We start from the raw sequence: 57374 nt of genomic DNA, 5'->3' as shown, positions 1-57374 counted from the left end.
GCGCGATGCAGAAGAATGGTATTGGCGCTCGGCACGTCGATGCCGGTCTCGATGATCGTCGTGCAAAGCAAAACGTTCGCGCGCTGGCCGACAAAATCGCGCATCACGCGCTCCAGCTCGCGCTCGTGCATCTGTCCGTGTGCGACCGCGATGCGCGCCTCGGGCACGAGCGCTTCGAGCATCGCGCGGCGATTCTCGATCGTCTCCACCTCGTTGTGCAGGAAATACACTTGGCCGCCGCGCTTCAATTCGCGGAGCATCGCCTCGCGGATCACGCCATCTTCCTCGCGCCGCACGAAGGTCTTGATCGCGAGGCGCTTTTGCGGCGCGGTCGCGATCACGGAGAAGTCGCGCAGGCCTTCGAGCGCCATGCCGAGCGTGCGCGGAATCGGCGTCGCGGTGAGCGTGAGCACATCGACTTCCGCGCGCAACGCCTTCAGCGCTTCCTTCTGCCGCACGCCGAAGCGATGTTCCTCGTCGATGATCACGAGTCCGAGCCGCTTGAACTGCACGTCGGACGACAGCAGCTTGTGCGTCCCGATGACGATGTCGATGGTGCCTTCGTTGATCGCCGCGATCGACGCCGAGACTTCCTTCGTGCTCTTGAAGCGCGACAGTTCCGCGATGCGCACGGGCCAGTCGGAGAAGCGGTCGGAGAAGGTCTGCGTGTGCTGTTCGGCGAGCAGCGTGGTCGGCGAAAGAATCGCGACCTGCTTGCCCGCCATCACCGCGATGAACGCCGCGCGCAACGCGACTTCCGTCTTGCCGAAGCCGACGTCGCCGCACACGAGGCGGTCCATCGGCTTGCCGCTCGTCATGTCGCCGATGACCGCGGTGATCGCGGCGGCCTGGTCGGGCGTTTCCTCGAAGCCGAAGCTTTCCGCGAACTTGGTGTAGTCGCGCGGTTCGAGCTTGAACGCGTAGCCCGAGCGCGCCGCGCGCCGTGCGTACAGATTGAGCAGTTCGGCGGCGGTATCGCGGATCTGCTGCGCGGCTTTGCGCTTCGCCTTGTCCCACTGGCCGGAGCCGAGCGCGTGCAGGGGCGCGCTGTCGGGGTCCGCGCCGCTGTAGCGCGAGATCACGTGCAGTTGCGCGACCGGCACGTAGAGCTTGCTTTCGTTCTGGTATTCGAGATGCAGGAACTCGGTCTCGCCTTCGCCGAGGTCCATCGACACGAGTCCCATGTAGCGTCCGATGCCATGCTGCATGTGCACGACCGGATCGCCGAGCTTCAGCTCCGAGAGGTCGCGCACCATCGAATCGACATTGCTCGCCTGTTCCTGCCGGCGGCGCCCCGCGCGGCGCGCGAGCGGGCCGTACAGTTCCGTCTCGGTGACGATCGCCAGTTCCTCGCCCGGCAACACGAAGCCGTTCGCGAGCGGCGCGACGCCGAGCGAGAACTTCGCGTCGCCGGCGAGCCATTGCTGGAAGGTGTCGTCGGAGGCGCCGCGCACGCCGTTGTCGGCGAGCAGTTGCTGGATCGTCTCCCGACGTCCCGCCGATTCCGCGACGAGCATCACGCGGTTCGGCGTCTGATCGAGATAGTGGCGCAGCGCGGCGAGCGGCTCGTCGGCATGACGGTCGATCGCGAGGCCCGGCAGCGGCGTCGCCCAGCCGCCTTCGGGCACGGCCGGGAACTTGAGCTGCGCGAAGGGCTTCGCGAACGCGAAGAAATCGTCGTCGGTGAGAAAGAGGCGGTGCGGTTCCAGCAGCGGCCGCTCGCGGTCGTGCGAGAGAAAGTTGTAGCGCTGCTTCGTGTCGTTGGTGAAGCGCTTGATCGACGCGTCCATGTCGCCGACGAACACCAGTTGCGCGCCTTCGGGCAGGTAGTGGAAGAGCGTCGCGGTTTCGTCGAAAAAGAGCGGCAGGTAGTATTCGATGCCCGCCGACGGCACGCCGTTACCGATGTCCTTGTAGATCGACGAGCGGCTCGGATCGCCCTCGAATATCTCGCGCCAGCGGCTGCGAAACGCGGTGCGCGCGGCTTCGTCGAAGGGAAATTCGCGGCCCGGCAACAGGCGCACGTCGCGCACCGGATAAAGACTGCGCTGCGTGTCGGGATCGAACGCGCGGATCGAGTCGACCTGGTCGTCGAACAAGTCGATCCGGTACGGCAGCGGCGAGCCCATCGGAAAGAGGTCCAGCAGCGAGCCGCGCACGCAGTATTCGCCCGGACGCACGACCTGGCTCACGTGCTCGTAACCCGCGAGCGTCAGTTGCGCCTTCAGCTTCGCCTCGTTCAGCCGCTCGCCCTGCGTGAACGAAAACGTGTAGGCCGCGAGAAACGACGCGGGCGGCATCCGGTAGAGCGCGGTGGTCGCGGGCACGAGGAGGATGTCGCAGCGGCCTTCGCCCAGATCGTGCAGCGTCGCGAGCCGTTCGGAGACGAGATCCTGGTGTGGCGAAAACGTGTCGTAAGGCAGCGTTTCCCAGTCGGGCAGGAGGCGCACGCGCGCGTCGGGCGCGAAATAGGGAATTTCGGCCGCGAGGCGTTGTGCATCGACGGCGCTTGCGCAGAGCACGGTCAGAAGCGGCACCTGTTCGCGGTAGGCCACGTGATAGCGCGCGATGGCGAGCGCGTCGGACGACCCGACGGCGCCATTGAACACGAAGCGCTGGCCGGCCTTGACGAGGGCGACGGGAGAAGTGGACTGCGAAGTGACGGCTTTTGAAGACATAAGGTGTGCGGGGAACCGTTCGTGCGCGAAAGTGCGCACGGGACCGGCGTGGTCGCGAAGGACCTATTATAAAATCCGAGCTTCACTTTGACTCGGCAACATTTCCCACTCGTGACTGCACGCCTTTATGCCCTGATTCCGTGCGCCGGCACCGGCAGCCGCTCGGGCGCGCCGATGCCGAAGCAATACCAGACCGTCGGCAGCCGCCCGATGCTGGGTCATACGCTGGCTGCCTTCGATGCGTGCTCCGAATTTTCGCAGACGCTCGTCGTGCTCGCTCCCGACGATAGCCATTTCGATGCCCGCCGCTTTGCCGGCCTGCGTTTCGCGGTGCAGCGCTGCGGCGGGGCATCGCGGCAGGCGTCGGTATTCAACGGGCTTCAGGCGCTCGCGGGCTTCGGCGCGAAGGACGACGACTGGGTGCTCGTCCACGACGCGGCGCGCCCCGGCATCACGCCGGACATGATCCGCAGGTTGGTCGGCGAGCTGAAGGACGACGCGGTCGGCGGCATTCTGGCGCTGCCCGTCGCGGATACCTTAAAGCGCATCGAGGCCGAAGGCGCGGCACACGAAGAAGGGCGCATCGCCCGCACGGAGTCGCGCAACGGCCTGTGGCAGGCCCAGACGCCGCAGATGTTCCGGCTCGGCATGCTGCGCGACGCGATTAAGCGCGCGCAGCAGGACGGCCACGATCTCACCGACGAAGCGAGCGCGATCGAATGGCTCGGCCATGCGCCGCGGCTCGTCCTGGGCAGCCTGCGCAACTTCAAGGTCACGTATCCGGAAGACTTCGCGCTCGCCGCGGCGATGCTCGGCGCCGCGTCCTAATCTCTTTTACAGCAGGGTTTTATCGATGGATTTCAGAATCGGACAGGGCTACGACGTTCACCAGCTGGTGGAAGGGCGCGCGCTCATCATCGGCGGCGTGACGATTCCCTACGAGCGCGGCCTGCTCGGCCATTCCGACGCCGACGTGCTCCTGCACGCGATCACCGACGCGCTGTTCGGCGCGGCGTCGATGGGCGACATCGGCCGGCATTTTCCGGACACCGCGAAGGAATTCGCCGGCGCCGACAGCCGCTCGCTGTTGCGCGAGGCGTTCCGGCGCGTGTCGGAGGCGGGTTTCGCGATCGCCAACGTCGATTCCACCGTGATCGCGCAGGCGCCGAAACTTGCGCCCCACATCGACGGCATGCGCGCGAACATCGCGGCGGACCTCGATCTGCCGCTCGATCGCGTGAACGTGAAGGCGAAGACCAACGAAAAGCTCGGCTATCTCGGACGCGGCGAGGGCATCGAGGCGCAGGCGGCCGTTTTGTTGCGCAGGACGTCGATCGACCGCTGAGAAACGCAAACGCCACGTTCTTCAACGTGGCGTTTTTGCATTTCCGGCGCGCGAACGGCTTACTTCGCTTCGGCTTCGATGGCGAGCGCCGCGGCGTTGATCACCGCCGCAATGCGGCCGACGTCGCGCAACTGCGTCGTGCTCATGCCTTCCGCGACCAGATTCTCGTAGTGCGACTTCACGCAGAAGTGGCACTTGCCGATGATCGACGCGGCGAGCGCGTACATCTCGAAACGCCGCTTGTCGACGCCGCCATGCGACGCGTACGCGTTCATGCGCAGGCCGGCGGGCTGGGTTTTCAGCTCGGCGTTGCCGGCCATTTCGAGGTACGGATACCAGACGTTGTTCATGCCCATCAACGCGGCGGCGGTCAGCGCGGCGTTCGTCTCTTCCGGCGACAGCACGCCCGCCGAGCGGATCGTGGTCACGATCTTCGTCGCTTTCGCGGCATAGGCGGCCGCCAGCGCGACGCCGACCGCGTCGTTGCCTTCCAGCGACGAGCGCGCGATCGTGCCGTCGACGTTCAGGCGAATGTCCTTCGCATAATCGGGAATCAGTTCTTTAATCGAAGACAAGAATTCCATTGATTTCTCCTATTCGAATGCCGATAAAAAAGCCCGCTGGCTCATCGACTGGACAAGCATAGCGGGCCGGGCGTCACGCCGTCGAACGCGCGTGACGCGTGCGGACGCTTAGAGCGTCGTACCGCCGACAGCGCGGTTGCACGGGCAGAGTTCGTCCGTTTGCAGGCCGTCGAGGATACGCAGCACTTCTTCCGGATTGCGGCCGACGTTCAGGTTGTTCACCGAAACGTGCTGAATGACGTTGTCCGGGTCGACGATGAACGTCGCGCGCAGGGCGACGCCTGCTTCCTTGTCGCGCACGCCGAGCTGGTCGATCAGCTCGCCCTTCACGTCGCCGAACGCGTAGTGGTTCAGCTTGTTCAGGTCCTTGTGCTCACGGCGCCACGCGAGCTTCACGAATTCGTTATCGACGCTGCCGCCGAGCAGGACGGCGTCGCGGTCGGCGAAGTCATTGGCGAGCTTGCCGAATTCGACGATTTCGGTCGGGCAGACAAACGTGAAGTCCTTCGGGTAGAAATAGATGATCTTCCACTTGCCCGGGAACGACTGCTCGGTGATCTCTTCGAACGCCGACTGGCCGTTTTCTTCGTGATGGTTGAAACCCGGCTTTGCAGCGGTGACGGTAAACGCTTCGACTTTATCGCCCACGGTCTTCATATGACTACTCCTGTGTTCGTTGGAAGGACAAACCAAATTACCAGATCGCCGTAACGTCAGCATGACATCACGCCCGAAGCGCTTGCCGCTGCCGTCACACGAACTCCACTATACCTCTATTAACTAACTAATTCAATAGATTTTAACTAACGCATCGGATAGCTTTTGGCGAACGGCGCGATAGTTCTCGGCCCTGATTGCGCTCTTCCGGCTAGTCCCGTTGCGCATCGAATTTGCCGCCCCTGATGACGGGGAAGTCGATGGTGACTTCGAACCCGGGACCTGGCAAACGGTTCCGTAACCGCAGCGTGCCGCGTTGGCGCGTGACGAGCCGCTGCACGATCGCCATGCCGAGGCCGGTGCCGCTTGCCTGCGTGCGCGCGGTATCGACGCGATAGAACGGGCGCGTGATGAGCGCGATCTGATCGTCGGGGATGCCGCGGCCTTCGTCCATCACGGTAAGCTCGACGCGTCCATGTGTCACATGCGTCTCCAGCCTGATGCGCGCGATGTCATCGTGTTCGCTGCGGCCGTACTTGCGCGCGTTCTCCAGCAAATTGCCGATCACGCGGCGCGCGTCCGTCGGATCGCCTTCGATCATCGCGCCTTGCGCGAAGTCCGTCTTCAGCACGACGCCTTCGTCCGCGTGAAAACGCGCGGCGAGTTCGCCTGCGATCATCGACAGGTCGACGGCTTCCGGCATGCGCTGCATCGGCCGCGCGTAGTCGAGGAAGCGCCCGATGATCATGTCCATCTGTTCGATGTCGTCGATCATCGCGAGCTTGGTGGTTTCGTCGGACGGACTCATTTCGGTTTCGAGCCGCAGGCGCGCGAGCGGCGTGCGCAGGTCGTGCGAGATGCCCGCGAGCATCAGCGCGCGGTCGGCTTCGAGCTGTTCGAGGTCCTGCACCATCTGGTTGAAGCTGCGATTGGTTTCGGCGGCGACGCCCATGCCGCGCTCGGGCAGCGGTTCGGGCGATTGCCCCGAGCCGACCTTGCGCGCGGCGAGCGCGAGCCGCGCGAACGGCCGGTTCACGAGACTCGTGATGAACGCCGCGCCGAACAGCGACAGCGCGAGCGCGAAGATGCCCCAGCCAGCCCATTGCAGGCCGGTGACGGAATCGAGCTGATCGCGGTCGAGCGCGACCCAGTAGTCGTCGTCGTCGATCTTGAAGCTGATCCAGACGCCCGGGATGTCGTTGACCGACTGCGCGATGATCGTCTCGTTGCCGAGCCGCCCGCGCACGTTGCGCTCGATCAGCCGGTTGAGCGATTCGTCCGGCTGGAGCTTGTATCGGTCGGTGGTTTCGCGCGGGTACACGCGCACGCCTTCATTGCTTTCCAGATCCTGCAGCAGGGCGCGGCGCAGATCGGGATCGGAATAAAGGAGGGCGGTGCGGGTAAGTTTGACGACCGCGACGAGCTGCAGGGCCACGCGCTGCGCGCGCGGCTCCCGCTCGATGACGCGAAAGCTCTGAAACCAGGCGGCGAGGCTGACCGCGATCAACAGTGCGATCAGCGCAAAGGTCCGCCAGAACAGGCCGCCGAACGCGAGCGTCAGTAGCCGCCTGTCGATGCGCATGAGTCTTTCTGGTCCTGCCCGGAGAGGGTCACGAAACTTGATTCGGGACGCCTTACGCGGCGCCGTCTGGGATGAAGACGTAGCCGAGGCCCCACACGGTCTGGATGAAGCGCGGGCTGCTCGGATCGGGTTCGATCAGCTTTCTCAGGCGCGAGATCTGCACGTCGAGACTGCGGTCGAACACTTCGTATTCACGGCCTCGCGCGAGTTCCATCAGCTTTTCACGCGAGAGCGGCTGGCGCGGATGCCGTGCGAATACCTTAAGCACCGAGAACTCGCCCGTGGTGAGCGGAATTTCCTGACCGTTCTTCGTGAGCGTGCGCGTCGCGAGATTCAGCGCGAATTCGCCGAATTCGAACACCTCGGTGGTTTCCGAAGGCGCGCCCGGCAGTTCCGACGGCGACTGGCGACGCAGCACCGCATGAATGCGCGCAACGAGTTCGCGCGGATTGAAGGGCTTCGGCAGGTAGTCGTCGGCGCCCATCTCCAGGCCAACGATGCGATCGACGTCTTCGCCCTTTGCGGTGAGCATGATGATCGGCGTGCGGTCGTTGCTGCCGCGCAGACGCCGGCAGATCGAGAGGCCGTCTTCCCCGGGAAGCATCAGGTCGAGCACGAGCAGGTCAAAACGCTCGCGCACCCAGAGCTTGTTCATCGAAGGCGCGTTCTCCGCCACATAGACGTTGAAGCCCTGCTCGCCGAGATAGCGCCGAAGCAGGTCGCGCAGGCGCGGATCGTCGTCGACTACGAGTATTTTTGAAGGATTTTTGGTTTCCATGGCGGCATCTTAGCGCGATTAGAAAGGGGCCGAGTTTGTAACAATTCCAGTGTAACAGTTGGTTACAAAATTTACGGGGACTGTGGCACGCCATTTTGGTTCTGTGCGTACACTCCTTTACCTAAGCCCGCCATTCGGTAGATACTTCATTAGACCAACGCCCTGCGTCGGCGCTGCACAGAAGGCCGTGCCGCTCGCGCAAAAGAGCCTGAGAACTGTCCGCTTGTCGAGCAATGAAGGGAAGAACATGAAGGGAGCGCGTCAGCGCGTACCTGTGCGCCCCGAGCGCATCACCAAGAAGACGCTACTCGCTAGCGCGCTTTACGGCGCACTGACCATGCCCCCCGTCGCGGCGCCCGTCTACGCGCAGACCTCGTGGAATTCGACCCGCGACGCCGCCGTGTCAGACCGCACCGTGACCGCGCCGCCCAATCGTTACGACGGCCGCATCATTCGCGCGCGCCAGAACATGGGCAAGAATCAGGCCGGCGGTCGCAGCAGCGATCCGCCGAAGCCCGCGTCGATGCAAACCGTCCAGCAGACCGACCCGCCCGCGCGGCCCCCCCGTCATGCCGTCATGACCGCCGACGAAAGACGTCTGTTGCGGCAGCATATCGAGGAAGCGGTCCGCGATCTCTACAAGCGGTGAGCCCGCCCGGCGGTCCGCGGTGAACCGGCGCCAGTTCCTTTCGATAAGCGGCGTTGCCGTATGCGCATCCGGCGCATGGGTCGACGCGGCACAGGCGTCGACAGGAAAAAAACCGGGCAAGACGCTCGTCATCGTCGAACTGAAGGGCGGCAACGATGGCCTCAATACGGTCGTCCCGTTCGCGGATCCGCTCTATCGCACGCTGCGCCCGACGCTCGGTCTCTCGCGCGACCGCCTGCTGCAACTCGACGAGCGCACCGCGCTTCATCCCGCCACCGAATCGCTGATGCCGCTCTGGCGCGACGGACGGCTGGCGGTCGTGCAGGGCGTCGGTTACGCGCAGCCGAATCTATCGCACTTCCGCTCGACGGAAATCTGGGACACCGCATCGCACGCCGATCAATATCTGCGCGACGGCTGGCTCGCGCGCGCGCTCGGCGGTTCGCCGCGCGCCGAGACGATCGCCATCGGCAGCGTCGAGGCCGGACCGTTCGCGAAGAACTCGACAAAAGGCGGCCCGATGCGGCATGTGGCCGCGCCGTCGTTCGCCGCATCGGTCGATACGGCGATGCGCATGCTCGCCACGGTCGAATCGAGTCGCGAGATCACCGTGCTGCGCCTGACGCTCAACGGCTTCGACGCGCATCAGAACCAGGCGCTTCGGCATGCCGCGTTGCTGGGAGAACTGTCGGACGGGCTCGTTGCGATGCGTCGGGCGCTCGTCTCGCTCGGGCGCTGGGACGAGTCGCTCATCATGACGTGTTCGGAGTTCGGACGCGGCGCCCGCGAGAATCAAACCGGCGGAACGGACCACGGCAGCGCGGCGCCGCATTTTCTCGCGGGCGGCCGCGTGCGCGGAGGGCTGTACGGCGCGATGCCGGCACTCGCGCGCATCGACGGCAACGGCAACCTGCCGGTCGCGGTCGACTTTCGCCGGCTCTATGCGACCGTGCTCGGCGCGTGGCTCGGTCTCGATGCCAGCGCGATCCTGCAACAGCGCTTCGAACCGTTGCCGTTGATCGTCGCGTGAATGGTCAGCGCGTGCGCCAGCTGATCCACAGCTTGCGGATCGGCGTGAGCGCGATGCGCTGATGCAGCACCTGGAAGTTTTCGCGTTCGACTTCGTCGAGCGCCGCGAGCGCGAGCGCCGCCTGCGCGCGCAGGAGCCGCTGGCCTGCGCGCTCGCCCGGCGGAATCGCAGCGAGCGCGTCGTTCAGCGACTTGCGCGCCCGGTCGACCTGAAAGCGCATCAGCGCGGTGAAGTCGTCGCTGTATTTGCGGTTGATGAGGTCGGCGGCCGTCACGCCAAAGCGCTGCAACTCGTCGATCGGAATGTAGATGCGGCCGTGGCGCGCATCGTCGCCGAGTTCCAGTACGCGCTCGGCCAGCATCAGCGCCGAGCCGAGCGGCGCGGCCCAGACGGCGGCCCGTGCCGCGTCGCGGGCGTTCACGCGCGCCACCACGACGGCGAACGCGCCGCCCGTCTGGCCGAGATAGCGGGCGAGGCCGGGCCAGTCGAGATAGCGCGCCTGATCGAGGTCCATGCCGAAGCCGTCGACGAGCGCCTGCAACGACGCGCGGCCTGCTTCGTCCAGCGCCGGATTCGAACGGCCGCCGTGCGCGGCGAGCGCCTTGGTGACCGGATGCGACGGCTCGCCGCCGAACAGGCTCGCGAGTTCCTTTTGCCACCACGCGTGCTTCGTGCGGCCGATGGTGGGATCGCTGGTTTCCTTGACGGTTTCCTCCAGTTCGCGACGCAGCGCGTAGAGCGCGGTCAGGAACGGCTGGCTCGCGGCCGGCGCGCGGCGCAGCGCGTAGTACGTGCTGGAGCCATCGGGAGCGGCCTTTTGCTGGCAGTAGTCGTCGAAGTTCACTGGAGTCGGCGTAGTGGGGTGGCCTGTTCTCTTTGCATGCGTCACTGGGGATGCATGTCCGGAACGGTCGGCCCGAGTAAAAAAAGCCATTGAACATCAATGGCTTTTTTCATGGCGCCCGATGCTGGAGCACGGCGCCGGGCGTCACGGGTTTTTACTTTGCGATGTCATCACTGCGCTGCAACCACAGTGATGGTGCGAGGAAGGGGACTCGAACCCCTACACCATTGCTGGCGTCAGGACCTAAACCTGGTGCGTCTACCAATTTCGCCATCCTCGCCGCCTGATCCGCGCGCCGCAATGAACGCGCGTTTCCGCTCTGTCGGGGCTTGCACGGACGCCTGAAAGAAGCGCGCGCCCGCCGCGCCAAGCGCAAGATTCTAACCGATTCGATCTGCGATGTCTGCATCATGGGAACCGTCCCGACCGACGCACCGTCGCGCCCGGACGGTCTTCCGGTGCGGCCCGTCGCGCCCAATACACGGCATTTACCGCCGCCGATTGCGCCTGACTTGCGACCTGCCTACAATTCTCGTCTCGATATTGCTCAGGCAATCCATGACCCGCACCTCGCGCAATCGCATCGTTGCATGGCTCGGCATTGCCGCCATGTGGCTTGCTATTGTCGCGCCGGTCGTGAGCCAGACGATCGTCGCGCGCTCCGGCGCCGCCGACGCACAAGCGGCAATATGCTCGGCCGAATTCGCGTCGACGCTCGCCTCCACCGCGCTCGCCGCGCAGGATGACGAGGGCGAACACCATCACGGTGCGCATCACGCCGCCCAGGCCGCCGCGCCGGACAGCCACCATGCATCGGCGGCCGATCATTTCGATGCCTGCTCGTATTGCGGGCTGCTCGCCCACAACCTGCCGCTCTTGCCGGGCGCCTTGCCGCCCGCCGAGCGCGTCGAGCGCGTCACGCGCGTCGCCGTCGCGGCCGATGCGCCAGCCGTCCACACCAAGTCCTTCAACGCCGCGCGTGCGCGCGCGCCTCCCGTCGTTTCCTGAAGTCCGTCACTCGTCCGGATCGCCATGCCGGCGCGTCTTCGCGCCCGGCCGATCCCGCGTTCACCTCTTCAGGATTTTGCGATGCTCGACTTATTCAGGCGAGCGCGGCAGCCATCCGGCTGCCGCGCCGCCGTGCGTTCGCGCACGTCCGCCCGCGTGCGCCTGCCGCACGCCTGGCTTCCTCTCTCGCTGATGGCGCAGGCGGCGTATGCCGCATCCGCGGCCGATGCGCCGCCAACTCCCGCCGATGGCGAAGCCGCCATGCTCGCTCCGGTCGTCGTGACGGCCGCCGCGTCGCGGCCGCCGCTCGATCCGAATCTCCCGGCGAGCGTCACGACCGTCACGGCCGACCAATTCCAGTACTGGAACGTCGTCACGCCCGAGGACGTCCTCAAGTACGCGCCGAACATGGCGGTGCGCAAGCGCTTCATCGGCGATGTCAATTCGACGATCGCCGTGCGCGGCACGAGCAACGCGCAGACAGCGCGCGGTCTCGTCTACGCCGACGGCCTCCTGCTCAGCAACTTTCTCGGCAACACGTTCACCTTTGCGCCGCGGTGGTCGATGGTCTTCGCCGACGACATCGACCGCACCGATGTGTTCTACGGCCCGTATTCGGCGCTGTATCCGGGCAACTCGATCGGCGCGACGGTCGCGATCACGACGCGCATGCCGACGCAGTTCCAGGCCGACGCGAAAGTGCAGGGCTACACGCAGCACTTCGACCTGTTCGGCGTGAACCGCAGCTTCAACGGCACGAACAGTTCGGCGACCATCGGCGACAAGATCGGGCGGTTCTCGTATCTGATCGGCGTCGATCATCTGGAGAACACGAGCCAGCCGCTGCAGTTCGCGACGCTCCCGCAATCGACGACCGCCGTGAAGCCGGTCGACCGGCCCGTGACCGGCGCGTATTTCTACAACGACCAGAACAATGCGCGCACGGCGGTGCTCGGCGTGTCGGCGGAAGGGATCGAGCGCACGTTCCAGGACCAGTTGAGGATGAGGCTTGCCTACGATCTCACGCCGACGCTGCAGGCGGGGTTCACGCTTGGCTACTGGCACCAGAAGTACAACAGCGACACGCAGACCTTCCTGCGCGACGCGAACGGCAATCCGGTGTACAGCGGGCTCGTGAATATCGGCGGGTTCGAGTACAACGTGCCGGCCGCGGCGTTCGCGCCGAGCGCGGGGTCGAGCGAGAACGTTCTCTATGGACTGTCGCTTCGGACGCGCAATGAAACCGGCTGGAACGGCGAGGCCGTCGCATCCTATTTCGACGTGACGCAGAGCATCGCGCGCACGGCGAGTTCGGGCGTGCCGGGCGACGGCCCGGGCACGATCGCGTACGGCGACGGCGCCGGCTGGAAGTCGCTCGACCTGCGCGCAACGTGGACGCCGCCTTCGCCCGACGCGGGACTCGCCGCGCACTGGGTCTCGTTCGGCTACCACTACGACAACTACTTCCTCGACAACACGACTTACAACACCGCCGCCTGGCGCGACGGCGGCAACGGGTCGTTTGCGAATGCCTTTGGCGGCCGCACGCAGACCCAGGCCACGTATGTGCAGGATTCGTGGCGCTTTTTGCCGCGCTGGCGGCTCACTTACGGCGCGCGCTACGAGAACTGGAACGCGTATGACGGCAAGCGCTCGCTCGGCGCGACGTCGCTCGCTTACGGCGATGCCAGCGAGAGCCACTGGTCGCCGAAGGCATCGCTGTCGTTCGATGTCACGTCGAACCTTCTGCTGCGTGCGTCGATCGGCCGCGCCTATCGCTTTCCGACGGTCGGCGAGCTGTTTCAGGGGCAGGTCAACGGCATCTCGATCGTCAACAACAACCCGAACCTGCAGCCCGAGAACGATCTCTCGAAGGAGCTGACCGCGGAGTGGCAGCACGGCAATGGCCTGTATCGCTTTACGCTGTTCCAGGACGACGTGAAGAACACCATTTTCAGCCAGACCAATACGACCGTCATTCCGAACGTCACGAACTTCCAGAACATCGACAAGGTGCGCTCGCGCGGCATCGAGACGAGCTACGAAGGGCAGGACGTGCTGCTGCGTGGGCTCGACCTCGCGGCGAGCGTCGCCTACACGCAGTCGAAGATCATCGCGAACAGCGGCAATCCGGCGTCGGTCGGGAAGTATTTCTATCGCATACCGCTCTGGCGCGCGAACGTCGTCGCGACGTATCGCGCCACCGAGAAGGCCGCGGTGACGCTCGCCGCGCGCTACTCCGGCCGCCAGTACAACACGCTGACCAACACGGACGTCAATCCCAATACATACGGCGGGACGAGCACCTACGCGGTCGTCGACACGAAGTTCACCTACCGGCCGACCAGGAAGACGGAGATCGGAATCGGTGTCGACAATCTCTTCGACCATCGTTACTACGTGTTCCATCCGTATGCCGGACGGACCTTCTATCTCGAAGGGCGCATCGGCATCTGAGCCCGAGGCCGTCAGTCACTCATTCCTGGGGATACGCCCATGCAACCAAGCAACACTGTGAACGTCGCGGCCGATCAGCATCGGACCTTGTGGCGCTGGCATTTCTACGCGGGACTCTTCGTGATGCCGCTTCTGATCGTGCTCGCGATCACCGGCACGCTCTACTGCTTTCAGCCGCAGATCGAACCGCTGCTGTATCGCGACCGGATGATCGTCGAGGCGCAAGCCGTGCCTCGCCTGCCGCGAGACGTTCTGCTCGCGAAAGCCGCCGCGAGCGAGCCGCGCAACGCCGTGCCGAGCACCGCACAGATCGACTCCGATCCGCGCCGCAGCGCGGAGTTCGTCTTTCGCCTGCCCTCGGGCGAGAGCGAAAGCGTCTACGTGAATCCATACACGGGCGCGGTACTCGGCACGCTCTCCGTCGAGCATCGCGCGATGAAGCAGATTCGCGACCTGCATCGCGGACTGATGCTCGGCAAGATCGGCGAACTCGTGATGGAGCTCGCGGGCTGCTGGACGCTCGTGATGATCGGGACCGGCATCGCGCTGTGGTGGCCGAACGCGCGCCAAAAGGGCGGCCAAAGCGGCGGCCAGAAGGGCGGCGTCTGGACGCCGCGCCTCACGCTTCGCGGGCGCGCGTGGTGGCGCGACATCCACGCGGTCGGCGGAATCTGGCTTGCGGCGGGCGCGTTGTTCTTCGTGCTGAGCGGGCTGCCGTGGTCCGGTTCGTGGGGCAAGCAGTTCAAGGCGCTCGCGACATCGGCGCAACTCGGCTATCCGAAGGGCGCCTGGGGCGAGGCTCACGTGCATTCGGAGAAGCCGTCGGCGAGCGCCGAAGCCCCCGACGATGCCCACGCGCACGCGGGCATGTCCGGCATGAAGATGGACGACCTGCCGCTCGCGCAGACGCCGTGGGCCGTCGGCCTCACGCCGGTGCCGGACACCGCCGCGCCCGAGCCGGGCGCTGGGCGCATGTCGCTCGACGCGGTGGTCGCGATCGCGTCGGCGAAAGGCGTGAGCGACGGCTACAGCATTGCGCTGCCGACGTCGGCGAATGGCGTCTATACGGTGTCGTCCTTTCCCGCCGATCCGCGCGACGAGCGCACGCTGCACGTCGATCAGTACAGCGGCAAGGTGCTGGCCGACATCGCCTACGACGACTACGGCCGCGTCGCCCAATGGATCTCGTTCGGGACGTCGCTGCACATGGGGCGCTATTTCGGGCTCGCGAACCAGTTCGTCTGCGCGGCGATTTCGTTCGGGCTCGCCGCGATGGCGCTGACCGGTTTCGTGATGTGGTGGAAGCGCCGTCCGCAACGCGCGCTCGGCGCGCCGGCGCGCCCCGCGCGACGCCTGCCGATGCGTGCGTGGAAGAGCGGTCTGACGATGCTCGGGCTGGTCTTCCCGCTCATGGGCTTGACGATGCTGATCGTGTGGGTGTCGGACCGGCTCGTGTTCGGGCGGGTGCAACGCGCGCCATCGTGAGCGGGTCACGATGGCGCGCACGCGGCGAATTCCGGTGAGCGAACGTCCGCGCCCGCTTTACCGCACCCCGAACTTCAGACGCGTGAGCTGCTCGGCTTCGTTCGTGAGCAGCGTCGCGGCATCGCGGATCGCGACTTCGAGCGTGATCGGGCCCGGCGCCGGCGAGAAGCATCCGCTGAAGAACTCGGACAGACGCGGTAGCGCCGCCGGATCGATGCCGCCCGACATCAGCGTCGTCTCGATGTTCGCGACCCGCGCATGCTTGCACGCGATGAAGGGCGCCTTGCCGTGCAGCGTCTGCACGTCCGAGCGTCCTTCGCCGGTGATGAGCCAGCTCGCGCCCTCGAGCGCCGCATCGAGCCCGATCTTGCGCGCGACGACTTCCGCGCCCGGCTCGAACTGCGCGCCCAGCATGTGCAGCGCAAAGCCGAGGCCGCCCGCCGCGCCCGCGCCCGGATTGTCGCGCGCGGTGCGTGCGAGCGCCGGTTCGAGCAGATCGGCGAAATGGGCGAGGGCGGCATCGACGTCCTTCACCTGCGCCGCTTCGACGCCTTTCTGCGGCCCGAAGATCGCGGTCGCGCCGTGTTCGCCGGTGAGCGGATTGTCGACGTCCGACATGCCGATGAATTCCGCGTCCGCAAGGCGCGCATCGAGCCCGGAGGCGTCGATGCGGGCGATCTTCGGCAGCGACGACGGCGTGGGAGCGAGTTCATTGCCATTCGCGTCGAAGAGCTTGAGGCCCAGGCCGACCAGGAGACCGGCGCCGCCGTCGTTGGTGCTGCTGCCGCCAAGCGCCACATAGAAGCGTCGCGCGCCCAGGTCGAGCAGCGCGCGGATCGCCTCGCCCATGCCGCGCGTGTCGCGCTCGGTGACGGGCACGGCCATGCCGTCCGGGTCCGTGATGCCGACGACTTCCGCCGTCTCCAGAATCGCGCTGCCGTCGCCGAGCAGGCCCGTCGCCGCCTGACGCCGGTCGCCCGCGGCGCCGCGCACGTCCAGCATGCGGCGCTCGCCGCCTGCCGCGAGCATGGCGTCGAGCGTGCCTTCGCCGCCATCGGCCATCGGACAGATGCGCACGACGGCGTCCGCGCGGGCGCGGCGCACGCCCGTCGCGATGGCGTTCGCCACCTGTTCGGCGCTGAGCGAGCCTTTGAAGGAATCGGGAGCGATGACGACGACAGGTGCGGACATGGCGTTTGGCATGGTGTCTCGGGTATTGGAATGGATTGAAAAACGCGCGGCGAGGACGCATGTACTTCGCTTGCTGCATGCGCTCCCCGCGTGGCCCGGCGGCCGAAAGCGGATGCGCGTCGCGCGGGCCAAGCTTATCAGCGCGTCGCGCCGTGCAAAATAGCGTCGCTGCGATAGCCGGCATTGTGCGCGCGGTTTCGAGCTTCAGAAACGCGGAATAACGCCGAAATCGGGCCGGAAACGCTCCAATTTATGCATCCAGCGGGCAAACGCGGCGGGCCTGTCGAATTGTTTGCTAAAATGTTGGGCTCTGTTGACTCGTAACGCGTCGGCGGCAGCCCGGACACCGGAACACGCAGCGCGCGAGCGCTCCCGGTGCGCGGCGCCGGGCACGGGGCGGTACGAACCAGCCACAGACCAGACACACCCGTCAAACGAACCCGAATACCCGAATTACTCTAGGACGAAAGAAGCCATGGCTAACGTTGAAAACCTCGGCAAGCTCGAACGCCGCGTGACCATCTCCCTGCCGAAGGACACCGTGCAGAAGGAAGTGGATTCGCGTATCCGCCAGTTGGCGAAGAACGTGCGCATGCCGGGTTTCCGCCCGGGCAAGGTGCCGCTCAAGATGGTGACGCAGCAGTACCAGGGCCAGGTTGAAGCCGAAGTGCTGAGCGACAAGGTCGGCAAGGAGTTTTTCGACGTGACGCGCGCTGAAAACCTGCGCGTCGCGGGCCAGCCGAGCTTCGCGCCGAAGGGCGACGAAGCGCCGGCCGACGCCTACGCGTTCGACGCGACCTTCGAGGTCTATCCGGAAGTGAAGCTGGGCGACGTCGCGACGGCCGAAATCGAGCGCACGGTCACGACCATCTCGGAAGCCGAAATCGACCGCACGCTGGACATCCTGCGCATGCAGCGCGTGCACTACCACGTGCGCGGCGAAGCGGGCGAGCACGGCGACGGCGGCGGTGAAGCCGCGGCCAAGGACGGCGACCGCGTGACGATGGACTTCGTCGGCAAGATCGACGGCGAAGTGTTCCAGGGCGGCAGCGCCGAAGATTTCTCGTTCGTGCTCGGCGAAGGCCGCATGCTGCCGGAATTCGAAAAGGCGGCGCTCGGCCTCGCGGTCGGCGAATCGCGCGAATTCGACCTGACGTTCCCCGAGGACTATCACGGCAAGGACGTGGCGGGCAAGACGGCGCAATTTACGATCACGATGAAGAAGATCGAGTGGCCGCACCTGCCGGAAATCGACGGCGAATTCGCGAAGTCGCTCGGCATCGAAGACGGCGATCTGTCGAAGATGCGCGCCGAAATCAAGGACAACCTCGAGCGCGAAGCGAAGCGCCGCACGCAGCAGATCGTGAAGAACCAGGTGATGGACGCGCTCCTCAAGATCTCCGAACTCGACGTGCCGAAGGCGCTGATCGAGCAAGATCAGGAACGTCTCGTCGAGATGGCGCGCCAGGACCTGCAGCAGCGCGGCGTGCCGAACGCAGCGGACGCGCCGATCCCGGCCGAAATGTTCGCCGAGCAGGCCGAGCGCCGCGTGAAGCTGGGCCTCGTTCTTGCAGAGCTGGTGAAGTCGAATGAACTGCACGCGAAGCCGGAACAGATCCGCGCGGAAGTAGACGAGTTCGCCAAAAGCTACGAAGACCCGAAGGAAGTCGTCCGCTGGTATTATTCGAACCAGCAGCGCCTGTCCGAGATGGAAGCGTACGTGGTCGAAAGCAATGTCGTCGATTTCGTGCTCGGCCGGGCCAAGGTGACCGACAAGGAAGTCAGCTTCGAGGAACTGGCGAGCGCAACGGCGCAAGCCTAAAGCGGCATCCAGGGGCGTGCGGGTCGTCGGCGTGACGGCCCGCACGCCTTTTTTGCATTAAAGTTTGTGCGAGCGGATGCCGTTGTTCCGCTGAATGTTCTCGTGTGGTCCAGTATCCCTATACGAACCAAGGAAATTGCATGACCTTTCGCGCTCAATTGCTCGACACACTTGCCTCGAATGCGCCGCGGGATTTCGAAGCCCAGGCGCTCGGCCTCGTTCCGATGGTCGTGGAAACGAGTGGCCGCGGCGAACGTGCCTATGACATCTACTCGCGTCTGCTTAAAGAGCGCGTGGTGTTCCTCGTCGGTGAAGTGAACGACCAGACGGCGAATCTCGTCGTCGCGCAGTTGCTGTTCCTCGAAAGCGAGAATCCGGACAAGGACATCAGCCTCTACATCAACAGCCCGGGCGGTTCGGTGTCGGCCGGCATGGCGATCTACGACACGATGCAGTTCGTGAAGCCCGACGTCGCGACGCTGTGCATGGGTCTTGCTGCAAGCATGGGCGCGTTCCTGCTGGCGGCCGGCGCGAAGGGCAAGCGCGTCGCGCTGCCAAACGCGCGCGTGATGATTCACCAGCCGCTCGGCGGCGCACGCGGTCAGGCATCGGACATCGAAATTCAGGCGCGCGAAATTTTGTACCTGAAGGAACGCCTGAACCAGTTGTTGTCGCATCACACGGGTCAGCCGGTCGAACGCATCGCGCGCGACACCGACCGCGACAACTTCATGTCCGGCGACGACGCGCAAGCCTATGGTCTCGTCGACCAGGTCCTGCACAAGCGTCCCTGAGCATTTTCAAGCAACACCGCGCTGGCTTCCGAACGAAGCCAGCCCGCCCGAAGCGCCTGCGGCAGAACGCCAGTGACCTTTCCTTGTCGCGCCGGCCGTATCTGCGTGACGAGATCGAAGGGCGTATTATGTAATCGAGTGTCCGGAGGCTTACACATCTATGGCGGACAAAAAAGGTTCAAACAGCGAAAAGCTGTTGTATTGCTCGTTTTGCGGCAAGAGCCAGCATGAGGTGAAGAAGCTCATTGCTGGCCCGTCGGTGTTCATCTGCGACGAATGTATCGATTTGTGCAACGAGATCATTCGCGACGAAGCAGCCGGCGCGGCGGAAGAAGCTGGACTCTCGAAGTCCGATCTGCCGAGCCCGCAGGAAATCAGCGATATTCTCAATCAGTACGTGATCGGCCAGGAACGCGCGAAGAAGATTCTCGCGGTGGCCGTGTACAACCATTACAAGCGTCTCAAGCATCTCGACAAGAAAGACGAGATCGAGCTGTCGAAGAGCAACATCCTGCTGATCGGGCCGACCGGCTCGGGCAAGACCTTGCTTGCGCAGACGCTTGCGCGCATGTTGAACGTCCCGTTCGTCATCGCCGATGCGACGACGCTGACGGAAGCCGGCTACGTCGGCGAAGACGTCGAGAACATCATTCAGAAGCTGCTGCAAAACTGCAATTATGAAGTCGACAAGGCGCAGCGCGGCATCGTCTATATCGACGAAATCGACAAGATCAGCCGCAAGTCGGATAACCCGTCCATCACGCGCGACGTGTCGGGCGAGGGCGTCCAGCAGGCGCTGCTCAAGCTGATCGAAGGCACGATGGCGTCGGTGCCGCCGCAAGGCGGGCGCAAGCACCCGAACCAGGATTTCATCCAGGTCGACACGACCAACATCCTGTTCGTCTGCGGCGGCGCGTTCGACGGGCTCGAAAAAGTCATTACCGACCGCACGGAAAAGACCGGCATCGGTTTCGGCGCGAGCGTGAAGAGCAAGCAGGAGCGCGACGCGGGCGAAGTGCTGCGCGACGTTGAACCGGAAGATCTGATCAAGTTCGGCCTGATTCCGGAACTGATCGGCCGTCTGCCGGTGGTCGCCACGCTCGGCAAGCTCGACGAAACCGCGCTCGTGAAAATTCTGATCGAGCCGAAGAACGCGCTCGTGAAGCAGTATCACAAGCTCTTCAACATGGAACGCGTCGAACTCGAAATCCGTCCGGCGGCGTTGCAGGCCATCGCGCAGAAGGCGATCCGCCGCAAGACCGGCGCGCGCGGACTGCGTTCGATTCTGGAACAGGCGTTGCTGGACGTGATGTACGAGTTGCCGACGATGAAGGGCGTGAGCAAGGTCATTGTCGACGACAACACGATCGACGGCGACGGCAAGCCCCTGCTCATCTATGAAGATGCACCGAAGGTAGCGGGCTCGAACTGAGATTGGGCTGTGTGTCGGCGAAAGGCCGTTCATGGCAACGTGAACGGCTTTTTGTTTATTTTTCGGATATCTTGTGGACGTTACTGACGCGAATTTTTCGAACTGAACTTTTCCCTCATGCGAAGGCTTGTATTTGTTGTCCGCAGGCCTTACTTACGAACGAACTGATTCCACTACTGGGGAAATGAAATGTCAGGAACCCAACTCCTCCCGCAGGAACGCATTACGCTCCCGCTGCTTCCGCTGCGCGACGTAGTCGTTTTCCCGCATATGGTGATTCCGCTCTTCGTCGGGCGGCCCAAGTCGATCAAGGCGCTCGAAGCCGCGATGGAAGGCGGCAAGCACATCATGCTCGTCGCCCAGAAAACGGCGGCGAAAGACGAGCCGACCGAAAAGGACATGTACGAAGTTGGCTGTATCGCCAACATCCTGCAGATGCTGAAGCTGCCCGACGGCACCGTGAAAGTGCTGGTCGAAGGCCTTCAGCGCGCGAAAACGCTCTCCATCGAAGAGCAGGAAACCCAATTCTCGTGCGACGTGATGCCGCTCGAACCCGACCACGCCGACAGCGCTGAAACCGAAGCGCTGCGCCGCGCGATCGTGTCGCAGTTCGACCAGTACGTGAAGCTCAACAAGAAGATTCCGCCGGAGATCCTGACGTCGCTGTCGGGTATCGACGAAGCGGGTCGTCTGGCTGACACCATCGCCGCGCATTTGCCGCTCAAGCTCGACCAGAAGCAGCACATCCTCGAGATGTTCCCGGTCATCGAGCGCCTCGAGCATCTGCTCGCGCAACTCGAAGCCGAAATCGACATCCTTCAGGTCGAAAAGCGCATTCGCGGACGCGTGAAGCGCCAGATGGAAAAGAGCCAGCGCGAGTACTACCTGAACGAGCAGGTCAAGGCCATCCAGAAGGAACTGGGCGAAGGCGAAGAGGGCGCGGATCTCGAGGAACTCGAGAAGCGCATCACCGCCGCGCGCATGCCGAAGGAAGCCAAGAAGAAGGCCGACGCCGAACTGAAGAAGCTCAAGCTGATGTCGCCGATGTCGGCGGAAGCCACCGTCGTGCGCAACTACATCGACACGCTGATCGGCCTGCCGTGGCGCAAGAAGAGCAAGGTCAACAACGACCTCACGAATGCGGAACGCGTGCTCGACGAAGATCACTTCGGACTCGAAAAGGTGAAGGAACGGATTCTCGAATATCTCGCTGTGCAACAGCGTGTCGAGAAGGTGAAGGCGCCGATCCTGTGCCTCGTCGGGCCTCCGGGCGTCGGCAAGACCTCGCTTGGGCAGTCCATCGCGCGCGCCACGAACCGAAAGTTCGTGCGCATGGCGTTGGGCGGCGTGCACGACGAGTCCGAGATTCGCGGTCACCGCCGCACGTATATCGGTTCGATGCCGGGCAAGATCCTGCAAAGCCTCGCGAAAGTCGGCGTGCGCAATCCGCTCTTCCTGCTCGACGAAGTCGACAAGATGGGCATGGATTTCCGCGGCGATCCGGCTTCGGCCTTACTCGAAGTGCTCGATCCCGAACAGAACCACACGTTCGCCGACCACTACATCGAAGTCGACTTCGACCTGTCGGATGTGATGTTCGTCGCGACGTCGAACTCGCTGAACATTCCGCCGCCGCTGCTCGACCGGATGGAGGTCATCCGTCTCTCGGGTTACACCGAAGACGAGAAGGTCAGCATCGCGCAGCGTTACCTGCTGCCGAAGCAAAAGCGCAACAACGGTCTGAAGGACGGCGAAGTCGATGTGACCGAACAGGCCATCCGCGACATCATTCGTTACTACACGCGTGAAGCGGGCGTGCGTTCGCTTGAGCGTGAAATTTCGAAGATCTCGCGCAAGGTCGTGAAGATGCTGCTCTTGAAGAAGGCAGAAGGCGCGGTCAAGGTCGACGGCAGCAATCTCGACACCTTCCTCGGCGTGCGCAAGTACGACTTCGGTCTGGCGGCCAAGGAAAACCAGGTCGGCCAGGTGACGGGCCTTGCATGGACGGAAGTCGGCGGCGATCTGCTGACGATCGAAGCGGCGTCGATGCCCGGCAAGGGCGCGGTGATCCGCACGGGCTCGCTCGGCGACGTGATGAAGGAATCGGTCGAAGCGGCGCGCTCGGTGGTTCGCTCGCGTTCGCGGCGTCTGGGCGTGTCGGATGAAGCCTTCGAGAAGAAGGACATCCACATCCACGTGCCTGAAGGCGCAACGCCGAAGGACGGTCCGTCCGCCGGTATCGCGATGACGACGGCGCTCGTGTCCGTGCTCACCGGCATCCCGGTGCGGGCCGACGTGGCGATGACCGGCGAAATCACGTTGCGCGGCGAAGTGCTGCCGATCGGCGGGTTGAAGGAGAAGTTGCTGGCGGCGCATCGCGGCGGCATCAAGCTCGCGCTGATTCCGGAAGAAAACACGAAGGATCTCGCGGACATTCCGGACAACGTGAAGAACGCCATCGAGATCATTCCGGTCCGCTGGATCGACCGTGTGCTCGAACTGGCGCTCGAACGCGTGCCGGAGGCGTTGCCTGAAGAGGAACCGAAGCCGGCACCGGTCGCAGCCGCGGCCGAAGCGCAGAAGGATTCGCCCACTGCGGGCGACTTCGTGAAGCATTGAGGCGTCGACACCGGCCAAGCAACACGTGTTGCTTGGCCGAAGACTAAAAACCCGCGGACTTGAATCCCCGCGGGTTTTTTTTATTTTCGACGACAACTTCTAAAGCGCCGTACAAGGGGCTTGAATCAGGCCCAACCCTCGTTGACACGGCTCTTTCGGCTGCTTCTAATGAGCGCCGCGCCCGGCCTGGCCGGACGTCCGTCGAAGCGATCGGCTTCGATGCAGGACACCATCGACAACAACGTGCAACTAAAGACTCGGGGATCACAATGAACAAAACGGAACTGATCGACCATATCGCGCAGCAAGCCGATATCTCCAAAGCAGCCGCTGGCCGCGCACTCGACGCCGTGATCGGCGGCGTGCGCAGCACGCTCAAGAAGGGCGGTACGGTGACCCTCGTGGGCTTCGGGACGTTCGCGGTCGGCAAGCGCGTCGCGCGCACCGGACGCAATCCGCGCACAGGCGATGCGATCAAGATCAAGGCCGCCAAGGTGCCCAAATTCCGCCCTGGCAAAGCACTGAAAGATGCGCTAAACTAGCGGACTCGCTGGATGCAGCAATGCAACACAAAGCATCGTTGCCGTCTGGTGAACGAATCGCGGAGCGGGTGCTTAGCTCAGTTGGTAGAGCGGCGCCCTTACAAGGCGTAGGTCGGGAGTTCGAGCCTCTCAGCACCCACCAGTTCCAGATTCAGCAAGTGACATAAGCAGCAACAAAAGGAGTGGTAGTTCAGTCGGTTAGAATACCGGCCTGTCACGCCGGGGGTCGCGGGTTCGAGTCCCGTCCACTCCGCCAGCATCTACGAGAAAGGCGAACTCCGGTTCGCCTTTTTTATTGCCCGCTGTTGTAATATCGGGCGTTTTGTCTTAAGGCAGCGTTACGCATGCTCGATTTTTTCCGTAATCACCAACGCCTGATGATGGCGCTCCTGATCCTCATCGTTGTGCCGGGGCTGGGGATCGTCGGTATTCAGGGGTTCAGCAGTTTCTTCGACGAGAACGCGAACGTCGCGAGCGTGAACGGTCACAAGGTCACGCGCATCGAATACGACAACGCGTTGCGCCAGCAAGTCGATCGGGCGCGGCAGATGCTCGGCGCGCAGTTCGATCCGAAGATGTTCGAGACGCCCGCGATGCGCACCGCGCTCGTCGACAGCCTCGTGCAGCAACGCGCGCTCGCCGACGAAACGCAACGTTTGCATCTGACCGCGTCTGACGAGGCCGTGCGCCGCGCGCTGCTCGCCGATCCGGTGATCTCGTCGCTGCGCAAGCCCGACGGCACGATCGACGTCGAGCGCTACAAGCAGCTGCTCGCGATGCAGGGCATGACGCCCGAGCAATACGACGAGCGCACCCGCTATGGTCTCGCCATCGACCAGATTCCGGGCAGCATTCAGGCGAGCGCGTTCACGTCGAAGGCGCTCGCGCAGAGTCTCACTGAGCTTGCCGAGCAACGCCGCGACGTGCAGGGCCTCGCGTTCCGCACGGTGGACTACGCGTCGAAGGTCCAGCCGAGCGACGCGCAGATCAAGTCCTACTACGACGCGCATCGCAATGAATTCGCGACGCCCGAATCGGCTTCGATCCAATATCTGGTGCTGTCGCCGTCGACGCTCTCTGCTGCGATCAAGCCGACCGACGCCGACTTGAAGAAGTACTACGACGACAATGTCCAGCGCTATCGCACGGAAAGCGAAGTGCGCGCGAGCCACATCCTGATCAACGCTCCGAAAGACGCGAGCGCGGCCGACAAGGCGAAGGCGAAAGCCAAGGCCGACGAACTGCTCACGCAGGTGAAGGCGCATCCGGATCAGTTCGCGCAGATCGCGGAGAAGAATTCGGAAGACCCGGGCTCGGCATCGAAGGGCGGCGATCTCGGCTACTTCGGCCGCGGCATGATCGCGGGCGGCAAGGCATTCGACGATGCCGCGTTCGGTCTCAAGAAAGGCGAAGTGAGCGATGTCGTGCAGTCCGACTTCGGTTATCACATCATTCAGGCCACCGACGTGAAGCCGGCGAGCACGAAGCCGTTCGACGAAGTGAAGGACGCGCTCGCGAAGGACTACGTGGCGCAGCAGGCATCGAAGAGCCTCGCCGACGACGCGCAGGGGTTCACCGACGCCGTGTACGAAAAGTCGAAGACGCTTCAACCCGCCGCCGACAAGTACAAGCTCCAGATCCAGACGGCGACCGTCGCACCGACGCCGAATCCGCAACTGCCGCAGGACAACCCGCTGAACAACGGGAAGTTTCTCGCCGCCGTCTTCGCTCCGGACTCCGTGAAGGACCACAACAACACGCAGGCCATCGACGTCGGCGGCAACACGCTCATCGCCGCCCGCGTGACCGACTACAAGCCGGCCGCGGTGCCCGCGCTCGACGCAGTGAAAGACGCGGTGCGCGCGAAGGTCGTCGCTGAAGAAGCGGCTGCGAAGGCCCGGAAGGACGGCGCGGCGAAGCTGGCCGACGTGCAGAAGTCGAATGCAACGGCGGGCTTCTCGTCGGTAACGACGGTATCGCGCAACGACCCGCAAGGCTTGCCGCCGGCCGCGCTCGGCGCGATCTTCAAGGCGGACGCGTCGAAGCTGCCGGCTTATGTCGGCGTCGACCTCGGCAACGACGGTTATGCGATCTATCGCGTGAACGGCATCCAGAAGGCCACGCCCGTCGCTGCCGACCGTCTGACCGGCGCACAGCAGCAGGTCGCGCAGGTCTACGCGCAAGCGGAGATGGAAGCGTATCTCGAGTCGCTGAAGGCGCGCTCGAAGGTGAAGATCACGCAGGCGCCCCCAACGGCCGCCCAGCAGTAAGCGATCAAGGCCACACTAAAAAGCCCCGATGGTGGAAACCATCGGGGCTTTTTTATCGCTTGAGCGTCGAGCGCTGAGCGTCAGCGGTCGCGTGGACGCGACTCGTCGGTTACAGGCAAGTCTGGATATCGCCGGTCGCCTCGCTGCCGGCCGCGCCCGAGGCACGGAAGCCGACCCACGAGCCCGGGCCGGTCCAGTTGGGACGCACGACGGCGGCGGCGCCCGCGGGCGGCTGCTGGCCCGGCACGTAGACATCGAGGGCCTGGTCGTTGGCGAGCGTATCCTGCGATACGACCTGCTGCTGCGACTTGTCGGCCCATTTCTGCGAGATGCACTGCGCGACGACCTTCGGCGCTTTCTGGCTCGTGCCCACCTGTTGCACGCCTGCAGGCGGCTGGGCGGCACACGCCGAGATCGCAACGGTCATGGCGAGAAGGGACAAATATTTCACGTTACCTCCTTGTTGGGGCGCTCACTGCGGAGCCGGGTTTTAAGAGTGAAGCGAAAGTTCAGATAACAGAACCCTGGCCTTGTTCCGCGTTTTGTCTTGAAATGCGCCCGGCGCCGTGGTCTCCCGACTCGGTCTGCGAATCATCTGGAGGCCGTCGCGCCCAGCAGCGGTTTCAGGTTTGGCCAGACGTTTTCCAATAGCAAGGGCTGGGCCTGAACCGTGGGATGAATCTGGTCGGCCTGAAAGAGGGCGGGCTTGTCGACGATACCGGCCAGCAGGAACGGCACGAGCGGCACTTTCTTCTCTTTCGACAACTGCTCGTAGACGCCATGGAACTTTTGCGAGTAGTCGGGGCCGTAATTGGGCGGAACGTACATCCCGACGAGTAAAACCTTCGCGTGCACGGCCTGCGATCGCTCGACGATCGATCGAAGATTCGCCTCGGTCGTCGCGAGCGGCACGCCACGCAGCGCATCGTTGGCGCCCAGCTCGACCACGACGACCGCCGGCTTCAGCCGGTTCAAGATGGCGGGCAACCGGGCAAGCCCGCCGCTCGTGGTGTCGCCGCTGATGCTCGAATTGGCGACGCTATAATCGAGACGCTCTTTGGCGAGCCGTTCGCGCAGCAGGTTGACCCAGCCCGTATCGCGCGGCAGGCCGTATTCGGCGGAGAGACTGTCGCCGAGCACGACGATCGTCGGCAACGACCGAGCCGCCTGTGCGTCCGCGGCATGGGCGCTTGGCAATCCCGCAGTCAACGAAAGCGCGACGAGCGTCACCCGCGTCACGAGCGCCGCAGCGCGTGCGTCCCAGTTCACCTTGAAGTTTTCCATGCAAAACAATATCGAACCAGTCATCGAAGTACGGGGATTGAGCAAGCGGGTCAAGGACGCAACAGGTGAACTGACGATCCTCGATCAGATCGACCTGGCGATTCCGAAAGGCAGCAGCGTGGCAATCGTCGGCGCATCGGGGTCGGGCAAGTCGACGCTGCTCGGCTTGCTCGCTGGTTTGGACAGCGCGAGCGAGGGCTCGGTTCGTCTGCTCGGCAAGGAACTCGGTGACCTCGACGAAGACGGGCGCGCTGCGCTGCGTAGCGGCTCGGTCGGATTCGTGTTCCAGTCGTTCCAGTTGATGCCGCATCTCACGGCGCTCGAAAACGTGATGCTGCCGCTAGAACTGCGCGCCGAGATGCCGCATCGCGAGATCGCAGCGCGTGCGCGGTCGCTGCTCGACCAGGTCGGGCTCGCGCAGCGCACCGGGCACTATCCGAAGCTGTTGTCGGGCGGCGAACAGCAGCGTGTCGCGCTCGCGCGCGCGTTCGTCACGCATCCGGCCATCCTCTTCGCCGACGAACCGACCGGCAGCCTCGACGCCGCGACCGGCTACGCGATCATCGACCTGATGTTCGAAATGAACCGCCGCAATGGCGCGACGCTCGTGCTCGTCACGCACGACACCGAACTCGCTGGCCGCTGCGATGCGACGGTGACGATCGAAGCGGGGCGGCTCGTGAACGGCCTCGGCGTGTAAAGACGCGCGTCGTCCCATGCTCTTGGACGACACGCGCTCACATCAGCGCTTCAATGCCTTGCGTGCGCGCGCAATCAGCGTCGAGGTCGACGAGTCGTGCTTCGCCGGATCGGCGCTTGCCGCGGTGATGTCGGCTTCGACGACCTTGCCGAGAATCTTGCCGAGTTCCACGCCCCACTGGTCGAACGGATTGATGTCCCACACCGACGCCTGCACGAGGACCTTGTGCTCGTAGAGCGCGATCAGCGCGCCGAGCGTTTGCGGCGTGAGCGCATCGAGCAGGATGGTCGTGGTCGGGCGATTGCCGGGGAAGCTCAGATGCGTCGCGAGCGCTTCCTTGCCGGGGCCCGCCACCTTCTTCGCTTCTTCCAGCGTGCGGCCGAGCATCAGCGCCTCGCTCTGCGCGAAGCAGTTCGCGAGCAGCTTCGCGTGATGATCGACGAGCGGATGTTCGGGCGTCAGCACCGCGATGAAGTCGATCGGAATGATGGTCGGCCCCTGGTGCAGCATCTGGAAGAACGCGTGCTGCCCGTTCGTGCCCGGCTCGCCCCAGATCACGGCGGCGGTGGGGTAATCGACCATCGTGCCGTCGAGCCGCGCCGATTTGCCGTTGCTTTCCATCTCCAGTTGCTGGAGATACGCGGAAAGATAATGCAGCGCTTCCGAATACGGCGCGACCAAGTCGCTTTGCGAGCCAAAGAAGTTTCGATACCAGATGCCGATCATGCCCATCAGCACCGGCAGGTTCTTCTCCAGCGGTGCGGTGCGGAAATGCTCGTCCATCCTGTGCGCGCCTTCGAGCAAACCCTCGAAGTTCTTCGGACCCACCGCGATCATGATCGACAAGCCGACCGCCGACCACAGCGAATAGCGCCCGCCGACCCAGTCCCACATCTCGAACACGTTCTCTTTCGCGATGCCGAACTTGACCACTTCCTCCGGATTTGCCGACACGCCGACGAAGTGCTTCGACAACGCGTCTTCCGGGCAGCCTTGGCGGGTGAACCAGTCGCGCATCGAGCGCGCGTTGGTCATCGTTTCGAGCGTCGTGAAGGTCTTCGACACGATGATCGCGAGCGTCTCTTCGGCGTCGATGGTTTGCAGCACGTTGTAGAGATCGGCGCCGTCGACGTTCGACACGAAGTGCGTCTGCAATTCCGGCGACGCCAGATGATGCAGCGCGTGCACGACCATCTTCGGCCCGAGGTCCGATCCGCCGATGCCGATGTTCACCACGTGCCGGATGCGCTTGCCGGTATAGCCCGTCCACGCGCCGTCGCGGACCTTGTCCGCGAACGCCGCCATCTTCGCCTTCTCGGCGCGGACCTGCTGCTGGAACGGGGCGTCGTCGGCGGTGGCGCGCAACGCCGTGTGCAGCGCCGCGCGGTGCTCGGTCATGTTGACGATGTCGCCCGCGAACATCGCGTCGCGGCGTTCGGTGACCTTCGCCTGCCGCGCCAGCTCGACGAGCAGCTTGAGCGTCGCATCGGTGATGCGGTTCTTCGAGAAGTCGATGGCAAGACCGCCGCCGTCGAACGTGAAGCGCTCGGCGCGCGTCGGCGCGGTGTCGTTTTGCGGCGCGAACCAGTCGCGCAGGCGTTCGCCGGAGATTTCGTCGTAATGGGACTGGAGCGCCGACCAGGCAGGGAGCGAATTGAGCGTCATAGCGGTCCGATGGGCTTGAGTTGGCTTGGATTGCTTCGAGGTGTCTTCATGGCCGTCACTGGCTGAAGGGAACGTTCCGTGCGAATGCCCGCGAGACGCGGAAGCAGGTGCGCGGTCCACTGCGAGTATAGCGACGATGCATGAACGATGGCTTGCATCGCCGCTCGCTGATTTCCGCTGCTTCAGCCCGAATAGAAGCGGCGATTGAGCAAGCTGCGTACCTTTGGCGCGAGTTCGCCGGCCGTGAGACCCGCCGGGCCTTCGCCCTCGTCGGTCAGCACTTGCGCCGCGAGCCCGTGCAGATAGACGCCCGCGAGCGCGGCTTCGTACGCGGGCAACCGCTGCGCGAGCAATGCTCCGATCAATCCGCCGAGCACGTCGCCCGTGCCGCCCGTCGCGAGCGCGGCGTTGCCCGTGGGATTGATCGCGACGCGTCCGTCGGGCGACGCGATCACGGTGCCCGAGCCTTTCAGCACGGCGACGGCGCCAAACCGCGCCGCGAGCTGCCGCGCGGCGGCGATGCGTTCGCGCTGCACGTCCTTCACGTCGCGGCCCAGAAGGCGCGCGGCTTCCAGCGGATGCGGCGTCAGGATGCACGGATCGCCCTTCGCGCCACACGCGGCGACGCGGGCGGCCAATGCGTCGTCGCGGGAAATCAGGTTGAGCGCGTCGGCGTCGAGGAGTTTCGGCACGTCGAGCGCGAGCACGTCGGCGAGCACGCGCTTCGCGCGATCGCTCGATCCCATCCCGCAGCCGATCGAGAGCGCGTCCATCTTGTCGAGCGCGAAGCCGTCGACGTGATGCAGCATCAGTTCCGGATGAGGCGGGTCGTAGGGCGGGGCGCCGTCGCCGAGGAACGCGACGTTGACCTTGCCCGCGCCCCCGTAGAGCGCCATGCGCGCGGCGAGGATCGGCGCGCCGCACATGCCGGTGTCGCCGCCGATCACGGCGAGCGTGCCGAAGGTGCCCTTGTTGCTCGCGTAGTCGCGCGGCGGCAGGTGCGTCGCGAAAAGCGACGGCGCGTTGAGGACGATCGACGGCTGCGCGGGCGGATCGACGTCGAGCGTCGCGACAACCAGCTTGCCGGTGAGGTCGCGGCCTTGGCCCGTGTAATGCCCCGGCTTCGCGCCGATGAAGCTGATCGTGTGCGTCGCGCGCACGGCCGGGCCGCCGCTCACCGCTTCGCCGGTGTCGCTGTTCAGGCCGCTGGCGATGTCGAGCGCGAGCACGCCGCCGTCCTCGCGGGAGCGGCGCGTGAGGCGCGTCGCGATCTCGGCGAACACGCCGTGAAGCGGCCGCGCGAGCCCGATGCCGAACATGCCGTCGACGACCCAGCTATAGCCCGCGAGCGACTGCGGCGCTTGGTCCGAGATCGGTACGCCGGCCGCGCGCGCGGTGTCGAGCGCCCAGCGGGCGTCGTCCGGTTTGACTTCGACCGGCATGCACACTTCGACGGCCACGCCCGCTTTCAGCAGTTCGGCGGCGAGCACGAGCGCATCGCCGCCATTGTTGCCCGGGCCCGCGACGATCCACACCGGGAGCGACTGGCGCTCGGGCGAATGCTGATCCGAGTCGAGGAGAAACTGCGCGGCGGCGGCGCCCGCGCGTGCCATCAGCGTGTGCGCGGGCAGCGCGCTGGCTGCGCGCGCTTCGAGCGAGCGGAGTTCGTCGAGCGTGAGGAGGGCGAGCGCGTCGTCGTTCGGAGCGAGATAGGGCGATCGGTGCGAGGTCATGGCGAAATGGCGTGATGAGCGGGCGTGATGAGCGGCATCGGCCGGCCGCTCGCGCCTCGCATCGCCCCGTGCTCAGAACCGGTCGATGCGCAACGCCGCGAGGGTGTCGGCGGGAATGTCGGGGGTGAGCCCGGAAACGAGATCCGCGATCACTTTAGCAGAGCCGCACGCGAGGCCCCAGCCCGCCGGGCCGTGCGCCGCGTTGACGAAAAGCCGCGCGTGGCCCGTCGCGCCGACGACCGGCAGCCCGTCCGGCGAGAGCAGGCGCAAGCCTTCCCAGGTCCGCGCCGCCGACACCTTCGCGGCACCCGGCACCCAGTCGTGCGTGCCTTGCCCGAGGAGCGCGAACACGCGGTCGGCAAGCGCGGCGGGCAGCGGCTTGAGCGTCTTCGCCTCGCTCTGCAGGACGCCCGCGCCCGCGACGCGCAGACGCTGGTTGACGCGCGTCATCGCGATGCGCTTGATCGAATCGACGATCGTGATGTGCGGCGCGTGCTCTTCGTAGGCGATCGGCGCGGTGAGGCTGTGCAGGCGCAACGGATGCAGCGGCAACTTGCCGTTCACGCGCGACACCAGCGCTGGCGTGCCGATGCCCGCCGCCACGACGATCGCATCGGCCGTGACGCGGTCGTAGTGGACGCCCGCGACCGGCATCAGGTCGACGGCCGCGCCGCGGTCGTCCAGATGAAGCGACGCGACCTCGCGGCCGAGCCGGAACTGCACGCCGCGGTCTTCCAGGATCTGCTTGAGCTGTTTCGTGAAGAGCGGACAGTTCGCGGTGCGCTCGTCGTCGAGCATCACGCCGCCGGCGAAGGGCGGATCGTCGGGCACGGACGGCTCGGCGGCGGCGCACTCGGCGGCACTCAGCACGTGATGCGGCACCTCGAAGCGCCTGAGCAACTCGATGGCCGGCGCCGCCAGTTCGAGCTCGCGCGGACGGCGGAACACGTGCAGCACGCCGCGCCGCTGCTCGCAGTCGAGGCCGAACGTCGCTTCGATCTCGTCGATCACGCGCCGCGACAGTTCGACGAGCGGTCGCAGCCGGGCGTATTGCGCGGTGAACGCGTCGGGTTCGCGCAGGCGCGCGAGTTTTTTCGCGAAATCGCGCGCGGCGGAATCGAAACCCGGCCTGAAGACGATGCCCGTCTTCGCCGCGCTGCGGGCGCCCATGAAGGTCGGGCCGAACCAGACGTCGAGCGGCGAGGGCAGGATCGGGCCGCCGTGGCCGTAGGTCGCGCCCTGCGCGACGGTCGCGTGGCGCTCGATCACGCAGACGCGGTGTCCGGCCGCATACAACTGGTAAGCGGTGGCGATTCCGCCGATCCCGCCGCCGATGACGATGACATCCATGATTCTTTGTCGCCCGAGGGCGTGAGACTTGCGTGTTGTGTGGCGAGTGGTGCGCGGCTCGTCGCGATCGACGCGAGCCGCAAGCAGTGCCGTGAATTTGACGGACCGGCGGCGTCGAAAGGGTACGTCCGCGCGGGGAAAGCGCGCCATGATAGCGCCAAACGGCGGTCGCCGGACGCCTCGGCGGCGCTCGCGAGCGCGCGTCGCCGCTTGCCGCGGCACGGCGAACCCGCGGCGAACCCGTCGCGGCAGGCGTTGCGCGGAATTGGAAAAATTCCGCGAATTTTGCTCGCCGCCCGCATTTCGATACACCGCGCGGCGCAGCGGCTACGCCCGGCGAGCGGCATCGGCGGGCGCTCCGGGCGGGGTGCCCGGCCGATTTCGAGACACTTCCGGGTTATAATCCGGGTCTTCCCTTCGCCTCACGCCGCTTCGTCTGCAATGGACAAAACGGCCTATCGACGTCATCGACGCACCGTCACAATGGCCCACTTCTCGTGTTTCCCCGGCGCTTCGGCCCTCTCCGATTTCCGTCAGACTCGTCTCCTCGAAACGCTCGCCCGCATCGACCCGAATATCGTCGGCGTGCGCGGCCAGTATCTGCACTTCGTGAACTCGGCCGAGCCGCTCACCGACGAAGACACCAACCGCATTCACGCGCTGATGCACTACGGCGCGCCGTTCGAGGAACAGAAGGAACGCGGCAACGTCGCGACGTTCATGGTCGTGCCGCGCTTTGGCACCGTCTCGCCGTGGGCGAGCAAGGCGACCGACATCGCGCACCACTGCGGCCTCACGCACGTGCGGCGCATCGAGCGCGGCGTCGAATACACGGTGGTGCTCAAAAGCGGCCTGCTCGGCGGCAAGAAAACGCTCACCGACGAAGCGCGCGCACAGGTCGCGGCGGCGCTCCATGACCGCATGACCGAAAACGTGGCGCCGTCGCGCGATCACGCGCTGCATCTCTTCGACGAACTGCCGGCGAAGCCGCTGCAAACCGTCGACATCCTCGGCCACGGACGCGGCGCGCTGGAAGCGGCGAACCTGGAACTCGGCCTCGCGCTCGCGGACGACGAAATCGACTATCTCGTCGATGCGTTCAAATCGCTCGGACGCAATCCGACCGACGTCGAACTGATGATGTTCGCGCAGGCGAACAGCGAGCACTGCCGCCACAAGATTTTCAACGGCGAATGGACCATCGACGGCGAAAAGCAGGACATCTCGCTCTTCCAGATGATCCGCAATACCGAGAAGCTCAATCACGAAGGCACGATCGTCGCGTATTCGGACAACTCGGCGATCATGGCGGGCGGCGTCGCCGAGCGCTGGTTCCCGCGCGGCACGAACGAGCATTACGCGCGCAACGTCGAGCTGACGCACACGCTGATGAAGGTCGAGACGCACAATCACCCGACCGCGATCTCGCCATTCGCGGGCGCGGCGACCGGCTCGGGCGGCGAGATCCGCGACGAAGGCGCGACCGGGCGCGGCGCGCGTCCGAAGGCGGGTCTCGCGGGCTTTACGGTGTCGAACCTCGATCTTCCGGGCGCGCGCCAGAAGTGGGAAAACGCCCGCGACAGCGCGACGCCCTTGCCGCAGCGCAATCCCGCCGACGCCAACGAGCCGTATGGACGCCCGGACCGCATCGCGTCGCCGTTGCAGATCATGATCGACGGGCCCATCGGCGCCGCCGCCTTCAACAACGAATTCGGCCGCCCGAATCTCGGCGGCTATTTCCGCACCTACGAGCAGAACGTCGCGGGCCGCGTGCGCGGCTATCACAAGCCGATCATGATCGCGGGCGGCATCGGCAATATCTCCGACCAGCACACGCACAAAATGGACTTGCCGGCAGGCACGCTCCTGATCCAGATCGGCGGGCCCGGCATGCGCATCGGCATGGGCGGCGGCGCGGCGAGTTCAATGGCGACCGGCGCGAACACCGCCGAGCTCGATTTCGACTCGGTTCAGCGCGGCAATCCGGAAATCCAGCGCCGCGCGCAGGAAGTGATCAACGCGTGCTGGCAGCAGGGCGAGCAGAACCCGATCCTGTCGATTCACGACGTCGGCGCGGGCGGGATTTCGAACGCGTTCCCGGAACTCGTCGATGGTGCGGGCAAGGGCGCGCGCTTCGAGCTGCGAAAAGTACAACTCGAAGAAACGGGGCTCTCGCCGCGCGAAATCTGGTCGAACGAGGCGCAGGAACGCTACGTCCTCGCCATCGCGCCGGCCGATCTGCCCGCGTTCGAGGCGATCTGCGAGCGCGAGCGTTGCCCGGTCGCGGTCGTCGGCGTGGCGACGGAAGAACGCCAGTTGCAATTGGTCGACGACCAAAGCGACGGCCAGGCGCCCGTCGACATGCCGATGGACGTGTTGCTCGGCAAGCCGCCGAAGATGCATCGCGACGTGAAGCGCGAGGCGGCGACGTTCGAGCCCATCGACGTGACGGGTGTGACGTTCTCGGAGATCGCCGTCGATGTGCTGAAGCACCCGACGGTCGCGAGCAAGTCGTTTCTCATCACGATCGGCGACCGCTCGGTGGGCGGCACGACCGCGCGCGACCAGATGGTCGGCCCGTGGCAGGTGCCCGTCGCCGACTGTGCGATCACGACGATGGACTACGCGGGCTTTCGCGGCGAAGCGATGACGATAGCCGAGCGCACGCCGCTCGCCGTCATCGACGCGCCGGCGTCGGGCCGCATGGCGGTGGGCGAGGCGGTGACGAACATCGCCGCCGCGCCGATCGAATCGCTGAACAAGCTGAAACTCTCCGCGAACTGGATGGCCGCGTGCGGCAGCGCGGGCGAAGACGCCGCGCTCTTCGATACCGTGAAGGCGATCGGCATGGAACTGTGCCCGGCGCTCGGCATCAGCATTCCGGTCGGTAAGGATTCGCTGTCGATGCGCACCCAGTGGCAGGACGCGACGGGCGCGGCGAAGGAAGTGGTGTCGCCGGTGTCGCTCATCATCTCGGCGTTCGCGCCGGTCGAGGACGTGCGCCGGCAACTCACGCCGCAACTGAGCCGCGACGTCGACACGGTCCTGATCGCGATCGATCTCGGCCGCGGGCGCAATCGCCTCGGCGGCAGCATCTTTGCGCAGGTGACGCAGCAGGTCGGCGACACGGTGCCCGACGTCGACGACGCCCTGGACCTGAAGCGCTTCTTCACCGCGATCCAGTCGCTCAATGCCGAAGGCAAGCTGCTCGCGTACCACGACCGCTCGGACGGCGGCCTGTGGGCGACCGTCTGCGAGATGGCGTTCGCGGGACACGTGGGCGTGTCGCTGAACGTCGACATGCTGACGCTCGACGCGAATCACGAGTCGGATTACGGCGACGCGAAGGACTGGGCCAAGCAGACGAGCGGCCGCCGCGACGACCGCACGATCCGCGCGCTCTTCGCGGAAGAACTCGGCGCGGTCGTGCAGGTGCGCGCGGCCGACCGCGACGCGGTTCTGGTCGCGTTGCGCGAACATGGGTTGTCGGCGTGCTCGCACGTGATCGGCAAGCCGAACGAGCGTGACACCATCGAGATCTATCGCGACGCGAAGAAGATCTACGAAGCGCCGCGCGTCGAGTTGCATCGCGCATGGGGCGAGGTGAGCTGGCGCATCGCGCGTCTGCGCGACAACCCCGCGTGCGCCGATGCGGAATACGAAGCGCTGTCGGATGCGAGCGATCCGGGCATCACGCCGGTCCTGAGCTTCGACCCGGCGCACGACGTGGCGGCGCCGTTCATCGGCAAGTTGGCACGCCCGCGCGTGGCGATCCTGCGCGAGCAGGGCGTCAACTCGCATCTGGAGACGGCCTACGCGTTCGATCGCGCAGGCTTCGATGCGCACGACGTCCACATGAGCGACCTGCTCGAAGGCCGCGCGACGCTCGCCGACTTCGCGGGCGCGGTGGCGTGCGGCGGCTTTTCCTACGGCGACGTGCTCGGCGCGGGCGAGGGCTGGGCGAAGACGATCCGCTTTAATCCGCGTCTCGCCGACATGTTCGCCGCGTTCTTCGGCCGCACGGATACGTTCGCGCTCGGTATCTGCAACGGCTGCCAGATGATGAGCAGCCTCGCGTCGATCATCCCCGGCGCCGATGCCTGGCCGAAGTTCACGCGCAACAAGTCGGAGCAGTTCGAAGCGCGCTTCTCGCTCGTGGAAGTACAAAACTCGCCGTCGATTTTCTTTGCCGGCATGGATGGCTCGCGCATTCCGGTGGCGGTCGCGCACGGTGAAGGTTTCGCGGACTTCTCGCAGCAAGGCGATGCGTCGAAGGCGCTGGTCGCGATGCGCTTCGTCGATCATCGCGGCGACGCGACGGAGCGTTATCCGTTCAATCCGAACGGATCGCCGGAAGGCATCACCTCGGTGACGACACCGGATGGCCGGTTCACGGTGCTGATGCCGCACATGGAGCGCGTGCATCGCAACGTGCAGATGAGCTGGACGCCCGAGGACTGGACGAGCGACGGCAGCCCGTGGCTGCGTGCGTTCCAGAACGCACGGCGGTGGATCGGCTGATCTTCTGCGGCGAGCAGAAAGCAAAAACGCCACGAACGAAGTTCGTGGCGTTTTTTTGAGCGCTGCGGCCTTACTTGATCACCGCTTTCTTCTTCAACCCTTCTTCGAACGCCTGGAGCTTTTCCTGCTGGATCTGCTGCGCGATCTGCGACTTCACCTGTTCGAGCGGCGGCGGCGGAGTTTCGCGCGAGTCGTCGAGACGAATGATGTGCCAGCCGAATTGCGTCTTCACCGGCTCGGGCGTCACTTCACCCTTTTTCAGCTTCGCGGCGGCCGCGCCGAATTCAGGCACGTAAGCCTGCGGACTCGACCAGTCGAGATCGCCGCCGTTCTTGCCCGATCCCGGGTCCTTCGAATACTGCTTCGCGAGATCTTCGAAGCTCGCGCCGCCCTTGAGCTTCGCGATCAGTTCCTTCGCCTGCGCTTCGTCCTCGACGAGGATGTGATGCAGATGCAGTTCCTTGCCGCCACCCGCTTGCTTCACGAGGTCGTCGTAGCGCGCCTTGATCTCGGCGTCGGTCGGCGGGTTGTTCTTCACGAAGTCTTCGATCAGCGCGCGCAGCACCACGGTTTGTTGCGCGACGGCGATCTGCGCCTTCACGTCGGGACGGGTCGCGATACCGCGGCGCGCCGCCTCCTGGCTCAGGACCTCGCGATTGATCAGCTCTTCGCGAACGGCTGCCTGCAGTTGCGGCGAGTCCTTCTGACCCTGCTGGACGAGCTGGCTCACGAGCGCATTGGCGCGCGCGGTCGGGATCGGCGTGCCGTTCACGACGGCGATGTTTTGCGCGTAGGCGGGCACCGCCGCGAACGCAGCCAGCAATACCCAGAGATGGGTTTTTTTCAAAGTCATCGGAAGTTCCTAACGAGGCAACAGATGCCGTTGAGGCAGGTTAAAGAAGGAAAGCGCGTATCGCGTGGGACCTGCGTGGGGCCCGGGCAAGCGCCCGATCCAGGCGACAGAGGCCAACGGAACGTCTGCAACGGCGGGGAAGATCATTCGAATTGTTCGGCGAATTCTTCGGGCGTGTACGCCTTGATCGCGAGCGCATGGACGCCGCGCCGCATCTCCTCGGCCAGCGCATCATACACCAGCCGGTGCCGCGCCACGCGGGGCTTACCCGCGAAGTGCGCCGACACGATCGTCACCGTGTAGTGACTCCCCGATGCCGCGCCGGCATGCCCCGCGTGGGCCGCGCTGTCGTCGTCGATATGGAGCGACGACGGTTCGAGCGCGGCGTTCAGGCGCGCTTCCAGCTGCGCGATCTTGTCCGCCGCCGATGCGCTCATGAAGTCGCCAAGATGATGAGTCATCGCTCGTCCTCCTTCATGTGTTTTGCGAGCCACAGGCTTTGCAGCACGATGAATACGAAAAGGCAGCCGGTCGCGCCGAAGAGCTTGAAGTTCACCCACTGATCGGTCGTGAAGTTATACGCGACGAACAGATTCACGATGCCGAGAATCGCGAAGAACACCGCCCACGCGACATTCAACTGCCCCCACACGCGATGCGGCAGCACGATCTGCTTGCCCATCATCGCTTCGATCAGGTTCTTCCTGAACCCCAGTTGCGCGACGATCAGCGCCACGGCGAAGAGCCAGTAGAGCGCTGTCGGTTTCCACTTGATGAAGGTATCGTTGTGCAGCACGAGCGTCGCGCCGCCGAACACGACGACGACGCCCAGGCTCACCCACAGCATCGCGTCGACCTTGCGATGACGGAACGCGACCCACGCGATCTGCACGAGCGTCGCGACGATCGCCACGGCGGTTGCCGTGTAGATGCCCCAGATCTTGAATGCGACGAAAAAGAGAATGATCGGGAACAGATCGAACAGAAATTTCATGGACGTTCGGACGAGGAGGGCATGAGCATGTGAGCACGCGCCGTTCGCGTGCCGCCTTTCGGGCGGCTACGCAAACGACGCGTGCAGATCAACCGGAGCGCTGAACGCGACCGGCGCGCGGCGGCGAAAATTACTTGGGTTCGAATTGTAGCGCAGCCGAGTTAATGCAATAGCGCAGGCCGGTCGGCGCCGGGCCGTCCTCGAACACGTGGCCCAGATGCGCGCCGCAGTTCTTGCACTCCACTTCGATGCGCAGCATGCCGTGCGAGCGGTCCGTCTTCTCGGCGATCACTTCGCCGTCGATCGGCTTGAAATAGCTCGGCCAGCCGCAGCCGGCGTCGAACTTTGCATCCGATTCGAAGAGCGGCGTGCCGCAGCACACGCAGTCGTAGACGCCGCGCTCGGTGTGATCCCAGTACTCGCCGGTGAACGGCCGCTCGGTCGCGGCGTGGCGCGTGACCTGATATTGCGTTTCGGAGAGTTCCCGGCGATAGGTTTCGTCGTCCTTTTGCAGCGGATGCGCCGGGTCGCGGGTGATGTCGTCGCGGTTCATATCAATCCTCTGGTTGTCGGCCTGGGTTGGCTCATCTAGATAAGGGCGATTTCAGGAAGAACAACTCACTTCGAGATCGCTTGCCCAGTCGGGCGGCAGCCTCGCGTAAGCGTCGAATTCGGGTTGCTCGTCGAACGGGCGGGAGAGCACGCGCAAGAGCCGCTCGACCTCCGAGAAATCTTTCTCCTTCGCCTGGCGGATCGCCTGCTCGGCGAGGTGATTGCGCAACACGTACTTCGGATTCACGCGATTCATCGCGGCCGCGCGTTGCTCGTCGCTTCGTTGTTCCTGCGACAGCCTCGCGCGGTATTGCAAAGCCCACGCGTCGAACGCCGCGCGGTCGAGAAAGAGATCGCGCACCGGCGCGTCGCTGGATGCATCGGCCTTCGACAGCTTCGCGAGGTTGCGAAACGTGAGGGTGAAATCGGCGCGGTTCGCGTGCATCACTTCGAGCAGCGCGTTCGCCAGTTTCTCGTCGCCTTCGCGCGGATCGGTCAGGCCGAGCTTCGCGCGAAAGCGCGCTTCGAGCGCCGGCGCGAAACGCGTTTTGAAGCCTTCGAGCACGCGCTGCGCGTCTTCGATCACGCGTTCGGCGCGCCCTTCTTCGGGATACTGCTGGCCGAAGAGCGGCACGAGCGCCTGCGCGAGACAAAAGAGATTCCAGTAGCCGACCTGCGGCTGGCGGCTGTACGAATAACGGCCCTGCGTATCGGAGTGATTGCAGACGTGATGCGCGTTGAAGCCGTCCATGAAACCGAACGGGCCGTAGTCGATCGTGAGACCGAGGATCGACATGTTGTCCGTGTTCATCACGCCGTGGCAGAAGCCGACCGCCTGCCAGTCCGCCATCAGGTCGGCGGTGCGGTTCATGACTTCGCCGAGCAGCGCGAGGTAAGGATCGTCGGCTTCGCGGCACTGCGGATAGAAGCGGTCGATTACATGATCGGCGAGCGCCTTCAGGTCGTCCACGCGATCGTTCGAATAGAAATGCTCGAAGTGGCCGAAGCGCACGAAGCTCTCCGACACGCGCGTGACGATCGCCGATGTCTCGATGCTCTCGCGGCGCACCGGCAGGTCCGAGCCGATCACGGTGAGCGCGCGCGTCGTCGGGATGCCGAGGTGATGCATGGCCTCCGAGCACAGGAATTCGCGGATCGACGAACGCAGCACCGCGCGGCCGTCGCCCATGCGTGAATAGGGCGTGCGGCCCGCGCCCTTCAGTTGCAGCTCGAACCGCCGGCCCGCGGATTCGATCTCGCCGAGGCCGATCGCGCGCCCGTCGCCGAGTTGCCCGGCCCATACGCCGAACTGATGTCCTGAATAGACCGTCGCGTAAGGCAGCTTGTCGGCGGGCCAGTCGCGGGTGGGGTTGCCCGCGAAGAACTCGGCGAACGCGGGTTCATGCGCCGCTGCGGGATCGATGCCGAGTTGCCTCGCGGCATCCGCGGAAACGGCGACGAGGTAAGGGTCGGGCACGGGCGCGGCGGGGAGGCGAGTCAGGAACCGCGTGCCCAGCTGGACGAAGGCATCGGGGCGGCCGATATCGATGGCGGCGGCGACTTCGTCCATCGAGAGGGCGGTGTCTCGTTCAGCGTGCAAGGCATTGCTTGGGGAAAACGACATGTTGAGCGCCTCTGGGTTAAACGATATTGTAATTCCGCGCAGGCGGCGCTGCAGAGGCCGCTCCAATGCGCCAAAAGTACAAGACGAAAATCACTGGAGACTTAAGCCCATGACGTCGCCGCTTTACGGCCAGATGATGGATGTACCGCTCCTCGCTTCATCGCTGTTGTCCCACGCTGCACGCTATTTCGGCGACACCGAAATCGTCTCCCGCCGTATCGAGGGGGATATTCATCGCTATACGTACCGCGACTGCGAGAAGCGCGCGAAGCAACTGGCGCAGGCGCTGATCGCGCTCGGCGTGCAACCGGGCGAGCGCATCGGCACGCTCGCCTGGAACGGTTACCGGCATCTCGAGTGCTATTACGGCACGACCGGCATGGGCGCCGTCTGCCACACGATCAATCCGCGACTCTTTCCCGAGCAGATCGCGTTCATCGTCGATCACGCCGAAGACGCCTACGTCTTCTTCGACATGACGTTCGCGCCGCTCGTCGACATCGTCGCGCCGCAGTGCCCGAAGGTGAAAGGCTGGATCGCGCTCGGCGATGCGTCGTGCATCCGCGAGCATCTCGGCGACATGGAGGTGCCGCTCTTTTCCTACGAGACGCTCGTCACCGCGCAGGACGGCGACTACGCATGGCCGGTCTTCGACGAACGCACGGCCTCGTTCCTCTGCTATACGTCGGGCACGACCGGCCATCCGAAGGGCGCGCTCTATTCGCACCGCTCGACCGTGCTGCACGCCTACGGCGCGGCGCTGCCCGATGCGATGAGCGCCTCCGCCGGCGACGCGATCCTGCCCGTCGTGCCGATGTTCCATGTGAACGCGTGGGGCATTCCGCACGCGGCGCCGCTCGTGGGGGCGAAGCTCGTGTTTCCGGGCAAGGACCTCGACGGCAAGTCGCTCTACGAACTGATGGAAGCCGAGGGCGTCACGTTCTCGGCCGGCGTGCCGACCGTCTGGCTCGGTCTGCTCAATTACATGAAAGAGGCGGGCGTGCGCTTCTCGACGCTCAGGCGCACGGTGATCGGCGGCTCCGCGTGTCCGCCCGCGATGCTGCGCGCGTTCGAAGACCAATACGGCGTCGAGGTGATCCATGCGTGGGGCATGACGGAGATGTCGCCGCTCGGCACGCTCGCGCATCTGAACTTCAGGCAGAAAGCGCGCTCGCCCGAAGAGCAACGCAAGTCGCGCGAGAAACAGGGGCACGTGATCTTCGGCGTCGACATGAAAGTAGTCGGCGACGACGGCCGCGAACTGCCGTGGGACGGCCGCTCGTTCGGCGACCTGCACGTTCGTGGACCGTGGGTGATCGACCGCTATTTCCGCAGCGATGAGTCTCCGCTCGTCGACGGCTGGTTCCCGACCGGCGACGTCGCCACCATCGACGCCGACGGCTTCATGCAGATCACCGACCGCAGCAAGGATGTGATCAAGTCGGGCGGCGAGTGGATCAGCTCCATCGACCTGGAGAACATCGCGGTGTCGCATCCGCAAGTGGCGGAGGCGGCGTGCATCGCCTGCGCGCATCCGAAGTGGACCGAGCGGCCGCTCATCGTGGCGGTGCTGCGTCCGGGCGCGACGGTCACGCGCGAGGAACTGCGCGCGTTCTACGAAGGCAAGGTCGCGAAGTGGTGGATGCCCGACGACGTCGTCTTCGCCGACGAACTGCCGCACACCGCGACCGGCAAGCTGCAGAAGCTGCGTCTGCGCGAGCTGTATCGCGACTACGTGCTGCCGGGCGTCGCCGAACATCCCGCCTGAACTCCGCCTGCGAAAGCCCGGGCCGCAAAGGTCCGGGTAAACCTCAGCATTCGATTGCCAATACAAAATTGAACGATCGTTCTTTTTTGTGTATTCTGGCGCGGTAACTCAGAATAACCCGAGGCACCGCGACCGCTTCGCTTCGTGCGAGGCAGGCGGCATCGAATGGAGGCAGACGAAATGGCAGTGGACTACACCATCCGCGACGGCATCGCCGTCATCACGCTCGACAACCCGCCGGTGAACGGCCTCGGACACTCGACGCGGCTCGGGATCGTCGAAGGCATCGAGCGTGCGCGCGAGGACGCAGCGGTGTCCGCCATCGTGATCACCGGCGCCGGCCGCGCGTTCTCCGGCGGCGCCGACATCACCGAATTCAACACGCCCAAGGCCACGCAGGAGCCGACGCTGCATACCGTCATCCAGGCGGTGGAGGGCAGCGCGAAGCCGGTCGTCGCGGCGATCCACAGCGTCGCGATGGGCGGCGGGCTCGAACTGGCGTTAGGCGCGCATTACCGCGTGGCCGCGCCGGGCGCGCAGATCGCGCTGCCCGAAGTGAAGCTCGGCATCCTGCCGGGCGCGGGCGGCACGCAGCGCCTGCCGCGCGCCGTCGGCCTCGAAACCGCGCTCAACATGATCGTGTCGGGAACGCCCGTCCTGTCGGAAAAACTGGCGAACACGGCACTCTTCGACGCAATCGCGGAAGGCGATTTGCTCGACGCCGCCGTGAAGTTCGCCAAGGATGCCGGCGCGCGAAGCGGCCCGCATCCGAAAGTGCGCGACCGCAAGGTCGTGCATCCGAACGCCGAAGGCTTCATCCAGTTCGCGCGCAACAGCGTCGCGGCCATCGCGAAGAACTTCCCCGCGCCGCACAAGTGCATTGATGCGGTGGAAGCGGGCGTAAAACAGGGCTTCGACAAAGGTCTCGCCTTCGAGCGCGAATGCTTTCTCGCGCTCGTGCAGACGCCCGAGAGCCGCGCGCTGCGTCATGCGTTTTTCGGCGAACGCGCGGCGAGCAAGATTCCCGATGTGCCGTCGAATACGCCCGTGCGCGCGATCGAGCGCGTCGGTGTGATCGGTGCGGGAACGATGGGCGGCGGCATCGCGATGAACTTCCTCAACGCGGGGCTGCCGGTCACGCTGCTGGAGACGAAGCAGGAAGCGCTCGACCGCGGCCTCGCCACGATCCGCAAGAACTACGAAGCGCAGGTCAAGAAGGGCAAGCTCACGGCCGAGAAGCTCGACGCGCGCATGGCGCTCATTCAGCCGACGCTCGCCTATGACGATCTTGCAGACGCCGATCTCATCGTCGAAGCCGTGTTCGAGGAACTCGGCGTGAAGGAGCAGGTGTTCAGCAAGCTCGATGAAGTCGCGAAGTCCGGCGCGATCCTCGCATCGAACACGTCGACGCTCGATGTGAACAAGATCGCCGCCTTCACGAAGCGTCCGCAAGACGTGGTCGGCCTGCACTTCTTCAGCCCGGCCAACGTGATGAAGCTGCTCGAAGTCGTGCGCGGCGAGAAGACCGCGAACGACGTGCTCGCCACTGTCATGCAGCTCGCTAAGAAGATCAGGAAGACGGCGGTGGTCTCGGGCGTCTGCGACGGTTTCATCGGCAACCGGATGATCGAGCAGTACATCCGCCAGGCGCTCTTCATGCTCGAAGAAGGCGCGCTGCCCGCGCAGGTCGATCGCGCGATCGAAAAGTTCGGCTTCGCGATGGGACCGTTTCGCATGAGCGATCTTGCTGGCAACGACATCGGCTGGGCGATACGCAAGCGCCGTTACCAGGAGCAGCCGGACCTGCACTATTCGCGCATCGCGGACCGGCTGTGCGAGACGGGGCGCTTCGGCCAGAAGACCGGCGCGGGCTGGTACGACTACAAGGCGGGCGAGCGCAACGCGCTGCCCTCGAAGCTCGTCGACGAGATGGTCATCGCGTATTCGAAGGAGCGCGGCATCGAGCGCCGCAAGATTGCCGACGACGAGATTGTCGAGCGGCTCGTGCTCGCGCTCGTCAACGAAGGCGCGAAGATTCTCGACGAGGGGATTGCGTCGAAGGCATCGGACATCGACATGGTCTATCTCACGGGCTACGGCTTCCCGCTTTATCGCGGCGGCCCGATGCTGTATGCCGATACGGTCGGCCTCTACAACGTCGAGCGCGCGATCCGCAAATACGCCGCGCAGCCCAACGGCGACGCCTGGGCGCCCGCGAAGCGCGTGACGGAACTCGCATCGCAGGGCAAGGGTTTCAACAGCTGACACGGAGCCGGCGATGAAAGGCGCAGACGAAGTCCTGCTCGCAGTCGACATCCAGAACGATTTCATGCCGGGCGGCGCCCTAGCGGTTGCGCACGGCGATGAAATCGTGCCTGTCGTCAACCGGCTTGCCCGCGCGTTTTCGCATGTCGTGCTGACGCAGGACTGGCATCCGCGCGGGCACATCTCGTTTGCGGCGAATCACGCGGGCCGCGCGCCCTTCGAGACGACGACGCTCGCCTATGGCGAGCAGGTCCTCTGGCCGACCCATTGCGTGCAGGACACCGAAGGCGCCGCACTGCATCGCGATCTCGACGTGCCGCATGCGCGGCTCGTGATCCGCAAAGGCCATCACGCCGATGTCGACAGTTATTCGGCATTCGTCGAAGCCGATCGCAAGACGCCGACGGGCCTCGCTGGCTATCTGCGCGACGTGGGCGTCACGCACGTCTATCTGTGCGGACTCGCGACTGACTATTGCGTCGCGTGGTCCGCGCTCGATGCGAGGCGCGCGGGCTTCGCGGTGAGCGTGATCGAAGACGCCTGCCGCGCGATCGACCTCGAAGGATCGCTCGCGAAAGCCTGGGAAGACATGACGGCCGCGGGCGTGGGGCGCATCGATTCGAGCGCTCTGCCTGCGCGCTGAAACCATACCGAACATCAATTGCAGGAGACGACATGACGGACGCAGTAATCGTATCGACAGCACGCACGGGCCTCGCCAAATCCTGGCGCGGCGCATTCAACATGACACACGGCGCGACGCTCGGCGGCCACGTGACGAAGGCCGCCGTCGAGCGCGCGGGGATCGACCCGGCGCGCGTCGAGGACGTCATCATGGGCTGCGCGAATCCCGAAGGCGCGACGGGCATGAACATCGCGCGGCAGATCGCGCTGCGCGCCGGTTTGCCGGTCAGCGTGCCGGGCATGACGGTGAACCGCTTCTGCTCGTCGGGCTTGCAAACGATCGCGCTCGCGGCGCAGCGCGTGATCGCGGGCGAAGGCGACGTTTATGTAGCGGGCGGTGTTGAGTCGATTTCGTGCGTGCAGAACGAGATGAACCAGCACATGCTGACCGACGGCTGGCTGATGGAACACAAGCCGGCGATCTACTGGTCGATGTTGCAGACGGCGGAGACCGTTGCCAAGCGCTACGAGATTTCGAGGGCTCGTCAGGACGAATACGGCGTGCAGTCGCAGTCGCGTGCGGCGGAGGCGCAGGCAGCGGGGCGCTTCAACGACGAGATCGTGCCGATGACGGTGCTGGCCGGTGTCGCCGACAAGGCTTCGGGGCAGTTCTTCACGAAGGAAGTGACCATCGCCGCGGACGAAGGCATTCGCGCGGATACGACGCTCGAAGGGGTATCGAAGATTCGCACGGCAATGCCGGGCGGCGTCGTCACGGCGGGTAACGCGAGCCAGTTTTCGGACGGGGCTTCGGCTTGCGTCGTGATGAATGCGTCGGTGGCCGAGCGGGAAGGACTGAAGCCGCTCGGGATTTTCCGCGGGTTCGCGGTGGCCGGGTGCGAGCCGGATGAGATGGGGATCGGGCCGGTGTTCGCCATTCCCAAGCTGCTCAAGCGGGCCGGGCTTTCCGTTGCGGATATCGACCTTTGGGAGCTTAACGAGGCGTTTGCCGTGCAGGTGCTTTATTGCCGCGACACGCTAGGGATTCCGAATGACCGGCTGAATGTGGACGGCGGGGCGATTGCTGTGGGGCATCCGTATGGGGTGTCCGGCGCGCGGCTGACCGGGCATGCGTTGATCGAAGGTAAACGGCGCGGGGCGAAGTTTGTCGTGGTGACGATGTGTATCGGCGGCGGGCAGGGAGCAGCGGGGTTGTTTGAGGTGGTTTGAGGTCTTGGGGCCCGAGCGTGTTATTTTTCACGCGCTCGGGTGACGCGGAATGCGAGCGTTTTGCGGGTCTTGCTGCAACCGGCCAAAGTTGGCGGTTCGTCCCGGGGCGAAACGAGATATACAAATGACGTCGTTCGATGGCGAGCAATTTAGCTGACCGGGTGGCTTTTAGATCGTTGGATTAGGCCTCGACGGATCCATGAACATCAGGATAGGGTGGACAACGGGAGGTAGCGGACCGCCGATCGAGTCGAGTGCAGTCAGCCTTGATCAAAGTACTTCTTGATCGCTTCCGTGAAGTTCATCCGCCCGTGACTGGCGCGTTCGAGTAGGCCGACACGTCGTCGAACGTCGACGCCCTCGAGCGGAAATAGCGCCAGCGCATCATCCTTCTCCCACGCGACATTCGCCAACTTGGGGACGATCGATATTCCGAAGCCCTGACGGACGAGTGCAATGATCGCCTCGATCGAGTTCAACTCCATGGCTTCGTTCACTTGCACAGCACAACGCTTTAGTACGTCCTGGACGAGAATGCCGGTCCATGTGCTTCTTTCGAATCTCATGAAAGGAGCCGTTTCCAGCATCGCTCGCGGGTCCTGCGGAAGTTCGAAGTGAGGACATCTCGGCGCGATCAAAACCATCGGCTCAGAGTACAGCGGACACCATTTCAGGCTTGATGGAATCGGCCTCGGCGACTGCGTGACCACCGCAGCGTCCAACTCTCCACTTTCGACCTTTAGCGCAAAGTCGCTCGACATTCCCGCCAACAAATGAACGTCGAGGCTAGGGTAACGGCGCCTGATCGACCACAACGCATCCGCAAAAGCGCCCATCAGCGCAGATACCAGCGCCCCAATAACGACGGTGCCGGACATTTCTCCTCCACTGACAGAGGCCTCCAGCAGTTCGTACTGGCTCACGACCTGCTCGGCGCGGCGGACTAGCGACCGACCGACAGGATTCAGCACCACGGCTCGCGCACTGCGATCAAAAAGTTGAACGCCCAGTTCATCCTCAAGCGATCGAACCTGCAGTCCGACCGCCGCCGGCGTCAAGCCAACGATGTCCCCTGCAGCCGCGAGGGTCCCGCAGCGAGCAACGGTGAGGAAGATCTTGAGCGTTCTGATCGACGGCATATGAGCCTTGGTGACGGAACAAATTGGAAAGAAGTCCTTTCTCTAAGGCCAATTATTACTCGGTTTTTCTTTATGTGTAGCCCGATCATAATCGTTCCAACAGAAGAGGAAAAGCCCAATAAAACACGGAGAACAGCGCTATGGATACCCAAGTCCATGCATCAACGTGCACCAGCGAAGAGTCATCGATTCATGGTCCGTTTGGCGCTCAGGCCCACGATCAGGCGTTCCCTTGCATCACTTGTTTGGCGCAATGACATTGATAGATTTCCTCTCCCAAACGTCCCTTTCGTTTATAGCGACGACGGGCGCGGGCATCAACTCGGTCGATCTGTTCATAGCTGGGATGAGCGTCGTCGCAGGGTATTTCGTCTACGGATTAACTGGCTTCGGCTCGTCGATTGTCGCCGTACCGGTGTTGACGCAGGTGGTGACCCTGAGGACGGCAACACCAGTGATGCTGATCCTTGATCTTGCAGCCGGACTCCTGGTCGGCGTGCGCGGTATTCGACTTGTGTCGAAATCTGAACTAAGTCGTCTGTTGCCCTGGTTGTCGATCGGATTACTGGTCGGCGTCTTTGTCCTGGTGGGAGTGCCCGAAGGGCCACTGAAGTTGCTGTTGGGTTCAACCCTTCTGGTTTATTCGGTGTGGCGCCTAGTTTCGCGCCAAGGATTCAGCACGATCAGAACAGCATGGTCAGTACCGCTCGGGCTTGCCGGCGGTTGTTTGACGGCGATATTTGGAACTGGTGGCCCTCTCTACACGATCTATCTTGCCGGCCGGCTCAGCGACGCAGAGCAACGCAGAGCAACGATAAGCACGCTGATCACGATTACAGCGCTATTGAGGCTCCTGTTGTTCAGTGCATCAGGCCTATACAAAAATCCTGACGTGTTGAAGCTCGCGCTCTGCCTGTTTCCTTGCGGTGCGGTTGGTCTGGGTCTGGGCGCGTGGTTTCGAGGAAAAGTCCCGGCGGGAAAGCTGCTCAAAGCGCTTTGGTTCGTGTTGCTTTTATCCGGCATCAATCTCTGCACGAGAACGGTATTGAGTTTCTTCCTTTAAGAGGCTGAGCATGCGACGAATTTGAAACGAAGATCCGAGTGCCTCGGTGGTATCAGCAAGAAAATAGATCAAGTAAACATTGTCACGATAAGGAGTGGAAAATGATTCACGCAGTTTTGCATGAAGCTAAAGACACGGTCGGTGTTGCTGTTGTCGAAGGTATTACCGCAGGGATGAACCTTAACGCCTGGATCATGGACGAGGATGAAATCGTCACAGTCTCGGCGAAGCAGGACATTCCCATCGGTCACAAGGTCGCTCTGAGAGACATGGCCGTCGGCGACACGGTGTTCAAGTACGGCGTCGACATCGGCAAGGTGGTCGCGCCCATCACGGCGGGCGAACACGCTCACGTGCACAACATCAAGACGAAGCGCTGGTAAGCCGCGCGCCCTGCATCAGCCAATCAACACATTCCCCATATCGAGAGAGACATCATGAGCGTGATCAGTCTGGACACCACTTTCCGCGGCTTTCGTCGCGACAACGGCCGCGTCGGCGTTCGTAACCATGTGATCATCCTGCCGGTCGACGACCTGTCGAACGCGGCGGCGCAGGCGGTCGAGAACCACATCAAGGGCACGATGGCGCTACCGCATCCATACGGCCGCCTGCAATTTGGCGCCGACCTCGATCTGCATTTCCGCACGTTGATCGGCGCGGGCAGCAATCCCAACGTCGCGGCGGTGGTCGTGATCGGCATCGAGGAAGGCTGGACGAAGCGCGTCGTCGATGGGATCGCAAAGTCGGGCAAGCCGGTGATGGGCTTCGGCATCGAACTGCACGGCGATCACGACACCATCATGCGCGCCTCGAAGGCTGCGAAAGAGATGGTGCAGTACGCCACCTCGCTCGATCGCGAGGAATGCCCGCTGAGCGAACTGTGGGTTTCGACGAAATGCGGCGAGTCGGACACGACTTCCGGCTGCGGCGCGAATCCGACCGTCGGCAATGCGTTCGACAAGCTCTACGGACATGGAACCACCCTCGTATTCGGCGAGACGTCGGAACTGACGGGCGGCGAACAGATCGTGGCCGCGCGTTGCGCAAACGACGGCGTGCGCGAACGCTTCAACTTCATGTTCGACCGCTATCAGGACATGATCAACCGCTGGAAGACGGACGATCTCTCCGAGTCGCAACCGACCAAGGGCAACATCGCGGGCGGCCTCACGACCATCGAAGAGAAGGCGCTCGGCAACATCCAGAAGATCGGCAAGAAGTGCATGGTCGACGGCGTCCTGGACAAGGCCGAAACGCCGACGCACCCGGGCCTCTGGTTCATGGATTCTTCGTCGGCGGCGGCTGAGATGGTCACGCTCTGCGCGGCCTCCGGTTTCGCCGTGCACTTTTTCCCGACGGGACAAGGCAACGTGATTGGCAACGCGATCGTGCCGGTCATCAAAATCTGCGCGAACCCGCGCACGGTACGCACGATGAGCGAACACATCGACGTCGATGTGTCGGGCATCTTGCAGCGCGAACAGAATCTCGATCAGTCGGGCGACCGCCTGCTCGAATCCATGCTCGCCACCGCGAACGGACGCTTGACCTCGGCGGAAACGCTCGGCCATCGCGAGTTCGTACTGACGCGTCTGTTTGAAAGCGCGTAACCAATCTTGTTCAAGGGGAACATCCCAGGTAAGGCTGCGCGCCTACTTATTGCACCGCCCTAAAAGAGGCGAATGAGGCGCGGCCCCAAAGAACGATCTCATCGGCTCTCGGGAAACATCGAGAGCGATGAGACAAAGGAGACACCATGCTTGGCCGCAGCTTGAGACACATCTACGTGCAGGTGCTTATCGCGATCGCAATCGGCGTTCTAATTGGTCATTTCTTTCCCACCTTCGGACAGTCGTTGAAGCCGATATCGGATGCCTTTATCCGACTCGTGAAGATGATCACGCCCCCACTGATTTTTACAACGATCGTTTGTGGTGTGTCGCAGATTGGTGACCTCCGGGCGTTGGGGAAAGTCGCAGGAAAGGCTTTCATTTACTTCGAGGTGGTCACCACGTTGGCGCTGCTGGTCGGCATGATCATGGTGAACCTGCTAGCGCCGGGCGAGGGCTTGAACTTGCAGGTCGGCACGACCGATACGCACGTATTGGCCCAGTACCAGACTTCGGTGCAACACGGGAGCGGTGGTCTCACCGACTTTTTTCTGCACATGATTCCCAGCAGTTTCATGGGCCCGTTTGTTTCCGGGGACATGCTGCAGATCGTCGTGATTGCTTGTCTATTTGCAGTAAGTTTGTCATATCTAGGTCCGAAAGGCAAATCGCTGCTTTCCTTTTTTGAATCTGTCTCCGATGTGCTGTTTCGCATTGTCGCGCTAATCATGCGTCTTGCTCCTCTCGGTGCGCTTGCTGCGATGGGATTCGCTGTCGGAAAATACGGGCTGTCTTCGCTGCACTCGTTGGGAATGTTGTTGATCACGGTCTATGTTGCAACGATCTTCTTTTTAGTTGTGGTCATTGGAACGATCTGTCGGATGAGCGGCTTCAGTCTCTGGAGGCTGATGGGACATCTGAAGGGCGAGATATTGTTGGTGCTTGCAACCACGTCATCGGAATCCGTCTTTCCTCAACTCATCAAGAAGCTGGAAGCGCTCGGTTGTCCGAAGCAGGTCGTGGGTACTGTGATGCCGATGGGATACTCCTTCAATCTCGACGGCACCTGCGTCGGACAGGTGATTTGCGCAATGTTCATCGCACAGGCGTATGGCATACCGATGTCCTGGGAACAACAGATTGCGCTCATGGTTCTCTCGATGGTCAGTTCGAAGGGCGCCGCCGGCGTGTCAGGGGCGGGTTTCGTAACCTTGCTTGCAACATTGACCGCATTCAAAGATATACCAATAGAAGGGGCAGCCCTGATTCTCGGCGTTGATCGCTTCATTTCGGAGATCCGCGCGGTTACGAACATGATTGGCAACGCGGTGGCGACGCTTGTCATCTCGGGCCTGGAGAAAGAACGCGACGAGACAAAGATGGTATTCGTGCAAAAGCGACGCGCTGCGGAAACGTAAATAAAAACTTTATCTAATGCGATGAATCATTCGCTTTTTTCTTTGCACTACGCGGGCGCAGACTTCTTCTAGCCGATGCACAACTACACCAGAGACGACATGAGCAACAAGACACTCCGCGTGAAGGTTTGGAGGGGGCGGACCTCCGGCGATTTGGTTTCTTACGACGTGCCACGGTTTGACAACCAGACTGTGCTGGATGTGGTCATGTACATCCAGCGCAATCTCCAGCCGGATCTCGCCTTCCGATATGCGTGCCGGGTCGGTATGTGCGGATCATGCGCAATGAGCGTAAACGGCAAGGCTCGGTGGACTTGCAGGACCCACGTGTCGAAGGTTGCAGTCGACGAGGAATTGGAGATCGCACCGCTGTCCAATTTGCCCGTGATAAAAGATCTGGCGACGAACATGGAGCAATTCTTCGATAAGTGGGCGGAAGCGAAGGGACAATTCAAAGGCGAACGAACACGGTCCGACGACTTTAGCAAGGTGTCGCCACAAAGCGAGAGGCGCACATCGGCTGACGCCGGCATTGAATGTATCGGTTGCGGAGTGTGTTACTCGTCCTGCGACGTCGTGACGTGGAGGCCCGACTATCTTGGACCTGCAGCGATGAATCGTGCTTGGACGCTGATGAACGACGAACGGGATGTCGAAGGCGTCGAGCGGCTACGCGCTGTCGCAGGCGATGCCGGGTGTCACTCCTGTCACACGCAGGGCTCCTGCACAGAGCGTTGCCCAAAGCAGCTGTCGCCGACAGCAGGCATCGCAGGATTAAAGCGGCTCGTGATGAAGGCCGCGATCGAGGGAAAACTGTGATGCAAACGCTCTCTTTAAGAACGCAGGCTCGCTTGTGGTACTGGCAGCGGATGAGCGCGATGGTGCTCGCCGCCTGCGTGGTCTTGCACATCGTCGTCATTGTTTATGCCGTCCACAGCGGGCTCAGCGAGCATGCAATCCTCGCACGCACTCACAAAAATTGGTTCTTTGCCGGCTTTTACACGCTTTTTGTCCTGGCATGTGCAGTTCATGTGCCGATTGGCCTCTTAAGGATCGCGGAAGAGTGGCTTGGATGGCGGGGTCGTCCTGCTCATCTTGCCTGTTCGGTGGTGACGCTTGGCTTGCTCACGCTCGGCATGCGAGCAGTGACGGGGGTGATCCTGTAATGAGAAAGAACGACTTCCGGGCCAAATCCCACCCCGCGTACTGGGCCTTCATTGTCCATCGTTTGTCAGGACTTGCACTGGCCTTCTTTATTCCGGTGCACTTCTGGGCGCTCGGCAAAACGCTTTCGCATGACGGCTCACTGGATGGTTTTCTGCGCTTCACCGACAGACCCCTGTTTAAGTTCGCCGAATGGGGGCTGGTCATCCTGCTTTCGCTTCATCTGATGGGCGGCCTGCGCTTGCTCGCCATCGAGTTTCTGCCCTGGAGTGGTCTGCGAAAGAACTGGCTTGCACTGGGCGCCGGAGCAAGTGCCTGCACCGGCTTAGCTTTTCTCTTGGCGCTCGTTCATTGAAGTTCGCCCAACACGCTACACCCACAATCAGTAGGAGACGAGAAAATGAGGCTCGACCTGAACGCTGTCGAGAAGGCGGCAAAGGAGCTTTACATCCGTGCGTTGAAGATCCTTCCTCCGGACGTAAAAGCTGGAATCGAAACACTGTCATCGAATGAAACGTCGCCTATCGCTCAACGCGTGCTCGGGACGATGAAAACGAATATTCGGGTGGCGGAAGAAACTGAAAATCTTTTGTGTCAGGACACGGGGATTCCGATCTACAACGTGAGCATCGGCCGCAATGTCGAATTCGAAGGATTCGAGTTGAAAGAAGCTATCCGCCGCGGCTGTGAGCGAGCGACGAGAGAACATCCGCTACGCTCGTCCGTGGTTCATCCTCTCACACGAAAAAACAACCATACGTCGTGCGGTATAGAGGTGCCGGTGATCCATATCGATTTCTCAGCCGAGCCGGACCATGTGTCGCTTGAAATGGTGCCAAAGGGAAGCGGCTCCGAGAACAACTCGTTTCTCAAGATGGCGGTTCCCGCTGAGGGTATCGACGCGATCAAGACTTTTGTGATCGACTGTGCGGTCTCGGCCGGAGGCAAGACCTGCCCGCCGACGATCGTTGGTGTGGGTCTTGGTGGGACGTCCGACCTTTCTGTCGCGCTCGCCAAGCGCGCTGCTACACGAGAGTTGGGCACCCATTGCGGGGATCCCGAGGGCGCGGCGCTCGAAAGAGAGCTTTCTGCAGCGGTCAACACGCTTGGCATCGGACCGCAGGGACTGGGCGGCGACAGCACTGCGTTCGCGGTGCATATCGAACTTGCTTCCACGCATATCACGATGAATCCAATCGCCGTAAACATGCAATGTCACTCGGCTCGCCGCGCGAAAGCGATTTTCTCGAACACAGGCATCACATACGGATTCTGACGCCATGGCCCATTACGAACTCGCCACTCCGGTTGACGAAGCCACAATTCGCAAGCTGCGCGTCAACGACACGGTCACGCTTGAAAGAACGCTTTACGGCATCCGGGACGCAACGCAGATTCACCTGTTCGACAAGGAACGAACGACGGACTTCGACTTGCGCGGACATGCGGTCATTCACACTGCGCCCAATGTTCGAAAAGTATCTCCAAGCCCGGAGTACCCTGCAGGCTATCAACCTATCTGCATCGGAACGACCACTTCGGATCGCATGGAGCGCTTTACAAGGCCGCTCATGGAACAGTACGGCGTTCGGATGATCGTCGGAAAAGGCGGCTTGCGCGACGGATCGAAGGCCGCTTTTAAAGAGCTGGGCGGTGTCTATCTTGCCATCATCGGCGGTACGGCGGCACTTGAGACGACCTGGATCGAACGCATCGAAGCGGTAGATCTCGACGATCTAAATCCCGAGTCGCTGTGGCGATTCAAAATCAAGGAGTTCGGGCCATTGCTCGTCGCGATGGATAGCGAAGGCACCAGTCTCTATGATGCCGTCAGGGTCGATACCGCCAAGCGTCGGGCGGCTGCCCTCGAAAGTCTCGGAGTGCATGCATCATGAACATCAAACGAATCCAGACCGATATCCTCATCCTCGGCTCGGGCGGTGCCGGCCTTTTTGCCGCGCTGCACGCGCATCGGAACGCACCGCAATTGTCGATTACCGTCGCTGTAAAGGGCCTCTTAGGGAAATGTGGCTGTACGCGTATGGTTCAGGGCGGGTACAACGTGGCGCTGGCGCCGGGCGACTCCGTCGAGCGTCATTTCATGGACACGATCGAGGGCAGCAAGTGGCTCTCGAATCAGGAGCTGGCATGGACGTTGGTGAGCACAGCGGTCGAGCGGGTCCGCGAGTTGGAAAACGAACTAGGTTGTTTCTTCGATCGTAATCCCGACGGGTCGGTACATCAGAAGGCGTTTGCTGGACAGACCTTCGATCGGACCGTTCACAAGGGCGACTTGACCGGCATCGAGATCATCAATCGCCTGGCCGAACAAGTTTGGAGTCGGGGGATCAACCGACTGGAAGAACATCGCGCGATCGAACTGATCAAGACGCCCAGCGGCGATGGCTTGGCCGGCGTGGTCATGATTGATATGCGAAGCGGCGAGTTCGTGTTCGTGCAGGCGAAGGCGGTATTGCTTGCGACCGGCGGTGGGCCGACCATGTACAAATATCACACGCCGTCCGGTGACAAGAGTTGCGACGGGCTCGCGATGGCGCTGCGTGCGGGGCTGACGCTGCGGGACATGGAGATGGTGCAGTTTCATCCGACCGGACTTCTCGCAGGAAGCCACACTCGAATGACCGGCACTGTTCTCGAAGAGGGGCTGCGAGGGGCTGGCGGGCATCTCCTCAACGGTCAGCATGAGCGCTTCATGCATTCGTACGATTCCAGGGGCGAGCGCGCGACGCGCGACATCGTCTCGCGCGGGATCTATTCGGAAATGCGTGCGGGCCGTACGTCGCCCAACGGCGGTGTGTATATCCAGATGAATCATCTGGGCCCTGAAAAGGTCCGCAAACAATTTAAAGGCATGGTGGAACGCTGCGCCGACTGCGGATTCGACCTGGCAGGCGGCGAAGTCGAAGTCGTTCCAACCGCGCACTACATGATGGGTGGCGTGGTATTCAAAGCGGACTGTCAGACGGACTTGACCGGGCTTTTTGCCGCAGGCGAGGACACGGGCGGCGTACACGGGGCGAATCGTCTCGGCGGCAACGGCGTGGCGAATTCGACTGTGTTTGGAGGCATCGCGGGCGACAGCATGGCGCGCTGGGTGCAGGCCAATGATAGCTTCCGAGCACCCCATGAGCAGTCGATTCTCGCTGCGATTCGCGAGGCAGAGCGACCGTTTGCCAAAAAGGGCAAGGACCTTGAGTTGATCCGCGAGTCACTCTTCGAATGCATGTGGAAGGATGTCGGGATCATCAGAAATGAAGAAGGCCTCGTTAAAGCACGAGACAGCCTCTCTGACATGCAGGCGAAGCTGATGGATACTGGCGTCGTCGATGGCGATCGCGCGTTGAATGCTCAGTGGCATGACTGGTTGAACCTGAGAAATCTCATTTCCGTCAGCCGCGTGATCACGGAAGCAGCGCTCGCGCGCGAAAATTCCCGCGGGGCTCACTTCCGCGAAGACTTCCCAGCGGCGGGGAATCTCGAATCTTCGGCCTTTACGACGGCGAAGCTCTCAGGAGGAACTGTGAAGATCGCGAGGCAGCCAGTGGAGTTTGTCATCGTGAAGCCCGGTGAAACGGTGCTCCGGGAGGACGATGCTACATTTTTGATCCCGCCGGTCGCGGCGACTTGAGAGTAGTTGATGACAGAGACTGCGTGGCGCAGACCTAACTTCGCAGACCTCTGCTTCGGGATGGAGTCAGGCAGATCCCGATCGTCTCGCGCAATCACACACCAGGAGAACTCGCCAGCGAGTTCGCGCTCGCGAATGCCCGATGAACGCTGAGACGAGCCGCACGAGTCGACTACGGGCGATCGGCTGAATTGGCGCGCCCACACCAACCGGACCTGCCAGGAATCTTGTGTGCTGAGGCCGGTTAGAAATTTCAGCTGATGGCGCTGGTGAAGCGCTCGCCGAACAGAATGGCGAACTGATTCACTGCTTGCCGCCAGATGATAGGCGGCATCTTCCAGTCCTTTTCGATGTTGCGCAAGGCCAGATACAGCAGTTTGCTGGCCGCCTCGTCGCTG

Annotated in this window: 47 protein-coding genes, 3 tRNA genes and 1 pseudogene (1 of these 51 running past the window's edge); 31 read left to right on the top strand and 20 right to left on the bottom strand. The window is 63.5% G+C overall.

Going from position 1 to position 57374, the window contains the following annotated elements; translation table 11 throughout:
- On the bottom strand, positions 1–2678 hold the 5' portion of the coding sequence (mfd, locus tag AWB66_RS10915; RefSeq protein ID WP_087630318.1) for a transcription-repair coupling factor. It extends 796 nt beyond the left edge of the window; 2678 of the gene's 3474 nt are visible here — the first part of the coding sequence; the start codon lies at positions 2676–2678; its stop codon lies beyond the left edge, outside the window.
- Positions 2679–2789: 111 nt separating this feature from the next.
- Here mfd and ispD point away from each other — a divergent pair, with 111 nt between their 5' ends.
- Both ispD and ispF read left to right on the top strand, forming a co-directional pair.
- Positions 2790–3506, top strand: a complete 717-nt coding sequence (gene ispD, locus AWB66_RS10910; RefSeq protein ID WP_087630317.1) for a 2-C-methyl-D-erythritol 4-phosphate cytidylyltransferase — start codon at positions 2790–2792, stop codon at positions 3504–3506.
- A 25-nt stretch (positions 3507–3531) separates the two neighbouring features.
- Positions 3532–4023, top strand: coding sequence for a 2-C-methyl-D-erythritol 2,4-cyclodiphosphate synthase (gene ispF, locus AWB66_RS10905; RefSeq protein ID WP_087630316.1), 492 nt, complete (start codon positions 3532–3534; stop codon positions 4021–4023).
- A 59-nt stretch (positions 4024–4082) separates the two neighbouring features.
- On the opposite strand, the gene AWB66_RS10900 is transcribed toward ispF, so the two are convergent.
- The 4 genes from AWB66_RS10900 to ompR form a co-directional block, all read right to left on the bottom strand.
- A complete protein-coding gene (locus tag AWB66_RS10900; RefSeq protein ID WP_087630315.1) occupies positions 4083–4607 on the bottom strand; it encodes a carboxymuconolactone decarboxylase family protein in 525 nt (174 codons plus the stop codon).
- Between the two features lie 108 nt (positions 4608–4715).
- Positions 4716–5264 (bottom strand): peroxiredoxin, encoded by a 549-nt coding sequence (locus AWB66_RS10895; protein WP_087630314.1) that lies wholly within the window; start codon positions 5262–5264, stop codon positions 4716–4718.
- Positions 5265–5475: 211 nt separating this feature from the next.
- Entirely contained in the window at positions 5476–6846 is a 1371-nt protein-coding gene (locus AWB66_RS10890) for an ATP-binding protein (RefSeq protein WP_087630313.1), read from the bottom strand.
- Between the two features lie 52 nt (positions 6847–6898).
- The gene (ompR, locus tag AWB66_RS10885) at positions 6899–7624 is read right to left on the bottom strand and encodes an osmolarity response regulator transcription factor OmpR (RefSeq protein ID WP_062634056.1); all 726 of its coding nucleotides are present in this window, start codon (positions 7622–7624) and stop codon (positions 6899–6901) included.
- 187 nt (positions 7625–7811) lie between these two features.
- On the opposite strand from ompR, the gene AWB66_RS10880 reads away from it, so the two are divergent.
- Positions 7812–8273: a hypothetical protein gene (locus tag AWB66_RS10880; RefSeq protein ID WP_235021086.1), complete on the top strand. Its 462-nt coding sequence runs from the start codon at positions 7812–7814 to the stop codon at positions 8271–8273.
- A gap of 19 nt (positions 8274–8292) precedes the next feature.
- Positions 8293–9303 carry a DUF1501 domain-containing protein gene (locus AWB66_RS10875; RefSeq protein ID WP_200818967.1) on the top strand — a complete coding sequence of 337 codons (1011 nt, stop codon included), beginning with the start codon at positions 8293–8295 and terminating at the stop codon, positions 9301–9303.
- Positions 9304–9307: 4 nt separating this feature from the next.
- On the opposite strand, the gene AWB66_RS10870 is transcribed toward AWB66_RS10875, so the two are convergent.
- Together AWB66_RS10870 and AWB66_RS10865 are read right to left on the bottom strand one after the other, a co-directional pair.
- Positions 9308–10147, bottom strand: a complete 840-nt coding sequence (locus AWB66_RS10870; protein ID WP_087630310.1) for a squalene/phytoene synthase family protein — start codon at positions 10145–10147, stop codon at positions 9308–9310.
- Between the two features lie 193 nt (positions 10148–10340).
- Positions 10341–10427 (bottom strand) — tRNA-Leu (locus AWB66_RS10865).
- 278 nt (positions 10428–10705) lie between these two features.
- On the opposite strand from AWB66_RS10865, the gene AWB66_RS10860 reads away from it, so the two are divergent.
- The 3 genes from AWB66_RS10860 to AWB66_RS10850 all read left to right on the top strand — a co-directional run bounded on the left by AWB66_RS10860 (position 10706) and on the right by AWB66_RS10850 (position 15097).
- The gene (locus AWB66_RS10860) at positions 10706–11155 is read left to right on the top strand and encodes a DUF2946 domain-containing protein (protein ID WP_087630309.1); all 450 of its coding nucleotides are present in this window, start codon (positions 10706–10708) and stop codon (positions 11153–11155) included.
- A gap of 81 nt (positions 11156–11236) precedes the next feature.
- On the top strand, positions 11237–13612 hold the full coding sequence (locus tag AWB66_RS10855; RefSeq protein ID WP_125469709.1) for a TonB-dependent receptor: 2376 nt from the start codon (positions 11237–11239) through the stop codon (positions 13610–13612).
- Between the two features lie 39 nt (positions 13613–13651).
- The gene (locus AWB66_RS10850; RefSeq protein ID WP_087630308.1) at positions 13652–15097 is read left to right on the top strand and encodes a PepSY-associated TM helix domain-containing protein; all 1446 of its coding nucleotides are present in this window, start codon (positions 13652–13654) and stop codon (positions 15095–15097) included.
- A 57-nt stretch (positions 15098–15154) separates the two neighbouring features.
- Here AWB66_RS10850 and AWB66_RS10845 read toward each other — a convergent pair whose 3' ends face one another.
- Complete coding sequence (locus AWB66_RS10845; RefSeq protein ID WP_087630307.1) at positions 15155–16300, bottom strand: glycerate kinase; 1146 nt, start codon at positions 16298–16300, stop codon at positions 15155–15157.
- A 463-nt stretch (positions 16301–16763) separates the two neighbouring features.
- Between AWB66_RS10845 and tig the strand changes: the two genes are divergently transcribed.
- The 8 genes from tig to AWB66_RS10805 all read left to right on the top strand — a co-directional run bounded on the left by tig (position 16764) and on the right by AWB66_RS10805 (position 25767).
- Entirely contained in the window at positions 16764–18110 is a 1347-nt protein-coding gene (gene tig, locus AWB66_RS10840) for a trigger factor (RefSeq protein WP_087630306.1), read from the top strand.
- 140 nt (positions 18111–18250) lie between these two features.
- Positions 18251–18904: an ATP-dependent Clp endopeptidase proteolytic subunit ClpP gene (clpP, locus tag AWB66_RS10835; protein WP_062634041.1), complete on the top strand. Its 654-nt coding sequence runs from the start codon at positions 18251–18253 to the stop codon at positions 18902–18904.
- A gap of 160 nt (positions 18905–19064) precedes the next feature.
- Positions 19065–20336, top strand: coding sequence for an ATP-dependent Clp protease ATP-binding subunit ClpX (gene clpX, locus AWB66_RS10830; protein WP_062634039.1), 1272 nt, complete (start codon positions 19065–19067; stop codon positions 20334–20336).
- A 189-nt stretch (positions 20337–20525) separates the two neighbouring features.
- Positions 20526–22955: an endopeptidase La gene (gene lon, locus AWB66_RS10825; RefSeq protein ID WP_087630305.1), complete on the top strand. Its 2430-nt coding sequence runs from the start codon at positions 20526–20528 to the stop codon at positions 22953–22955.
- A 209-nt stretch (positions 22956–23164) separates the two neighbouring features.
- The gene (locus AWB66_RS10820) at positions 23165–23497 is read left to right on the top strand and encodes an HU family DNA-binding protein (protein WP_268811148.1); all 333 of its coding nucleotides are present in this window, start codon (positions 23165–23167) and stop codon (positions 23495–23497) included.
- 66 nt (positions 23498–23563) lie between these two features.
- Positions 23564–23639: transfer RNA gene (locus AWB66_RS10815), tRNA-Val, on the top strand.
- A gap of 37 nt (positions 23640–23676) precedes the next feature.
- Positions 23677–23753 (top strand) — tRNA-Asp (locus AWB66_RS10810).
- An 88-nt stretch (positions 23754–23841) separates the two neighbouring features.
- The gene (locus AWB66_RS10805) at positions 23842–25767 is read left to right on the top strand and encodes a SurA N-terminal domain-containing protein (RefSeq protein ID WP_087630304.1); all 1926 of its coding nucleotides are present in this window, start codon (positions 23842–23844) and stop codon (positions 25765–25767) included.
- A 109-nt stretch (positions 25768–25876) separates the two neighbouring features.
- Here the strand turns inward: AWB66_RS10805 and AWB66_RS10800 are convergent, their stop codons facing one another.
- Both AWB66_RS10800 and AWB66_RS10795 read right to left on the bottom strand, forming a co-directional pair.
- On the bottom strand, positions 25877–26218 hold the full coding sequence (locus AWB66_RS10800) for a hypothetical protein (protein WP_087630303.1): 342 nt from the start codon (positions 26216–26218) through the stop codon (positions 25877–25879).
- 140 nt (positions 26219–26358) lie between these two features.
- A complete protein-coding gene (locus AWB66_RS10795) occupies positions 26359–27051 on the bottom strand; it encodes an arylesterase (RefSeq protein ID WP_235021090.1) in 693 nt (230 codons plus the stop codon).
- On the opposite strand from AWB66_RS10795, the gene AWB66_RS10790 reads away from it, so the two are divergent.
- Entirely contained in the window at positions 27050–27751 is a 702-nt protein-coding gene (locus AWB66_RS10790) for an ABC transporter ATP-binding protein (RefSeq protein ID WP_087630301.1), read from the top strand. The genes AWB66_RS10795 and AWB66_RS10790 overlap by 2 nt on opposite strands.
- A 42-nt stretch (positions 27752–27793) precedes the next feature.
- Here the strand turns inward: AWB66_RS10790 and pgi are convergent, their stop codons facing one another.
- From pgi to AWB66_RS10775, 3 genes are all read right to left on the bottom strand, one after another.
- Complete coding sequence (gene pgi, locus AWB66_RS10785; RefSeq protein WP_087630300.1) at positions 27794–29416, bottom strand: glucose-6-phosphate isomerase; 1623 nt, start codon at positions 29414–29416, stop codon at positions 27794–27796.
- A gap of 182 nt (positions 29417–29598) precedes the next feature.
- A complete protein-coding gene (locus AWB66_RS10780; protein ID WP_087630299.1) occupies positions 29599–31149 on the bottom strand; it encodes an NAD(P)H-hydrate dehydratase in 1551 nt (516 codons plus the stop codon).
- A gap of 72 nt (positions 31150–31221) precedes the next feature.
- Positions 31222–32499 carry an FAD-dependent oxidoreductase gene (locus AWB66_RS10775; protein ID WP_087630298.1) on the bottom strand — a complete coding sequence of 426 codons (1278 nt, stop codon included), beginning with the start codon at positions 32497–32499 and terminating at the stop codon, positions 31222–31224.
- A 483-nt stretch (positions 32500–32982) separates the two neighbouring features.
- Here AWB66_RS10775 and purL point away from each other — a divergent pair, with 483 nt between their 5' ends.
- Positions 32983–37020 carry a phosphoribosylformylglycinamidine synthase gene (purL, locus tag AWB66_RS10770; protein WP_087630297.1) on the top strand — a complete coding sequence of 1346 codons (4038 nt, stop codon included), beginning with the start codon at positions 32983–32985 and terminating at the stop codon, positions 37018–37020.
- A 70-nt stretch (positions 37021–37090) separates the two neighbouring features.
- On the opposite strand, the gene AWB66_RS10765 is transcribed toward purL, so the two are convergent.
- From AWB66_RS10765 to AWB66_RS10745, 5 genes are all read right to left on the bottom strand, one after another.
- Positions 37091–37873, bottom strand: a complete 783-nt coding sequence (locus AWB66_RS10765; RefSeq protein ID WP_087630296.1) for a peptidylprolyl isomerase — start codon at positions 37871–37873, stop codon at positions 37091–37093.
- 143 nt (positions 37874–38016) lie between these two features.
- Positions 38017–38334: a BolA family protein gene (locus AWB66_RS10760; RefSeq protein ID WP_087630295.1), complete on the bottom strand. Its 318-nt coding sequence runs from the start codon at positions 38332–38334 to the stop codon at positions 38017–38019.
- Complete coding sequence (locus AWB66_RS10755; protein WP_062634015.1) at positions 38331–38867, bottom strand: septation protein A; 537 nt, start codon at positions 38865–38867, stop codon at positions 38331–38333. The genes AWB66_RS10760 and AWB66_RS10755 overlap by 4 nt, the downstream gene beginning before the upstream one ends.
- Before the next feature lie 130 nt (positions 38868–38997).
- The gene (msrB, locus tag AWB66_RS10750; RefSeq protein WP_087630294.1) at positions 38998–39420 is read right to left on the bottom strand and encodes a peptide-methionine (R)-S-oxide reductase MsrB; all 423 of its coding nucleotides are present in this window, start codon (positions 39418–39420) and stop codon (positions 38998–39000) included.
- A 51-nt stretch (positions 39421–39471) separates the two neighbouring features.
- Positions 39472–40989 carry a protein adenylyltransferase SelO gene (locus AWB66_RS10745; protein ID WP_235021084.1) on the bottom strand — a complete coding sequence of 506 codons (1518 nt, stop codon included), beginning with the start codon at positions 40987–40989 and terminating at the stop codon, positions 39472–39474.
- Between the two features lie 163 nt (positions 40990–41152).
- Between AWB66_RS10745 and AWB66_RS10740 the strand changes: the two genes are divergently transcribed.
- The 4 genes from AWB66_RS10740 (at position 41153) to AWB66_RS10725 (ending at position 46930) form a co-directional block, all read left to right on the top strand.
- The gene (locus AWB66_RS10740) at positions 41153–42811 is read left to right on the top strand and encodes a 3-(methylthio)propionyl-CoA ligase (protein ID WP_087630292.1); all 1659 of its coding nucleotides are present in this window, start codon (positions 41153–41155) and stop codon (positions 42809–42811) included.
- Positions 42812–42991: 180 nt separating this feature from the next.
- A complete protein-coding gene (locus AWB66_RS10735) occupies positions 42992–45076 on the top strand; it encodes a 3-hydroxyacyl-CoA dehydrogenase NAD-binding domain-containing protein (RefSeq protein ID WP_087630291.1) in 2085 nt (694 codons plus the stop codon).
- A gap of 13 nt (positions 45077–45089) precedes the next feature.
- Positions 45090–45719 (top strand): bifunctional nicotinamidase/pyrazinamidase, encoded by a 630-nt coding sequence (gene pncA / locus AWB66_RS10730; protein ID WP_087630290.1) that lies wholly within the window; start codon positions 45090–45092, stop codon positions 45717–45719.
- Between the two features lie 32 nt (positions 45720–45751).
- The gene (locus tag AWB66_RS10725) at positions 45752–46930 is read left to right on the top strand and encodes an acetyl-CoA C-acyltransferase (protein ID WP_087630289.1); all 1179 of its coding nucleotides are present in this window, start codon (positions 45752–45754) and stop codon (positions 46928–46930) included.
- 260 nt (positions 46931–47190) lie between these two features.
- Here AWB66_RS10725 and AWB66_RS10720 read toward each other — a convergent pair whose 3' ends face one another.
- Positions 47191–48069 (bottom strand): LysR family transcriptional regulator, encoded by an 879-nt coding sequence (locus tag AWB66_RS10720; RefSeq protein WP_087630288.1) that lies wholly within the window; start codon positions 48067–48069, stop codon positions 47191–47193.
- Between the two features lie 232 nt (positions 48070–48301).
- Between AWB66_RS10720 and AWB66_RS10715 the strand changes: the two genes are divergently transcribed.
- The 10 genes from AWB66_RS10715 to AWB66_RS10670 all read left to right on the top strand — a co-directional run bounded on the left by AWB66_RS10715 (position 48302) and on the right by AWB66_RS10670 (position 56976).
- The gene (locus AWB66_RS10715; protein WP_125469708.1) at positions 48302–49132 is read left to right on the top strand and encodes a sulfite exporter TauE/SafE family protein; all 831 of its coding nucleotides are present in this window, start codon (positions 48302–48304) and stop codon (positions 49130–49132) included.
- A 101-nt stretch (positions 49133–49233) separates the two neighbouring features.
- The gene (locus tag AWB66_RS10710; RefSeq protein ID WP_087630286.1) at positions 49234–49515 is read left to right on the top strand and encodes a UxaA family hydrolase; all 282 of its coding nucleotides are present in this window, start codon (positions 49234–49236) and stop codon (positions 49513–49515) included.
- Between the two features lie 54 nt (positions 49516–49569).
- Positions 49570–50745 carry a UxaA family hydrolase gene (locus AWB66_RS10705; RefSeq protein WP_087630285.1) on the top strand — a complete coding sequence of 392 codons (1176 nt, stop codon included), beginning with the start codon at positions 49570–49572 and terminating at the stop codon, positions 50743–50745.
- A gap of 146 nt (positions 50746–50891) precedes the next feature.
- A complete protein-coding gene (gene dctA, locus AWB66_RS10700) occupies positions 50892–52163 on the top strand; it encodes a C4-dicarboxylate transporter DctA (RefSeq protein ID WP_087630284.1) in 1272 nt (423 codons plus the stop codon).
- Positions 52164–52262: 99 nt separating this feature from the next.
- Positions 52263–52982: a succinate dehydrogenase/fumarate reductase iron-sulfur subunit gene (locus tag AWB66_RS10695; RefSeq protein ID WP_087630484.1), complete on the top strand. Its 720-nt coding sequence runs from the start codon at positions 52263–52265 to the stop codon at positions 52980–52982.
- Positions 52982–53329: a succinate dehydrogenase/fumarate reductase transmembrane subunit gene (locus tag AWB66_RS10690; RefSeq protein ID WP_087630283.1), complete on the top strand. Its 348-nt coding sequence runs from the start codon at positions 52982–52984 to the stop codon at positions 53327–53329. Before AWB66_RS10695 ends, AWB66_RS10690 begins: the two co-directional genes overlap by 1 nt.
- Positions 53329–53682, top strand: a complete 354-nt coding sequence (gene sdhC, locus AWB66_RS10685; RefSeq protein WP_087630282.1) for a succinate dehydrogenase, cytochrome b556 subunit — start codon at positions 53329–53331, stop codon at positions 53680–53682. The genes AWB66_RS10690 and sdhC overlap by 1 nt, the downstream gene beginning before the upstream one ends.
- Before the next feature lie 45 nt (positions 53683–53727).
- Positions 53728–54603, top strand: a complete 876-nt coding sequence (locus AWB66_RS10680; protein WP_087630281.1) for a fumarate hydratase — start codon at positions 53728–53730, stop codon at positions 54601–54603.
- Positions 54604–54607: 4 nt separating this feature from the next.
- The gene (locus AWB66_RS10675) at positions 54608–55222 is read left to right on the top strand and encodes a fumarate hydratase C-terminal domain-containing protein (protein WP_087630280.1); all 615 of its coding nucleotides are present in this window, start codon (positions 54608–54610) and stop codon (positions 55220–55222) included.
- Complete coding sequence (locus tag AWB66_RS10670) at positions 55219–56976, top strand: L-aspartate oxidase (protein WP_087630279.1); 1758 nt, start codon at positions 55219–55221, stop codon at positions 56974–56976. The genes AWB66_RS10675 and AWB66_RS10670 overlap by 4 nt, the downstream gene beginning before the upstream one ends.
- 253 nt (positions 56977–57229) lie before the next feature.
- Here AWB66_RS10670 and AWB66_RS32920 read toward each other — a convergent pair.
- Positions 57230–57374, bottom strand: a pseudogene (locus AWB66_RS32920) (IS256 family transposase); the annotation flags it as partial.

This window comes from Caballeronia telluris (genome assembly GCF_001544495.1).
Taxonomy (GTDB): domain Bacteria; phylum Pseudomonadota; class Gammaproteobacteria; order Burkholderiales; family Burkholderiaceae; genus Caballeronia; species Caballeronia telluris.
Note: the sequence above shows the minus strand (reverse complement) of the source record. Positions and strands in the feature narration are given on the sequence as shown.

What these genes read in the sequence shown, in the direction of transcription:
- ispF (WP_087630316.1), top strand. Translation starts at nt 3,532, where the DNA reads ATGGATTTCAGAATCGGACAGGGCTACGACGTTCACCAGCTGGTGGAA.
- AWB66_RS10900 (WP_087630315.1), bottom strand. Translation starts at nt 4,607, where the DNA reads ATGGAATTCTTGTCTTCGATTAAAGAACTGATTCCCGATTATGCGAAG.
- AWB66_RS10895 (WP_087630314.1), bottom strand. Translation starts at nt 5,264, where the DNA reads ATGAAGACCGTGGGCGATAAAGTCGAAGCGTTTACCGTCACCGCTGCA.
- AWB66_RS10890 (WP_087630313.1), bottom strand. Translation starts at nt 6,846, where the DNA reads ATGCGCATCGACAGGCGGCTACTGACGCTCGCGTTCGGCGGCCTGTTC.
- ompR (WP_062634056.1), bottom strand. Translation starts at nt 7,624, where the DNA reads ATGGAAACCAAAAATCCTTCAAAAATACTCGTAGTCGACGACGATCCG.
- AWB66_RS10860 (WP_087630309.1), top strand. Translation starts at nt 10,706, where the DNA reads ATGACCCGCACCTCGCGCAATCGCATCGTTGCATGGCTCGGCATTGCC.
- AWB66_RS10855 (WP_125469709.1), top strand. Translation starts at nt 11,237, where the DNA reads ATGCTCGACTTATTCAGGCGAGCGCGGCAGCCATCCGGCTGCCGCGCC.
- AWB66_RS10850 (WP_087630308.1), top strand. Translation starts at nt 13,652, where the DNA reads ATGCAACCAAGCAACACTGTGAACGTCGCGGCCGATCAGCATCGGACC.
- AWB66_RS10845 (WP_087630307.1), bottom strand. Translation starts at nt 16,300, where the DNA reads ATGCCAAACGCCATGTCCGCACCTGTCGTCGTCATCGCTCCCGATTCC.
- tig (WP_087630306.1), top strand. Translation starts at nt 16,764, where the DNA reads ATGGCTAACGTTGAAAACCTCGGCAAGCTCGAACGCCGCGTGACCATC.
- clpP (WP_062634041.1), top strand. Translation starts at nt 18,251, where the DNA reads ATGACCTTTCGCGCTCAATTGCTCGACACACTTGCCTCGAATGCGCCG.
- clpX (WP_062634039.1), top strand. Translation starts at nt 19,065, where the DNA reads ATGGCGGACAAAAAAGGTTCAAACAGCGAAAAGCTGTTGTATTGCTCG.
- lon (WP_087630305.1), top strand. Translation starts at nt 20,526, where the DNA reads ATGTCAGGAACCCAACTCCTCCCGCAGGAACGCATTACGCTCCCGCTG.
- AWB66_RS10805 (WP_087630304.1), top strand. Translation starts at nt 23,842, where the DNA reads ATGCTCGATTTTTTCCGTAATCACCAACGCCTGATGATGGCGCTCCTG.
- AWB66_RS10790 (WP_087630301.1), top strand. Translation starts at nt 27,050, where the DNA reads ATGCAAAACAATATCGAACCAGTCATCGAAGTACGGGGATTGAGCAAG.
- AWB66_RS10795 (WP_235021090.1), bottom strand. Translation starts at nt 27,051, where the DNA reads ATGGAAAACTTCAAGGTGAACTGGGACGCACGCGCTGCGGCGCTCGTG.
- pgi (WP_087630300.1), bottom strand. Translation starts at nt 29,416, where the DNA reads ATGACGCTCAATTCGCTCCCTGCCTGGTCGGCGCTCCAGTCCCATTAC.
- AWB66_RS10780 (WP_087630299.1), bottom strand. Translation starts at nt 31,149, where the DNA reads ATGACCTCGCACCGATCGCCCTATCTCGCTCCGAACGACGACGCGCTC.
- AWB66_RS10775 (WP_087630298.1), bottom strand. Translation starts at nt 32,499, where the DNA reads ATGGATGTCATCGTCATCGGCGGCGGGATCGGCGGAATCGCCACCGCT.
- purL (WP_087630297.1), top strand. Translation starts at nt 32,983, where the DNA reads ATGGCCCACTTCTCGTGTTTCCCCGGCGCTTCGGCCCTCTCCGATTTC.
- AWB66_RS10765 (WP_087630296.1), bottom strand. Translation starts at nt 37,873, where the DNA reads ATGACTTTGAAAAAAACCCATCTCTGGGTATTGCTGGCTGCGTTCGCG.
- AWB66_RS10760 (WP_087630295.1), bottom strand. Translation starts at nt 38,334, where the DNA reads ATGACTCATCATCTTGGCGACTTCATGAGCGCATCGGCGGCGGACAAG.
- AWB66_RS10755 (WP_062634015.1), bottom strand. Translation starts at nt 38,867, where the DNA reads ATGAAATTTCTGTTCGATCTGTTCCCGATCATTCTCTTTTTCGTCGCA.
- msrB (WP_087630294.1), bottom strand. Translation starts at nt 39,420, where the DNA reads ATGAACCGCGACGACATCACCCGCGACCCGGCGCATCCGCTGCAAAAG.
- AWB66_RS10745 (WP_235021084.1), bottom strand. Translation starts at nt 40,989, where the DNA reads ATGGACGAAGTCGCCGCCGCCATCGATATCGGCCGCCCCGATGCCTTC.
- AWB66_RS10740 (WP_087630292.1), top strand. Translation starts at nt 41,153, where the DNA reads ATGACGTCGCCGCTTTACGGCCAGATGATGGATGTACCGCTCCTCGCT.
- AWB66_RS10735 (WP_087630291.1), top strand. Translation starts at nt 42,992, where the DNA reads ATGGCAGTGGACTACACCATCCGCGACGGCATCGCCGTCATCACGCTC.
- pncA (WP_087630290.1), top strand. Translation starts at nt 45,090, where the DNA reads ATGAAAGGCGCAGACGAAGTCCTGCTCGCAGTCGACATCCAGAACGAT.
- AWB66_RS10725 (WP_087630289.1), top strand. Translation starts at nt 45,752, where the DNA reads ATGACGGACGCAGTAATCGTATCGACAGCACGCACGGGCCTCGCCAAA.
- AWB66_RS10720 (WP_087630288.1), bottom strand. Translation starts at nt 48,069, where the DNA reads ATGCCGTCGATCAGAACGCTCAAGATCTTCCTCACCGTTGCTCGCTGC.
- AWB66_RS10710 (WP_087630286.1), top strand. Translation starts at nt 49,234, where the DNA reads ATGATTCACGCAGTTTTGCATGAAGCTAAAGACACGGTCGGTGTTGCT.
- AWB66_RS10705 (WP_087630285.1), top strand. Translation starts at nt 49,570, where the DNA reads ATGAGCGTGATCAGTCTGGACACCACTTTCCGCGGCTTTCGTCGCGAC.
- dctA (WP_087630284.1), top strand. Translation starts at nt 50,892, where the DNA reads ATGCTTGGCCGCAGCTTGAGACACATCTACGTGCAGGTGCTTATCGCG.
- AWB66_RS10695 (WP_087630484.1), top strand. Translation starts at nt 52,263, where the DNA reads ATGAGCAACAAGACACTCCGCGTGAAGGTTTGGAGGGGGCGGACCTCC.
- AWB66_RS10690 (WP_087630283.1), top strand. Translation starts at nt 52,982, where the DNA reads ATGCAAACGCTCTCTTTAAGAACGCAGGCTCGCTTGTGGTACTGGCAG.
- sdhC (WP_087630282.1), top strand. Translation starts at nt 53,329, where the DNA reads ATGAGAAAGAACGACTTCCGGGCCAAATCCCACCCCGCGTACTGGGCC.
- AWB66_RS10680 (WP_087630281.1), top strand. Translation starts at nt 53,728, where the DNA reads ATGAGGCTCGACCTGAACGCTGTCGAGAAGGCGGCAAAGGAGCTTTAC.
- AWB66_RS10675 (WP_087630280.1), top strand. Translation starts at nt 54,608, where the DNA reads ATGGCCCATTACGAACTCGCCACTCCGGTTGACGAAGCCACAATTCGC.
- AWB66_RS10670 (WP_087630279.1), top strand. Translation starts at nt 55,219, where the DNA reads ATGAACATCAAACGAATCCAGACCGATATCCTCATCCTCGGCTCGGGC.